The 57,671-nt window shown below is 56.6% G+C and carries 45 protein-coding genes, 2 tRNA genes and 3 rRNA genes (2 of these 50 cut by a window edge); 16 read left to right on the top strand and 34 right to left on the bottom strand.

Translation table 11 applies throughout. The features are described 5' to 3' along the window. From CPY64_RS04470 to CPY64_RS04445, 6 genes are all read right to left on the bottom strand, one after another. Nucleotides 1–79 carry the 5' end (the start) of a phytoene desaturase family protein gene (locus tag CPY64_RS04470; RefSeq protein WP_080723827.1) on the bottom strand. 1,502 nt of this gene lie to the left of the window's left edge, so the window shows 79 of its 1,581 coding nt (coding positions 1–79); the start codon lies at nt 77–79; the stop codon falls past the left edge of the window. Nucleotides 80–262: 183 nt separating this feature from the next. After that, nucleotides 263–375, bottom strand: a 5S ribosomal RNA gene (gene rrf / locus CPY64_RS04465). A gap of 181 nt (nt 376–556) precedes the next feature. Continuing rightward, a 23S ribosomal RNA gene (locus CPY64_RS04460) occupies nt 557–3,439 on the bottom strand. 378 nt (nt 3,440–3,817) lie between these two features. Further along, a tRNA-Ala gene (locus CPY64_RS04455) sits at nt 3,818–3,893 on the bottom strand. An 11-nt stretch (nt 3,894–3,904) separates the two neighbouring features. Beyond that, nucleotides 3,905–3,981 (bottom strand) — tRNA-Ile (locus tag CPY64_RS04450). Nucleotides 3,982–4,074: 93 nt separating this feature from the next. Further along, nucleotides 4,075–5,610, bottom strand: a 16S ribosomal RNA gene (locus CPY64_RS04445). Together the 16S, 23S and 5S rRNA genes with 2 tRNA genes alongside form the textbook arrangement of a ribosomal RNA operon. Nucleotides 5,611–7,302: 1,692 nt before the next feature. On the opposite strand from CPY64_RS04445, the gene rng reads away from it, so the two are divergent. Then, the gene (rng, locus tag CPY64_RS04435; protein WP_042484397.1) at nt 7,303–8,766 is read left to right on the top strand and encodes a ribonuclease G; all 1,464 of its coding nucleotides are present in this window, start codon (nt 7,303–7,305) and stop codon (nt 8,764–8,766) included. 299 nt (nt 8,767–9,065) lie between these two features. Here the strand turns inward: rng and CPY64_RS04430 are convergent, their stop codons facing one another. The 3 genes from CPY64_RS04430 to msbA all read right to left on the bottom strand — a co-directional run bounded on the left by CPY64_RS04430 (nt 9,066) and on the right by msbA (nt 12,014). Next, on the bottom strand, nt 9,066–9,581 hold the full coding sequence (locus CPY64_RS04430) for a P-loop nucleotide/nucleoside kinase family protein (RefSeq protein ID WP_198501048.1): 516 nt from the start codon (nt 9,579–9,581) through the stop codon (nt 9,066–9,068). A gap of 150 nt (nt 9,582–9,731) precedes the next feature. After that, nucleotides 9,732–10,190 (bottom strand): hypothetical protein, encoded by a 459-nt coding sequence (locus CPY64_RS04425; protein WP_042484395.1) that lies wholly within the window; start codon nt 10,188–10,190, stop codon nt 9,732–9,734. A 30-nt stretch (nt 10,191–10,220) separates the two neighbouring features. Continuing rightward, a complete protein-coding gene (msbA, locus tag CPY64_RS04420) occupies nt 10,221–12,014 on the bottom strand; it encodes a lipid A export permease/ATP-binding protein MsbA (RefSeq protein WP_086046091.1) in 1,794 nt (597 codons plus the stop codon). A gap of 147 nt (nt 12,015–12,161) precedes the next feature. Here msbA and CPY64_RS04415 point away from each other — a divergent pair, with 147 nt between their 5' ends. Genes CPY64_RS04415 through CPY64_RS04405 form a run of 3 tightly spaced genes read left to right on the top strand, consistent with a single transcriptional unit; the run spans nt 12,162 to nt 14,091 of the window. Beyond that, on the top strand, nt 12,162–13,067 hold the full coding sequence (locus CPY64_RS04415; RefSeq protein WP_042484393.1) for a glycosyltransferase family 9 protein: 906 nt from the start codon (nt 12,162–12,164) through the stop codon (nt 13,065–13,067). Continuing rightward, entirely contained in the window at nt 13,064–13,828 is a 765-nt protein-coding gene (locus tag CPY64_RS04410; RefSeq protein WP_042484390.1) for a YdcF family protein, read from the top strand. The genes CPY64_RS04415 and CPY64_RS04410 overlap by 4 nt, the downstream gene beginning before the upstream one ends. Next, nucleotides 13,825–14,091, top strand: a complete 267-nt coding sequence (locus CPY64_RS04405; protein WP_042484388.1) for a YkgJ family cysteine cluster protein — start codon at nt 13,825–13,827, stop codon at nt 14,089–14,091. Before CPY64_RS04410 ends, CPY64_RS04405 begins: the two co-directional genes overlap by 4 nt. Before the next feature lie 68 nt (nt 14,092–14,159). On the opposite strand, the gene CPY64_RS04400 is transcribed toward CPY64_RS04405, so the two are convergent. From CPY64_RS04400 to hrpA, 8 genes are all read right to left on the bottom strand, one after another. Next, nucleotides 14,160–15,275: a glycosyltransferase family 4 protein gene (locus CPY64_RS04400; protein WP_042484385.1), complete on the bottom strand. Its 1,116-nt coding sequence runs from the start codon at nt 15,273–15,275 to the stop codon at nt 14,160–14,162. Between the two features lie 158 nt (nt 15,276–15,433). Beyond that, a complete protein-coding gene (locus CPY64_RS04395; protein WP_042484380.1) occupies nt 15,434–16,618 on the bottom strand; it encodes a glycosyltransferase family 4 protein in 1,185 nt (394 codons plus the stop codon). Next, a complete protein-coding gene (locus CPY64_RS04390) occupies nt 16,615–17,331 on the bottom strand; it encodes a polysaccharide deacetylase family protein (protein ID WP_042484378.1) in 717 nt (238 codons plus the stop codon). The genes CPY64_RS04395 and CPY64_RS04390 overlap by 4 nt, the downstream gene beginning before the upstream one ends. Nucleotides 17,332–17,364: 33 nt before the next feature. Continuing rightward, nucleotides 17,365–18,171, bottom strand: coding sequence for a glycosyltransferase family 2 protein (locus CPY64_RS04385; RefSeq protein WP_042484375.1), 807 nt, complete (start codon nt 18,169–18,171; stop codon nt 17,365–17,367). Then, entirely contained in the window at nt 18,144–18,986 is an 843-nt protein-coding gene (locus CPY64_RS04380; RefSeq protein WP_042484371.1) for a polysaccharide deacetylase family protein, read from the bottom strand. The genes CPY64_RS04385 and CPY64_RS04380 overlap by 28 nt, the downstream gene beginning before the upstream one ends. Continuing rightward, complete coding sequence (locus tag CPY64_RS04375; RefSeq protein ID WP_042484368.1) at nt 18,983–20,089, bottom strand: glycosyltransferase family 4 protein; 1,107 nt, start codon at nt 20,087–20,089, stop codon at nt 18,983–18,985. The genes CPY64_RS04380 and CPY64_RS04375 overlap by 4 nt, the downstream gene beginning before the upstream one ends. Next, a complete protein-coding gene (gene dnaE, locus CPY64_RS04370; RefSeq protein WP_042484365.1) occupies nt 20,086–23,562 on the bottom strand; it encodes a DNA polymerase III subunit alpha in 3,477 nt (1,158 codons plus the stop codon). Before dnaE ends, CPY64_RS04375 begins: the two co-directional genes overlap by 4 nt. Before the next feature lie 157 nt (nt 23,563–23,719). Beyond that, nucleotides 23,720–27,511 (bottom strand): ATP-dependent RNA helicase HrpA, encoded by a 3,792-nt coding sequence (gene hrpA, locus CPY64_RS04365; RefSeq protein ID WP_042484363.1) that lies wholly within the window; start codon nt 27,509–27,511, stop codon nt 23,720–23,722. A gap of 72 nt (nt 27,512–27,583) precedes the next feature. Between hrpA and argA the strand changes: the two genes are divergently transcribed. From argA to CPY64_RS04345, 4 genes are all read left to right on the top strand, one after another. Continuing rightward, complete coding sequence (gene argA / locus CPY64_RS04360) at nt 27,584–28,939, top strand: amino-acid N-acetyltransferase (protein WP_042484360.1); 1,356 nt, start codon at nt 27,584–27,586, stop codon at nt 28,937–28,939. Nucleotides 28,940–29,146: 207 nt separating this feature from the next. Then, complete coding sequence (locus CPY64_RS04355; RefSeq protein ID WP_009461661.1) at nt 29,147–29,419, top strand: oxidative damage protection protein; 273 nt, start codon at nt 29,147–29,149, stop codon at nt 29,417–29,419. A 316-nt stretch (nt 29,420–29,735) separates the two neighbouring features. Continuing rightward, entirely contained in the window at nt 29,736–31,193 is a 1,458-nt protein-coding gene (locus CPY64_RS04350) for a SulP family inorganic anion transporter (RefSeq protein ID WP_042484356.1), read from the top strand. Nucleotides 31,194–31,450: 257 nt separating this feature from the next. Next, complete coding sequence (locus tag CPY64_RS04345; protein ID WP_042484353.1) at nt 31,451–32,737, top strand: EAL domain-containing protein; 1,287 nt, start codon at nt 31,451–31,453, stop codon at nt 32,735–32,737. A 104-nt stretch (nt 32,738–32,841) separates the two neighbouring features. Here the strand turns inward: CPY64_RS04345 and phoU are convergent, their stop codons facing one another. The 12 genes from phoU to alr all read right to left on the bottom strand — a co-directional run bounded on the left by phoU (nt 32,842) and on the right by alr (nt 43,573). Continuing rightward, nucleotides 32,842–33,576: a phosphate signaling complex protein PhoU gene (phoU, locus tag CPY64_RS04340; RefSeq protein WP_009461659.1), complete on the bottom strand. Its 735-nt coding sequence runs from the start codon at nt 33,574–33,576 to the stop codon at nt 32,842–32,844. Between the two features lie 87 nt (nt 33,577–33,663). After that, on the bottom strand, nt 33,664–34,347 hold the full coding sequence (gene rpiA / locus CPY64_RS04335; RefSeq protein WP_042484348.1) for a ribose-5-phosphate isomerase RpiA: 684 nt from the start codon (nt 34,345–34,347) through the stop codon (nt 33,664–33,666). A 39-nt stretch (nt 34,348–34,386) separates the two neighbouring features. Then, nucleotides 34,387–34,731 (bottom strand): Spx/MgsR family RNA polymerase-binding regulatory protein, encoded by a 345-nt coding sequence (locus CPY64_RS04330; RefSeq protein WP_042484346.1) that lies wholly within the window; start codon nt 34,729–34,731, stop codon nt 34,387–34,389. 27 nt (nt 34,732–34,758) lie between these two features. Beyond that, entirely contained in the window at nt 34,759–35,565 is an 807-nt protein-coding gene (locus CPY64_RS04325; RefSeq protein ID WP_042484343.1) for an ABC transporter permease subunit, read from the bottom strand. Further along, nucleotides 35,562–36,482, bottom strand: a complete 921-nt coding sequence (locus tag CPY64_RS04320; protein WP_042484340.1) for an ABC transporter permease subunit — start codon at nt 36,480–36,482, stop codon at nt 35,562–35,564. Before CPY64_RS04320 ends, CPY64_RS04325 begins: the two co-directional genes overlap by 4 nt. After that, a complete protein-coding gene (locus CPY64_RS04315) occupies nt 36,479–37,609 on the bottom strand; it encodes an ABC transporter ATP-binding protein (RefSeq protein ID WP_042484336.1) in 1,131 nt (376 codons plus the stop codon). The genes CPY64_RS04320 and CPY64_RS04315 overlap by 4 nt, the downstream gene beginning before the upstream one ends. A gap of 5 nt (nt 37,610–37,614) precedes the next feature. Then, nucleotides 37,615–38,721: a polyamine ABC transporter substrate-binding protein gene (locus CPY64_RS04310; RefSeq protein WP_042484333.1), complete on the bottom strand. Its 1,107-nt coding sequence runs from the start codon at nt 38,719–38,721 to the stop codon at nt 37,615–37,617. Nucleotides 38,722–38,798: 77 nt separating this feature from the next. Then, nucleotides 38,799–39,518, bottom strand: a complete 720-nt coding sequence (locus tag CPY64_RS04305) for a 3-deoxy-D-manno-octulosonic acid kinase (protein WP_042484330.1) — start codon at nt 39,516–39,518, stop codon at nt 38,799–38,801. A gap of 9 nt (nt 39,519–39,527) precedes the next feature. Continuing rightward, nucleotides 39,528–40,307, bottom strand: a complete 780-nt coding sequence (locus CPY64_RS04300; protein ID WP_042484326.1) for a sulfite exporter TauE/SafE family protein — start codon at nt 40,305–40,307, stop codon at nt 39,528–39,530. A 5-nt stretch (nt 40,308–40,312) separates the two neighbouring features. Then, a complete protein-coding gene (gene radA, locus CPY64_RS04295; protein WP_026484350.1) occupies nt 40,313–41,698 on the bottom strand; it encodes a DNA repair protein RadA in 1,386 nt (461 codons plus the stop codon). Nucleotides 41,699–41,707: 9 nt separating this feature from the next. Continuing rightward, entirely contained in the window at nt 41,708–42,424 is a 717-nt protein-coding gene (locus tag CPY64_RS04290) for an SDR family oxidoreductase (protein WP_042484323.1), read from the bottom strand. Nucleotides 42,425–42,442: 18 nt separating this feature from the next. Next, nucleotides 42,443–43,573, bottom strand: coding sequence for an alanine racemase (alr, locus tag CPY64_RS04285; protein ID WP_042484320.1), 1,131 nt, complete (start codon nt 43,571–43,573; stop codon nt 42,443–42,445). A gap of 70 nt (nt 43,574–43,643) precedes the next feature. On the opposite strand from alr, the gene hpnC reads away from it, so the two are divergent. Genes hpnC through hpnE form a run of 3 tightly spaced genes read left to right on the top strand, consistent with a single transcriptional unit; the run spans nt 43,644 to nt 46,657 of the window. Beyond that, a complete protein-coding gene (gene hpnC / locus CPY64_RS04280) occupies nt 43,644–44,504 on the top strand; it encodes a squalene synthase HpnC (RefSeq protein ID WP_042484317.1) in 861 nt (286 codons plus the stop codon). 6 nt (nt 44,505–44,510) lie between these two features. After that, on the top strand, nt 44,511–45,374 hold the full coding sequence (hpnD, locus tag CPY64_RS04275) for a presqualene diphosphate synthase HpnD (RefSeq protein ID WP_042484314.1): 864 nt from the start codon (nt 44,511–44,513) through the stop codon (nt 45,372–45,374). Beyond that, complete coding sequence (gene hpnE, locus CPY64_RS04270) at nt 45,371–46,657, top strand: hydroxysqualene dehydroxylase HpnE (RefSeq protein ID WP_042484309.1); 1,287 nt, start codon at nt 45,371–45,373, stop codon at nt 46,655–46,657. Before hpnD ends, hpnE begins: the two co-directional genes overlap by 4 nt. A 16-nt stretch (nt 46,658–46,673) precedes the next feature. Here hpnE and speG read toward each other — a convergent pair whose 3' ends face one another. From speG to alaC, 4 genes are all read right to left on the bottom strand, one after another. Then, on the bottom strand, nt 46,674–47,231 hold the full coding sequence (speG, locus tag CPY64_RS04265; protein WP_042484305.1) for a spermidine N1-acetyltransferase: 558 nt from the start codon (nt 47,229–47,231) through the stop codon (nt 46,674–46,676). 311 nt (nt 47,232–47,542) lie between these two features. Continuing rightward, nucleotides 47,543–48,952, bottom strand: a complete 1,410-nt coding sequence (gene thrC, locus CPY64_RS04260; RefSeq protein WP_042484299.1) for a threonine synthase — start codon at nt 48,950–48,952, stop codon at nt 47,543–47,545. Continuing rightward, a complete protein-coding gene (locus CPY64_RS04255) occupies nt 48,952–50,250 on the bottom strand; it encodes a homoserine dehydrogenase (RefSeq protein WP_022983573.1) in 1,299 nt (432 codons plus the stop codon). Before CPY64_RS04255 ends, thrC begins: the two co-directional genes overlap by 1 nt. Beyond that, entirely contained in the window at nt 50,247–51,434 is a 1,188-nt protein-coding gene (alaC, locus tag CPY64_RS04250) for an alanine transaminase (protein WP_026484343.1), read from the bottom strand. Before alaC ends, CPY64_RS04255 begins: the two co-directional genes overlap by 4 nt. A 166-nt stretch (nt 51,435–51,600) precedes the next feature. Between alaC and CPY64_RS04245 the strand changes: the two genes are divergently transcribed. The 5 genes from CPY64_RS04245 to CPY64_RS04225 all read left to right on the top strand — a co-directional run bounded on the left by CPY64_RS04245 (nt 51,601) and on the right by CPY64_RS04225 (nt 56,363). Beyond that, complete coding sequence (locus CPY64_RS04245; RefSeq protein ID WP_042484296.1) at nt 51,601–52,044, top strand: Mth938-like domain-containing protein; 444 nt, start codon at nt 51,601–51,603, stop codon at nt 52,042–52,044. Next, nucleotides 52,041–52,508: a peroxiredoxin gene (locus CPY64_RS04240; protein ID WP_042484293.1), complete on the top strand. Its 468-nt coding sequence runs from the start codon at nt 52,041–52,043 to the stop codon at nt 52,506–52,508. Before CPY64_RS04245 ends, CPY64_RS04240 begins: the two co-directional genes overlap by 4 nt. A 52-nt stretch (nt 52,509–52,560) precedes the next feature. After that, nucleotides 52,561–54,285, top strand: a complete 1,725-nt coding sequence (locus CPY64_RS04235) for a PhoH family protein (RefSeq protein ID WP_042484290.1) — start codon at nt 52,561–52,563, stop codon at nt 54,283–54,285. 117 nt (nt 54,286–54,402) lie between these two features. Further along, complete coding sequence (gene pdxA, locus CPY64_RS04230; RefSeq protein ID WP_086046089.1) at nt 54,403–55,395, top strand: 4-hydroxythreonine-4-phosphate dehydrogenase PdxA; 993 nt, start codon at nt 54,403–54,405, stop codon at nt 55,393–55,395. Then, entirely contained in the window at nt 55,392–56,363 is a 972-nt protein-coding gene (locus tag CPY64_RS04225) for a bile acid:sodium symporter family protein (protein WP_096917374.1), read from the top strand. Before pdxA ends, CPY64_RS04225 begins: the two co-directional genes overlap by 4 nt. Before the next feature lie 145 nt (nt 56,364–56,508). Here the strand turns inward: CPY64_RS04225 and CPY64_RS04220 are convergent, their stop codons facing one another. Beyond that, nucleotides 56,509–57,671, bottom strand: the 3' portion of a protein-coding gene (locus tag CPY64_RS04220; RefSeq protein ID WP_009457570.1) for a replicative DNA helicase. Its footprint extends 208 nt past the window's final position; the window shows 1,163 of its 1,371 coding nt (coding positions 209–1,371); its start codon lies off the right edge, out of view; its stop codon occupies nt 56,509–56,511.

The following is a 57,671-nucleotide window of genomic DNA, read 5'->3' as shown; positions in this document are numbered from 1 at the left end:
TGGCCAGCTCCACGGCTGCTGCCAAGCCATTGTGCCCTGCCCCAACCACAATCGCATCTACTACTGTCTCTGCACCCACGGGCAACTCCTTTAGCTCTAAAGTATTTATCCGTATTCTACGGCGCAAAGGAGAAACTGAGTAGGAATTTCAGAGGAGATCAGGCTTGTATGCCATCAGGGCGTGCCGCTGGCCTGTGCGTTGGCGACGCATAAAACAAAACCCCCGCAAGCGGTGCGCTTGCGGGGGTTTTGAGGAATAAGAGCTTGACGATGACCTACTTTCACAGACGTCCGTCCACTATCATCGGCGCAAAGGCGTTTCACAATCCTGTTCGGGATGGGAAGGTGTGGGACCACCTCGCTATGGTCGTCAAGCGTAACTGGTTGCCGAGTCGTCTTTTTAAGGGACGCCCCAGCCAATTGGAAGAAGCACACCACTAGCGATCAGTACGGATCAGCTAGCAGCGGTTACGAAGGTGTCGAGCGCGGGTTGCGCTGCACTTCAATATTACGTTCTGTGGTCAACAACTTAACTCACTACAACCTCAAGGGTTATAGGATCAAGCCACACGGGCAATTAGTACTGGTTAGCTACATGCATTACTGCACTTCCACACCCAGCCTATCAACGTCCTGGTCTCGGACGACCCTACAGGGAGGTCAAGCCTCCGGGATATCTAATCTTCAGACGAGTTTCCCGCTTAGATGCCTTCAGCGGTTATCTCTTCCGTACGTAGCTACTCGGCAATGCCATTGGCATGACAACCGATACACCAGTGGTACGTCCACTCCGGTCCTCTCGTACTAGGAGCAGGCTCCGTCAAATATCCAACGCCCACGGCAGATAGGGACCAAACTGTCTCACGACGTTTTAAACCCAGCTCACGTACCTCTTTAAATGGCGAACAGCCATACCCTTGGGACCGGCTACAGCCCCAGGATGAGATGAGCCGACATCGAGGTGCCAAACACCGCCGTCGATATGAACTCTTGGGCGGTATCAGCCTGTTATCCCCAGAGTACCTTTTATCCGTTGAGCGATGGCCCTTCCATACAGAACCACCGGATCACTATGTCCTACTTTCGTACCTGTTCGACTTGTCAGTCTCACAGTCAAGCACGCTTATGCCATTGCACTATCAAGACGATTTCCGACCGTCTCTAGCGTACCTTCGAACTCCTCCGTTACACTTTAGGAGGAGACCGCCCCAGTCAAACTGCCCACCATGCACGGTCCCCGATCCCGATAAGGGACCTAGGTTAGAACCGCAAACAGACCAGGGTGGTATTTCAAGGATGACTCCACGCGATCTGGCGACCACGCTTCAACGTCTCCCACCTATCCTACACAGGCCGGTTCACAATCCAATGCAAAGCTACAGTAAAGGTTCATGGGGTCTTTCCGTCTAGCCGCGGGGAGATTGCATCATCACAACCATGTCAACTTCGCTGAGTCTCAGGAGGAGACAGTGTGGCCATCGTTACGCCATTCGTGCAGGTCGGAACTTACCCGACAAGGAATTTCGCTACCTTAGGACCGTTATAGTTACGGCCGCCGTTTACCGGGGCTTCGATCAAGAGCTTGCACCCCATCACTTAACCTTCCGGCACCGGGCAGGCGTCACACCCTATACGTCCACTTTCGTGTTTGCAGAGTGCTGTGTTTTTAGTAAACAGTCGCAGCCACCGATTCACTGCGGCCTCTTCATGCTTTGTGCGCAGGCACATCACACTAATGAGGCATACCTTCTCCCGAAGTTACGGTATTAATTTGCCGAGTTCCTTCTCCTGAGTTCTCTCAAGCGCCTTGGAATATTCATCCCGTCCACCTGTGTCGGTTTGCGGTACGGTCTCGTAGAGCTGAAGCTTAGAGGCTTTTCTTGGAACTGCTTCCAGTTAGTTTAGAGCCGAAGCTCTATCCAGTCACACCCTTGAATTACGCACCCGGATTTGCCTAAGTGCCTTCTATGATGCGCCAACGGGGACATCCAACACCCCGATAACATTCTGCAATCCGTCCCCCCATCGCACTCTACGACGGTGCGGGAATATTAACCCGCTTCCCATCAGCTACGCATCTCTGCCTCGCCTTAGGGGCCGACTCACCCTGCGCCGATGAACGTTGCGCAGGAAACCTTGGACTTACGGCGAGGGGGCTTTTCACCCCCTTTATCGCTACTCATGTCAGCATTCTCACTTCCGATACCTCCAGCATTCCTCACGGAACACCTTCACAGGCTTACGGAACGCTCTCCTACCATGTGTACATAGTACACATCCGCAGCTTCGGTCTATGGCTTAGCCCCGTTACATCTTCCGCGCAGGACGACTCGATCAGTGAGCTATTACGCTTTCTTTAAAGGATGGCTGCTTCTAAGCCAACCTCCTGACTGTCTATGCCTTCCCACTTCGTTTCCCACTTAGCCATAGTTAGGGACCTTAGCTGGCGGTCTGGGTTGTTTCCCTCTTGAGTCCGGACGTTAGCACCCGGTGCTCTGTCTCCCGTACTGTACTTGCCGGTATTCGGAGTTTGCCATGGGTTGGTAAGTCGCTGTGACCCCCTAGCCATAACAGTGCTCTACCCCCGGCAGTAATATACGAGGCACTACCTAAATAGTTTTCGGAGAGAACCAGCTATCTCCAGGCTTGTTTAGCCTTTCACTCCGATCCACAGCTCATCCCCTAATTTTTCAACATTAGTGGGTTCGGTCCTCCAGCACGTGTTACCGTGCCTTCAACCTGGCCATGGATAGATCGCCTGGTTTCGGGTCTACACCCAGCGACTGAATCGCCCTATTCGGACTCGCTTTCGCTACGCCTCCCCTATTCGGTTAAGCTTGCCACTGAATGTAAGTCGCTGACCCATTATACAAAAGGTACGCAGTCACACCACGAAGGTGCTCCTACTGTTTGTATGCATACGATTTCAGGATCTATTTCACTCCCCTTCCGGGGTTCTTTTCGCCTTTCCCTCACGGTACTGGTTCACTATCGGTCGATCACGAGTATTTAGCCTTGGAGGATGGTCCCCCCATATTCAGACAGGATTTCACGTGTCCCGCCCTACTTGTTCGATGCTTAGTTCCACGTACTGAATTTCGCCTACAGGGCTATCACCTGCTACGGCTGGACTTTCCATTCCATTCGACTATTCACTACGCTAAAACATCCAGGCTGGTCCGGTTTCGCTCGCCACTACTTCCGGAATCTCGGTTGATTTCTTTTCCTCGAGTTACTGAGATGGTTCAGTTCACTCGGTTCGCCTCCACATGCCTATGTATTGAGCATGGGATACCGTATTACTACGGTGGGTTTCCCCATTCGGACATCTACGGATCAAAGCTTGTTTGCCAGCTCCCCGTAGCTTTTCGCAGGCTACCGCGTCCTTCATCGCCTGTGATCGCCAAGGCATCCATCATATGCACTTATTCGCTTGATCCTATAACGCTTGATGCTGTTATAGGAATATGAGTATACGTTGTTGCCGTTCATCAATCCTTAGCTGTCATCCAATCCGAAGATCGAACAACGTCTATATTTTTGAGAACTTTCGTTGAACATAATTTGTTCTGTTGCAATCACAACCCGTGTATTGTCATCACAAGGCGACTAATCGCTTTGCGTTTATTAGACAACACACCTTCGTTGTGCTTCTTCCTAATTGTTAAAGAGCAATTCGTGGGTTGCATAACCCAACGAGCAGTATTCTTTAAAAAGAACACTCTTCGTTGAATCTAGCGCCAGGTCAACCGTTGTTGTCCTGTGCCCTATACTCTGTCATGAACCTTGCTGTATCGACAACCATCCACAAAAGCGGTGGTGGAGGATGACGGGATCGAACCGACGACCCCCTGCTTGCAAAGCAGGTGCTCTCCCAGCTGAGCTAATCCCCCGAGGTAATCGTTGGTGGGTCAAGTTGGAATCGAACCAACGACCCCCGCCTTATCAAGACGGTGCTCTAACCGACTGAGCTACTGACCCATCTATCACCAGTGGGCGATACCTTCAATGGTCATGACATTAACTAACAGCCAATAAGTGTGGACGCTTTCGCTTTGCGAGCCATTCGCTCTAAAAGGAGGTGATCCAGCCGCACCTTCCGATACGGCTACCTTGTTACGACTTCACCCCAGTCATGAATCCCACCGTGGTAAGCGCCCTCCTTACGGTTAGGCTACCTACTTCTGGTGAAACCCACTCCCATGGTGTGACGGGCGGTGTGTACAAGACCCGGGAACGTATTCACCGCGACATTCTGATCCGCGATTACTAGCGATTCCGACTTCACGCAGTCGAGTTGCAGACTGCGATCCGGACTACGATCGGGTTTCTGAGATTGGCTCCCCCTCGCGGGTTGGCGACCCTCTGTCCCGACCATTGTATGACGTGTGAAGCCCTACCCATAAGGGCCATGAGGACTTGACGTCATCCCCACCTTCCTCCGGTTTGTCACCGGCAGTCTCATTAGAGTGCTCTTGCGTAGCAACTAATGACAAGGGTTGCGCTCGTTGCGGGACTTAACCCAACATCTCACGACACGAGCTGACGACAGCCATGCAGCACCTGTGTTCCGGTTCTCTTGCGAGCACGGCCAAATCTCTTCGGCTTTCCAGACATGTCAAGGGTAGGTAAGGTTTTTCGCGTTGCATCGAATTAATCCACATCATCCACCGCTTGTGCGGGTCCCCGTCAATTCCTTTGAGTTTTAATCTTGCGACCGTACTCCCCAGGCGGTCAACTTCACGCGTTAGCTGCGCTACTAAGGCCTAACGGCCCCAACAGCTAGTTGACATCGTTTAGGGCGTGGACTACCAGGGTATCTAATCCTGTTTGCTCCCCACGCTTTCGTGTCTGAGCGTCAGTATTATCCCAGGGGGCTGCCTTCGCCATCGGTATTCCTCCACATATCTACGCATTTCACTGCTACACGTGGAATTCTACCCCCCTCTGACATACTCTAGCTCGGCAGTTAAAAATGCAGTTCCAAGGTTGAGCCCTGGGATTTCACATCTTTCTTTCCGAACCGCCTACACACGCTTTACGCCCAGTAATTCCGATTAACGCTTGCACCCTACGTATTACCGCGGCTGCTGGCACGTAGTTAGCCGGTGCTTATTCTGCAGATACCGTCAGCAGTACCTCGTATTAGGAGGTACCTTTTCTTCTCTGCCAAAAGTACTTTACAACCCGAAGGCCTTCATCATACACGCGGGATGGCTGGATCAGGGTTTCCCCCATTGTCCAAAATTCCCCACTGCTGCCTCCCGTAGGAGTCTGGGCCGTGTCTCAGTCCCAGTGTGGCTGGTCGTCCTCTCAAACCAGCTACGGATCGTTGCCTTGGTGAGCCTTTACCCCACCAACTAGCTAATCCGATATCGGCCGCTCCAATAGTGAGAGGTCTTGCGATCCCCCCTTTCCCCCGTAGGGCGTATGCGGTATTAGCCACTCTTTCGAGTAGTTATCCCCCGCTACTGGGCACGTTCCGATATATTACTCACCCGTCCGCCACTCGCCGCCAAGAGAGCAAGCTCTCTCGCGCTGCCGTTCGACTTGCATGTGTAAAGCATCCCGCTAGCGTTCAATCTGAGCCAGGATCAAACTCTTCAGTTTAATCTCTGTGGTTGTCCCGTCTTGCGACGAGACCGATTGTGTCTCAAAGAAAAATTCAGAGTTACACAAGGTAATTCTTCATCTTTCGTTTGTGAGCACTTGATACAAACTTGTGGCGATCCCCGAAGGGTTCGACTCGCTCATTCCAAGCGCCCACACTTATCGGCTGTTAATTGTTAAAGAGCAGTGACAGTTGCCTGTCGTTCTACCGACTAACCCGGCTGGCTCGTCGCGCTTAGCGCTTCGTGCCTTGCTGTGTTAGCAGCAGAGAAACGAGATTATGAAGCAGATCAGGCAGTGTGTCAAGCGTTTTTTTTGAAGAAGTTAGAAAGTTTTAAAACCGTCCAACTCATCCCGCTTAAACCAGAACTTTCGTTCCGTCCTACCTGGCGAACAATCAACCCAAAGGGTCAACCATCCAACTTCACAAACAAGGGTAAATTTTCAAATTTGTTTCAACCTTCGAAACCGCTTAAAAACTTAACGCTGCGTTCTCTGGAGCAGAACCTAGAACTTTAACACAGAATTTTCTGATTTGTCAAGCTCCGGGTTTTACACCGTGTCAGTTACCTGACTCAGTCATTCAAGCTTCGGTGCGGGCCTCTTGGCCAAGGCGGTGAATCTTGTCTAACTGCTCTCTGTAGCGCTTTGAGGGAAAACCCTGTGTGTGCTGCAGCGAGAAAAGAACTATAGCACGATGATTTTCAGACTTGCAAGCCTTCTTTGCCATTTTTCTAGGTATCTCAGGAGAGAAAACTCCGTAAAGCGATGTAGCTGATTGATAACTATGAAGAATAACTATAAAAATATTTTTTAGATTAACTTCGAATTTTTGCCTCTCGGCAGGAGGCTTCAGTCGCCTACAGCGCAAAACACGGTGTGACCACTGTTTTCCTCACAAAAATTCGTTAAATCCTCCCGCCACTCCCTGACAACTCCCTCTCTATATAGTTAGAGAGAAACTCGCCCCCACAAATGATCGCCAGTCGTGGGTTTCCTACCTACCTACCTACCTACCTACCTACCTACCTACCTACCTACCTACCTACCTACCTACCTACCTACCTACCTACCTACCTACCTACCTACCTACCTACCTACCTACCTACCTACCTACCTACCTACCTACCTACCTACCTACCTACCTACCCAACCGGTTGGTTGGCAAACAAGATAGTGGCGGTGAACACGCCCCACAGCACCAGACCCTCGCCCCAAACCAAGAGTGTCTCTATATAGATAGCAAGTTGAGCGGCCTCCAAGATCGAGCACTATGCAGAGCTGTTAGCCGCTCGGGGCCCCGGGACAGGGTGTTGGGGCGAGTCAGACGACTTGCCGCAGTCGGAGTCACCATTGGGGATGCAAGCAGTCTGCTGTTTGAGCCCAACGTTTGTGATTGGTCCGGGGGACCAATCACTGGGCGAGTTCAGACTGCGCCCCGATGGTGACTCCGACAAGGGGACCGGCGCATCGCGCCGGCAAGTAGTCCGCCCCAACACCCTGTCCCGGGGCCCCGAGCGGCGTCCTATATAGAGCGGTTAGAACCACATCCACCCCCAAGCAGCCTCCAGAACAAAGGCAAGCGAAGCATTCCTTCTCACTAAACTCTCTATATAGTCATAAAGGCATAGCAGCCTCCCTGACTTGGCCCTACACTAGGCCGAAACAGATATTCCTTTAGCGAAACTAACTATGCATGAAGACATCCTGATTAACGTCACTCCTTTTGAAACCCGTGTTGCCCTGGTCGAGCAAGGTGCTGTCCAGGAAATTCATATCGAGCGCAGCATCCAACGTGGCTATGTGGGGAACGTCTATCTAGGAAAGGTGGCGCGGGTTCTACCCGGCATGCAAAGTGCCTTTATTGATATTGGCCTGGAGCGCGCGGCATTTATCCATGTAGCCGACTTGCGGCAGAACCGTACCGAGCGCAATCAAGGTAGCGCGACTACCCCCATTGAAAAACTCCTGTTCGAAGGCCAGTCTCTATTAGTACAAGTCATCAAGGATCCTTTGGGCACCAAAGGCGCTCGCGTCTCTACGCAGATCAGCATTGCTGGACGCATGCTGGTGTATTTGCCCTTTGATCCGCATATTGGTGTGTCGCAGCGAATTGGTTCGGATGCAGACCGGATCGAGCTACGCGAACGCGTCAGCCGCCTGATGCCCAAGGACGAAAAAGGCGGCTTTATCGTACGGACTCAGGCCGAATGCGCGACAGATGAAGAAATCAGTGCGGATCAGCAGTATCTGCGCACTTTATGGACACGCATTCAGGAACGTATCCGAGAGCAAGGCGCCCCTTCCGTTCTGTATACGGACTTGAGCCTGGCACAACGTGTTTTGCGCGATATGGTCACACCCAACACTCAATCCATCATTGTGGACTCACGCACTGTGGTTCAAGAGATGAAGGAGTGGGCCCAGATTTATACGCCCTCCGTGCTGGAGCGAATTAGTCACCACAAAGGCAGCCGCGCCTTGTTCGATACCGCTCATGTGGATGAAGAGATCAACCGCGCCTTGTCGCGCCGGGTCGATCTGAAGTCTGGCGGTTACTTGATTATCGATCAGACCGAAGCCCTGACTACGGTCGATGTGAATACGGGTGGTTTTGTCGGTGGCCGCAACTTTGACGACACCATCTTCAAGACCAATCTGGAAGCGGCGATTGCCCTGGCTCGCCAACTGCGTCTGCGCAACCTGGGTGGCATTATCATTCTGGACTTTATTGATATGGACGATCCCGCTCACCGGGAGTCTGTCTTGCAGGAGCTGCAAAAAGCACTGGCCAAAGATCGTACTCGCGTGACGATCAATGGCTTTAGCCAGTTAGGCCTGGTGGAGATGACACGCAAACGTACACGTGATTCCCTGGCGCACCAGTTGTGCGAGCCCTGCCCTACTTGCCAGTCGCGTGGTTCCGTGCGCACGGCCCGTACCGTCTGCTATGAAATTCTGCGCGAAGTCTTGCGCGAGGCCAAGCAATTCAACCCCAAGGAATTCCGCATCCTGGCAGCACAGGAAGTAGTGGATCTGTTTCTGGAAGAAGAAAGCCAGCATTTGGCCGTGGCGGGCGACTTTATTGGCAAGCCTATTTCCCTGGAAGTAGACCCGCACTACTCCCAGGAGCAATACGACATTATTTTGCTGTAAATGGTCTGTTTTGGGATTGGCGGGGTAGCCAATCCCCTTCATTCGCCATCGAACGGCAAGGTCTGCGCCCTGCAACCGGGCGTCACTTAATAGTGGCGTGGAGTCAACTGGCTAGTTCAATAGAGCCCATAGCGCAAAGTGCTTTAAGCATTACATGAGTGGCTTGCCCTAATACGCATCAAAAAATACTTCACCACACCCAGCTTAGCCCTCTCTTGCAGCCTGCTCGCGCAGGCATCTACAAGCTCAAGACTTAGCCAAGTAAACAGCATCAAGCGACTGAAAACTAAACTCCAAGCCTATTCCTTGATCTGATGGCGGATGACATGAAAGCCCTCTGACTCCTGGGGCGCTACAAAATAGCGGCTGAACAAATCAAACTGCGCTTCAGTCGTTTCAAAGGGATGATCACCGCTGGCATTACGAGCATGCAAGCGCGCTTTGCACAACTCATCGGCCACATCCAGATAATGCAATTCGTGAGCCACGCTCGCCTGTTCAATCAATTCCCGCGCCCAAGCTCGTGTTGCCAGAGTGTTGGATGGAAAATCCAGCACCACGGGCACTCCGGCCTGGAGCAGACCCACGATGTGCGGAGCCATGGCAGTACGCAGCAGCTCCGAACAACGAGCGTAATCCTCCAAAGAGGCAATTTGACCGGAATACAAACTTGCCAACCAAAAGTCTTCGCTGATCAGCACCGTTCTTGACTGCTCGGACAAGCGCTTGGCAAAGGTGGATTTGCCCGCCGCAATCTTGCCGCAAATCAGATAGAGCATTGCTGCTGTCGTGGCTGTCTGTTTGGTTTGGGACATAGCGGCAAAATCCAACATCATCTCTATTAACGAGAAAAGACTAAAAACAATAAACCCGCTTGAAAAAGCGGGTCAAGAGCAAGACAGAGCTGTCCTGCGAGTGGGGCGCCTCAGGTGGAGAAAGAACCGCCCTGCACCCAGCTTGAGCACTTACTGCGGTGCAACGGGGACAAAGTCGTCCTCGGGCAATTCTTCTTTCGGTGCATCATCCGGATTACACACGCCTGGCGCGCGAATCGAGGTGAAGATCTCCTTGATTTCCTTTTTCACATCCGCGCGGTAGCTATACACCTTGGCATCTACCCAGCCTTTTTGCATCAAGGTCAGATCAACCAGAATGCTTTTATCCCAACCCGCCCCCGGCTCCAGTTCATAACGCAAGGTGCCGTAGCTGGCCTGGCGTTCGTCCATCTTGAAGACGGCTGCTTTGCCACACTCTGCCTGGTGCTTGAACAAGGCACGCTGAATGCCCACAAAGTCTGCATTGATGCGTCGCTCTGTCTTGAAATAGCTGGAACGACGCAAATCCTGTTCTCGCAGTTCCGCACCCTGCTTGGCACATCCTGCCAACACAGCCAGCCCAGCCAGCGCAAGAATGATTTTCTTCATGATGTTCCTTATTGTGCAGCCCCAGGCTGCTTATTCGTTGAACTGAAACTGCATTTGGTAGAAACCGGCATACACGCCGTTACGGGCCAGCAATTCGTCGTGACGACCTTGCTCAATGATCCGCCCTTCGTCCAGCACCAGAATTTGATCTGCATTTTGTACGGTAGACAGGCGATGTGCAATCACCAGGGTACTGCGGCCTTTCATCAAGGTTTCCAACGACATCTGAACCTGACGCTCGGACTCGTTATCCAGAGCCGAGGTGGCTTCATCCAGAATCAGGATAGGTGCATTTTTGATCAGGGCACGGGCAATTGCCAGGCGCTGACGTTGACCGCCGGACAGAGCGTTGGCGTTCTCGCCCACCATCGTATCCAGACCTTGTGGCAGACCTTCCACAAACTCGCGCAGATTGGCCGCTTCCAAGGCCTCCCAAATACGTTCCGGCGGAACATCGGCACCTGCGCCATAAGCGACGTTCTGGCCAATTGTCGCCTCAAACAGCACCACATCCTGGCTGACCAGGGAAATCTGGCTGCGCAGGCTGCGCAAGGTCAACTCTTCCGAGGGGATACCGTCCACACGGACTTCTCCGCCGGTAGGAATCAAGAAACGCGGCAGCATATTGGCAAGCGTGGTCTTGCCACTGCCGGACCTACCGACCAAGGCAATGGTCTGGCCAGGCTGCACCGCAAAGCTCACCTCGGACAGAGTATCGCGATGCGCGTTAGGAAAACGGTGAGAAACCGCGTCAAATTCAATATGACCGCGCACAGGCTGCTTGAATTCGCGAGTCCCGGTATCAGGCTCGGGCTCCTGATCGACCAGTTTGAACACGCTTTCTGCCGCTACCAACATGCGCTGCATGGTGCCCGTGATATTGGTCAGACGCTTGATGGGATCAAAAATCTGCCCCAAAGCCGCCATGAAAGCGGCAAAGCTACCAATAGTCAGCGTGCCGGTGTTGGCCTGGTAAAGGGCCACAAAAATCACCCCGGCCACGGCGATGGACACAAACAGCTGGGTAATGGGCGACAAGGCCGCATCCGCGGAAGCCGCGCGCATGGCAAAGCGACGCAAACGTGCGTTCACATACATGAAACGCGTATTTTCACGCTCGTAACCGTCAAACAGCTTGATGACACGTTGAGCATCAATGGCTTCGCTGACCACGCGGGTCAGCTCGGCATTCATGTTTACCGTATCGCGGTTAATGCGGCGCAGGCGGCGCGACACCAGCTTGGCTACAAAGACCGAGGCGGGCATGACCAGAAACACGATAACCGTCAGTTGCCAGGACATGTAGAGCAAGACGCCCAGCAAGGCAATCACCGTCAGGGTCTCGCGCACCACGACAGTGACCACCTCGGTGGCTACCCCGGTCATGGTGCCCGCATCAATGGTGAAACGGTTCAGCAAACGACCCGTATCCCCTTGCTTGAACTCCGAATCGGACAATCCCAGCAAGCGGGAGAACATGTCGCCACGTAAAGTCAGCAACATTTTGTTGGCGATCCAGGCAAACAAGTAGGAGCTGCCATAACTGGTGACGCCACGCACGAACATCAGCCCGATCACCGCCAGGGGTATGGACCACATATAGTCGGGATTGGCACCGGTAAAGCCGTCATCCAGCAATGGCTTCATGATCACTGCCAGCACCGGCTGCGTTGCCGAGGAAATGCTGACCAGGATCAGCGCCAGCACCGCTACCTTCCAATAAGGTAGCAAACGACTGTAAATGCGCTTCCAGAGATCGGATTTGACGGGATCGTGCCCAGCAGGCTTGATTTTGGTTTCTATGGCGTTGGACAACGAGGACACCCTATATACTATCTAATTGTGTTTATTCTAACGCTCATTGCCTGAATCGAGCGTCCCCGCTCTTGTTCGTCCTGCCTAGTTGTCCTGTTCATGTCTGATCCCTCTGCCCTTTACCTGCGATTGCCTAATTGGTTAGGCGATGTATGCATGAGCCTGCCGTGTTTACAGGCCCTGCTGGATACTGGTTTGCCCGTTGTGGTTTGCGCCCGTCCCTGGGCCCGCGAACTGCTGTCAGCCTACCCCTTGCAGGGTTTCATCCCCATGACCAGCCACTGGCACCAGGATGCCAAGGCCATACGCCGCTATCGTCGCCAGCATGGCCACCGCAATGCATACGGCCTGCTGCTGCCCGATTCGCTTAGCAGTGCGCTCAGCTTCAAACTGGCGGGCCTGCCCGCCTGCGGTTACCGGGACGATGGCCGTAGCCTTTTATTACGTTGGCCACTCAATAAGCCGCAAAAGCAGTTGCACGCGGTGCAATCCTGGTTCTATATTGTTCAGCAGGCTTTGGAGCTGTGGAAGTTGAAACCAGCTCCTGAACAAGCCCCAGCCACCCTGGATTTGACGCTTAGCCCCCTGCAACGGCAAGAAGGCGACAACAGTCTGCGCCAAGCCGCCCTGCGCCCCGGTGACTATATTCTGATCGCCCCTACCGCAACGGGACTGCACAAAGGCCGCGTCAAAGTCTGGCCGTATTTCGACCAACTGACCCGCCATCTGCAAGCCCAAGGCAAAACCGTCATTATGTGCCCTCCACCCAACGAGCATGAGGCTGCCCTGCGTAATGCGCCCAGCGCACGCTGCTTGCCGCCCCTGCCTCTGGGGGCGTTCGCACGGCTTTGCCAACAGGCGCAGTGGGTTATTTGCAATGATTCTGGCGTCTCCCATGTCGCAGCAGCCATAAAGGCTCAGCAGCTGACCTTATGTGGTGTTACCAACCCCGAAGACACTGGTCCCTGGTCGCCGCGGGCTATCTGCCTCGGCCGGGATGGCCAATGGCCTACACTCGATGAGGTGGTGCAAGTGCTGGAGTCAGAGCGGGAGCATTCATGAGTCTATCGAGCATTCTGACCAGCCTTGTCATTCCGCTGAATCTGTTTGCCGCCCTATTACTTTTGGCGGTACTGCTTTTTATCCTGCGTCTGCGCAAAACCGCAGCTGCCCTGGCTTTGGCGGGTTTGCTCTGGACCGGTGCCTGGTCCCTGCCCGCCACCAGCCTGTATGCCGGTGGGTATCTGGAAAAAATGTACCCCTACCAGCCCGCTGACCAGGTAACGCAAGCCGATGCCATTGTGGTGCTAGGTGGCCATACCGCCCAAAACCGCAGCAATTGGTTCCTGCCCCAGACCGCACAAAAGACATCGGCACGGGTAGAGCGCGCTGCTGATTTGTATAAAGCAGGTCGTGCTCCCTATATTGTCCTGTCGGGCGCCGCTCTGGATGGAGGGATCAGTGAGGCCAAGGTCATGGCCAATACCCTGAACAACCTGGATGTTCCCCCTTCGGCCACGCTGATGGAAAACGAGAGCCTGACCACCCAGCAAAATGGGGAATACACCGCGCAGCTGCTGAAAGAAAAGCAGGCTAACCAGGTCTTGTTGGTGACCTCTGCCCTGCACATGCCACGCGCCATGGCTATTTTCCGCAAGCAAGGGGTCAATGTGATTGCTGCAGGGGCGGCACCTCAGCTAACCGTTCCCAACAGTCCCGAATTTTCCATATGGAAACCCAATCTGATGGCGCTGCAGTCCAGCCGCTCCATCATCAAGGAATATGTAGGGATTCTGGTGTACTGGTCCCGAGGCTGGGCATGATTTGTCGTTCTGAATGCGGGGCATGCTGTATCGCCCCCTCTATTTCCAGCCCGATTCCCGGCATGCCCCACGGCAAACCCGCCGGTGTGCCCTGTATCCAGCTGGACGAACAACTGCGTTGTCGGATTTTCGGCCAGCCTGAACGCCCTGCCTGTTGCTCGGGCTTGCAAGCCTCGCAGGAAATGTGCGGGGAGAAACGGGAGGACGCCTTGATCTGGCTGACCAGGCTGGAAGCGCTGACCGCCCCGGCCATCAAGAACTAGATGTAAAAAAGAGGTGTTCTGAATTCAAATCAGAACACCTCTTTTATATGTCTTCAATAAGCAGACTGCTACAAGGCCCGCGCTTTCAAATAGGCTTGATACGTATCCAGCGAAAAGCGCTGCGCATCAAAACGCTGTTCTGCGCGATGCCGCGCCCGCTGGCCCACTGTATGCAAACAGTACTTCTGGCACAACATGTCACGCACATGGGCTTCAATGGCCAGCACATCCCCGCAAGGCACCACCCATCCCTCATGCAAGTGCTCAATGCTTTCCGGCAAACCGCCAGCATTGGAAATCAACACGGGCAAGCCCAAGGCCAGGGACTCATAACAAGCGTACGAGGCTGACTCTTTATAGGACAGCACAAAACCCACATCGCATGCGGCCAACACCGAGCGTACATCCTTGACCAATCCAGGAAAGAGCACTTGCTCGGCACAGCCCAGGGCCTGCACTTTTTCGCAGACGGCTGCTGTAGGCGGATCCCCGGCAACCACCACGCGGACGCGCTGTTTCAGCTCTGGCTCCAGACGGGCCAGCGCCTCCACCAGCAACAACCAGCCTTTTTCCAGATCCGTACCACCTACCGAGCCCAACACCAGACAGTCCGGCGCAAGCTCCGCAGCAAAAAGCTTCTGCCGTGCAATCTGCTTTTCCTGCAGGGAAACGGGTCGGTAATGCTCCAGATCCAGGCCGTGATAAATACGCTCGACACTACAGCGACGATAATCAGAATTGGCCAGTTGTCGAGCGACATAATCACTGACAGCAATACAAAGATCTGTCCCGAAGCGTGCCCGCAAACGGTTGCCCATACTGTGAAGGCGGTTGGTATTGTGTTTGGTCCAGATGATGACCGGAGGATTTGCCAAGGTCTTGCAAGCGATCATGACGTGGCGATGATCGGTACTGCCATTGCAATGCACGATGTCGAAGGCTTCACGCTGCAAAAAGCGGCGCAGGCTCCAGATCTCTGACAAGGCCGTCCCGATACGGGCGGTATACAGCCCCGGCAATACTCTTACACCGGGTATTTGCGACGCTTCACGGTACAGTCGACCCGTTGCCGGTGCGGCCAGAGTGAACTCACACTGATGGGCCAAACCGCGCAACAAACCCAAAATATACGTGACATGGCCGCCGCCATTACCGTGGTGGATATCAGTGATCAGGACCTTCAAAACTCGCTCCGTCAGCGGCTGTGAATGACAGACAAATACTCAGATCGAGCACCTGCAGGCCACAAAGTGTATCCGCTATTGCGTAAGCTGAACAATGACTGAACAGCAGTTTTGACAATTTAATATCAGTAACAGAGAAAAGCTCGCGTCACCTGCCCTTAATCTTGGCGGCGAAGCAACACTTTTTGATACAGGTCCTGATAGCGAGTTGCGACTGCAGGCCAGCTGAACTGAACCAATAACTCACGCGAGTTCTCGATCAGATTCCTGGCCATGGCCGGATCCTTGCTGATTTTCTCAATCGCATGGGCCAGTTCCTGAGCATCTTCCGGATGGCTGAGCAGCAAGGCGTGATAGCCGCCCTGCACATATTGAGCAAAGCCACACCATGGAGCTGGACTTAGCACAACCGGCAAGCCATAGGACATGGCTTCCAGCGGTGCCATGCCAAAGCTGTCATTCAGGGTGGGATGCACGTAAATATCGGCAGCGCGATAAAAGGGTTCGACATTAGAGGTCTCGCCCTGCAGGATGACGCGATCCTGCATGTTCAGCGTCTGCAGCTGCTGACGCATCTGGTCACGCAGGCCAGGCTTTCCGCCCACTACCAACAGACGGTAATGAGAGGGCAATTTCGCCAGGGCTTCCAGTACCGTGCTCAAGCCTTTGCGCAGAGGATTTCGAGCCACCAGCAGGCAGACGACCTGCTCCTTGGTGAAACCCAAGGACTCACGCACTTTGGCACGCTCTTCCCCTTGCAAATCAGCTTGCGGCAAGGCCACGCCAGGAGCGATAACGGGATAATCGTGCACGCTGCCATAGGCTTGCTGCAATTGTTCGGCAATCAAGCCTGAAACAGCGACAACCGCATGAGGACCAGGCCGCAAACGGCGCTTTTCCAGACCCAGATAGCCCCAGACACGCGGGCTGAAGTAGGAACCCAGTTTTTTAAGCCAGGGCAAGGGTCGCACACGCCAATTGAAACGAACTGGGGTGACATGAACCACTTCCACATCCCCGCACCACCCGTTCATATGCGAATGCACAATATCAAAACCTTGGGCCGTGGCCTTGGCCGCCTTGCGGGCGAACAGAATGCCGCGTATCCAGCCAGGCCAGTGCGACCAATGACGGATAGGCACGTAGGCCAGCTTCAAGTCGCAGCGGCTGTCATATTCACGCGCAAACACGGTGATTTCGTGCTTTTCGGCCAGCTCGCGCATCAGCTCCACCCCGTAGGCCTCGGCACCGCCAAAGCGGTTGCCGAAACGATCAACCACAAAGGCAATGCGCAGACGCTCGGGAATCGCAGCGGGCGTGTCATGGGTATGGTCTGAACTCATGAGCGTGAAACCGTACGGCGTTTGTCTTCCAGGCGTGTCACGCACTTTTGCACAAAGCGCAAAATATTGGTGGAGCGCGAAACCGTGACGCGGGGCAGGTCAAACAAATCATCGTCCGAGCGCGCCAGACCACGATTGGTGGTGGTAGCGTTCAGATAACCTGCCTGACGCACTTGCTCGCGGATAGCCCGATTCTGGTCGCCGTAGGGATAACAAAAGGCACTGACTTCCACTTGCAGCGCTTCTTGCAGCTCTGCTTTGGATTGTGAAATCTGGTAATGGGCGATCTCCGAGGACACATCAGTCAGATGCACATGGTCCAGGGTATGCGAGCCCGCTTCATGGCCGGCATTCACCCAGGCGCGCAGCTCGGGCAAGGACATCAGACCGGAATGCGGTACGCCTTTGGGTTGATCCCAGAAGTTGGAGCCATCCAGATGCCGCGCAACAATGTAATTAGTGGCGGTAAAGCCCAGCTCGTCCAGCACCGGCATGGCATTTTGAAACACGTTACGGTAGCCGTCATCAAAGCTGATTCCCACGACCTTGCCCTGCTTTTCACCGCGCAGGTACGGCATCAATTGCGCCATGGACAAACCTTGATAGCCCAAGCGCTTCAGCCACGTCATCTGGCGCCGAAAGTCAGTAGGATGCACGGTCAAGCCACGATACGGCGAACCTTTGGGAGCGGGCACCCCGACCTGGTGGTACATAAGAATCGGAATCATATGCGGCATTATAAGGGGCTAAACAGACTTCTGACGGGTGTAATACCACAGCTTACTATATCGAAACAGGCTGCCAGAAGCGGCCATGCACGCCAGAATGAAGCCTTGCGGGCCATCCAGAAAACCGCGTCGAACAATATAGTGACGCACAAAGGTCCAGCTGGCATGTCCGGCAATACCTGGCAGGCTGGTGGTTTTGCCCTTGGCCTGCATTTGACGCGCTGCATCCGACGAGTAACGGTTGATCTTGTCGATAAAGATCTCGAGGCTGGCGTAGGGATAATGCAGAAAATGCCCGTCCAGAATCAGGACGGGATGGTCGGTCTGTACGCTTTCATGGACCTTGGCATCGTTAAAACGGGCGGTGCCACGCTTGAACAGACGCAGAACCCGGTCTGGCCACCAACCACTATGGCGCATCCAGCGGCCAGCAAATTCGGACAGACGGGCAATCCGGTAAGCCGTGCCACGCGGTTGGGCCATTTCTTGCTGAATCAGCCGTGCCAGCTCCGGGGTGACGCGCTCATCCGCATCAATGGACAGCACCCACTCGCCCGTGGCCTGATCCAGCGCCCGATTTTTCTGTGGGCCAAAGCCGGGCCAATCCGGGGTGACCGTGACTTTCGCGCCCATGGAGCGGGCAATTTCCACGGTCTGGTCGGTACTGCCCGAATCCACCACAATGATCTCGTCCGCAAAGGCGACCGACTCCAAGCAGGCACGAATATGCGCCTGCTCGTTTTTGGTAATCAGGATAACGGACAGGCGCGTGCCGGAGCCGGTCACAGCGCGCTGCTCTACTTCTGTCGTTGACGACGACGCCATGCTTTCCACCTGTTGAAAATCGGACCAATCACGGGGTGTACTGCGACATTCAGCCTGCGCCCGACCGATACACCCGTCGTATCACGCACGGCGAAGCGATAAATATGCAAAGGATCGCTGCCAGGCTGGTTGGAGCCAAAGGCACGCGTCGTGTACAAATAGCGAAAACCTGCCTGCTGGGCGACCTGCACGTAATCTGGATCAAAATAACCTTGAGGCCAGCAAAGCTGATCGGAGACCGTGCCCATATTGGCCTTCAAGGTCTTGCGGGACTGTTCCAGCTCCCAACGCATCTTGTCATTTTTCTGATCGCGCTGCTCGCTCAAGTCCCAGCGAGTATGCGTATGGGTATGGCTGTGGAACTCGAACACGCCATCAGCCTGCATGGCGTGGATTTCACTCCAGCGCAAAATCACCTCGTCACTGCGTCCTTGCTCGATGCGCGCTTCACACTCGCCGTGCACCGGACACTCGGGCACCTCCTGACCTTGCCCCAGATAAGGGCGTACCGGGCCGTCCTTGATCCAGCTTGTCACCAGGAAAATCACGGCATTGAAGCCATATTTTTTCAGCAAGGGATAGGCGTAGACCCAGTTATCCAGATAACCATCGTCAAAGGTGATCAGCACCGATTTGGGTGGCACGCCCTGCCCTTGCAAATGGCCGACAAACTGTTCGGTTGTCAGACTGGTCCAGCCATGCTTTTTCAACCATTGCAAATGCTGCTCGAAATGCTGGGGACTGGCATTGATCATGCCCCCTTGGGGGGTGACATGGTGATACATCATGACGGGCACAGTGCTTGCCACTTTCATCCCTGAAGCTCCTTTAACCAGCGGTAGTACGCACTCTCCAGGCGGTCGCCCATGGCGACGGGGGTAAAGCGCTCGTCGCTACGACAAAACAGGCGACCAGCGGCCCCCATGTCTTGGCGTCGCTGTGGATTCTGAATCAATTGCTCTATAGCAGTACACCAGGCCTGCTTGTCGTGTAAATCCGCCAGCAAGCCACTTTGGCCTTCCTGCATCATTTCCGGCACACCACCGACACGGCTGCCCACCACGGGAACCCCGGCGCAACCCGCTTCCACAAATGCTGTGCCCGAAGCTTCCATATGAGTCGCCAGGGCAAATACATCCAGATTGGGCAGAATTGAAGGTACATCGGAGCGGGAACCCAGCAAATGAATGCGTTCCAGCAAGCCCAGCTCAGCGATCAGGGCCTGCAATTGCTCATAGCCCGGCGAGCCGCCCCCCACCAGCACCAAATGCACTTGAGGATAGCGATCAAACAAGGGCTGCATGGCGGCGATCAGTTCATGATGGCCTTTTTCGCGCCGCAGTACGGCAACGCAGCCTACCAGCACGGTATCCGGTGCCAAGCCCAACTCGGCACGCAAATCCAGGGCGGGTGCCGAATCAATCACGCTGGGATCAACACAGGGGTAGACCACCTGGACGTGCTCGGGTTTCACACCGCGCTCGATCAAGTGATCGCGCACATAGTCGCTGGGCGTGATTACCCGCTTGGGCACGATGGTGTAAGACATCAAGGAACCCACTTTCTTGGCCAGATGGCGCGTGCGCACAATCAGGGGAGTCCCCGCCAACCGCCCGGCCACACCCGCCAGCATGGTATCGCGACGACTATGGCTGTTCAGCACATCAAACTGGCCTTGACGCAGCACCCGGCGCAATTGGCTCACACCGCGCACGTAATTGGCCGGGCCATCCATCAACAAGGTATGAACAACGAAGCCCTCGTCGCGCAAGCGCTCGGTCAGCTGTGCATGGGGTTGGCAGGCGGCCTCCACCTGATGCCCCCGCTCGCGCAAGATGCGCATGGCGCGCAGGATGTAGTTTTCCTGGCCGCCAAAGCTGGTGGCAGCTTCCGAGTGCAGAATGCGCAAGGGCCTCATCGGTAGCTGATCTCCACCTCGTGCGTGGCATCCCAGTCTTCCAGCTGCTCCAGCAAGGAGTCGGCCAGACGAACACGCCATTGCGGGCCCAACTGCACCACACACTCGTAATCGGGACGCTGCAACTGCACTTCAACCGGCACCCCGCCCTGCTGCTCGGCACGATGGGGCGCCAACAAGGTTTGCAGACGCTGTGCGTCGGCATTATTGTTCAGGCCAATACTCAGGCAACTGGCACGGGCTTCACGGGCCAGCTGCAAGTCGAAAATAGCGTCGGCATTGATACGCAGGCCGCCGGTGTAATCGTCGTTGCTGACCTTGCCCTGGATGATGATCAACTGATCTTCTTTCAGACGCTGGCGGTGCTCTTCAAACAACTCATTGAAGATCGCCACCTCCAGCTGCGCCGAGCCGTCATCCAGCATGGCGTACAGCATCTTGCCACGACGTGTCATGCGTACACGCACGGCTGACAGCACGCCGGCGAACCATTGCGGGCTGCGCGAGGCTTCCAGACATGCCAACGGTGTCGGTGCGAAACGGCGGACTTCATCGCGCCAGGCGTCAAACAAGTGGCCGCTGAAGTAAAAGCCCAGCGCCGTCTTTTCCTGACGCAAGCGATCCTGCAGGCTCCAGGGGGCAACTTTCGCAACTTCGCCCTCCACAATATCGTTGGAGTCATCAGCAAACAGCGAGGACTGGTTCGCGCTACGTTCGGCCTGTTCGGCAGCTTCCGTAGCCGCCCCGATACTGGCCAGCAAGGCGGCGCGGTTTTCATCAATCGAGTCAAAAGCACCAGCACGCACCAAGGCTTCAATGGTGCGTTTGTTGACTTGATGGCGGTCCACGCGACGGCAGAAGTCAAACAGGCTGGTAAAAGGACCACCTTGCTTGCGAGCGTCCACAATGGCTTCAACGGCGGCCTGACCGGTACCTTTCACGGCGCCCAGGCCATAACGCATGGTGCGCGGCGGCAAGCCTTTTTCGGTATAGCTGTCCTTGACCGGCTCAAAGCGGTAGTTGGACGCATTGATATCCGGTGGCAAGACTTCTACACCGTTGGCCAGCGCGTCCTTCCAGAAAATCTGCACCTTGTCGGTATCGTCCATATCGGACAGCAAGGTCGCAGCCAGGAACTCGGCCGGATGGTGAGCCTTCAACCAGGCGGTGTGATAGGCAATCAGCGCGTAAGCAGCGGAGTGACTCTTGTTAAAGCCGTAGCCCGCAAACTTTTCCATCAGGTCAAACAGCTTGACCGCCAATTCTGGGTCGTGGCCTTTCTTGACTGCCCCTTCCTCGAACAGGACGCGGTGCTTGGCCATTTCCTCGGGCTTTTTCTTGCCCATGGCACGACGCAGCAAGTCGGCACCACCCAGCGAGTAGCCACCGATAATCTGCGAGATCAGCATCACCTGTTCCTGGTAGACAATCACCCCGTAGGTACTGCTCAGGGTGCTCTCCAGATCCGGGTGGAAATAATCCACTTCAGCCCGACCGTGTTTCCGGTTCACGAAGTCCACCACCATGCCCGACTCCAGCGGCCCCGGACGATACAGGGCCAGCATGGCGATAATGTCTTCAAAGGTGGAGGGGCGCAGACTGCGCAGCAGCTCTTTCATCCCGCGCGATTCCAGCTGGAACACCGCTGTCGTATTCCCTTCGCACAGCAGCTTGTAGGAGGCGTCGTCATCCAAGGGCAAGGCCATGATGTCGAACTCGCGCTTGTCTGCGTTGAACTGGCGCACGTAGCGCACCGCCCAATCCAGAATCGTCAGGTTACGCAGGCCCAGAAAGTCGAACTTGACCAGGCCAGCGGCTTCCACGTCGTCCTTGTCGTACTGAGACACGGCGTTGGCATCGGGGCCGGACTGCGCATACAGCGGGCAGAAATCAATCAATTTGCCGGGCGCAATCAGCACGCCCCCAGCGTGCATGCCCACGCTACGGGTCAGGCCTTCCAGGGGGCGAGCCAGGTCGATCAGGGCTTTGACTTCCTCGTCGTTCTCGTAACGCTCGCGAAAGGCAGGCTCGTCGGCCAGCGCACGCTCCAGCGTCCAGGGATCGGCGGGGTTGAACGGAATCAGTTTGGACAAGCCATCGCACAGGCTGTAGGGCAACTCCAGCACGCGGCCTACGTCGCGCACCACCGCTTTCGCACCCAAGGTACCGAATGTGGCGATCTGACTGACGGCCTGACGGCCATATTTCTGTTTAACGTAATCAATAACGCGTTCGCGGTTGTCCTGGCAAAAGTCCACGTCAAAGTCAGGCATGGAAACCCGCTCGGGGTTCAGGAAACGTTCGAACAGCAAGTCATAGCGCAAGGGGTCCAGGTCGGTAATCCCCATGCTGTAGGCCACCAGGGAACCCGCACCCGAGCCTCGGCCTGGTCCTACGGGCACGCCATTGTGCTTGCCCCAGTTAATGAAGTCCGCCACGATCAGGAAGTAGCCCGGGAACCCCATGGAGATGATGGTGTTGCACTCCCACATCAAGCGCTCTTCGTAGGTCGGGCGTTGCTTCTCGCGCTCCTCGGGGTCGGCATACAACTGCTTCAAGCGGGTTTCCAGACCTTCTTTGGCCTGCTGAATCAGAAAGTCACCCAGTGACATGCCTTCAGGTGTGGGGAAGTCGGGCAGATACGGTTTGCCCAGTTCCAGCTCCAGGTTGCAACGCTTGGCAATTTCCAGCGTGTTTTCCAGCGCAACAGGAACGTCCGCAAAACGTTGCTGCATTTCATCCGTACTGAGAAAGTATTGCTCTTGCGTAAAACGCTTCACGCGCTTGGGGTTGGCCAACTGCTCGCCTTCGGCAATACATACCCGCACCTCGTGCGCGCGGAAATCGTCCGGTGCAATAAATTGAATCGGGTGCGTCGCCACCACGGGCAGGTCCAGCTCCGCGGCCAAGCGCATGGCAGCTTGTACATACAGTTCATCGCCGTCCGCACCGCTGCGTTGCAACTCAATATAGAAAGCGCCCGGGAACAGACTGTCCCAGTGGCGGGCGCAATCACGGGCCAATTCCAGATTGCCATCGGCCAGGGCCTGGCCCACATCGCCCATACGTCCACCGGACAGGGCAATCAGGCCACTGCACTCTTTCAGCCAGGCGCGCTGCACTTCTGCTCGCCCCTTGTACTGGTTGCCCAGCCAGGCACGGGTCAGAATGTCGCACAGGCTCAGGTAACCAGCCTCGTTTTGCACCAGCAATAACAAGCGCGACGGTTTTTCGCGGTCTTCCTCGTTCTGCAGCCAGATATCACAACCCATGATGGCTTTCAGCCCGGCTTTACGCGCCGAGGTATAGAACTTGATCTGCCCAAACAAGTTGCACAAATCCGTCAAAGCCAGCGCAGGCTGCCCATAGGCCTGCGCTTTTTTGATCATTTCGGGAATACGGGCGATGCCGTCCACCACGGAGAACTCCGAGTGGGATCGCAAATGGACAAAGGAAGGGGTGGTTTCGCTCATGATGGAATTGTACTGAAGCCAATAGACATTGGTGACCCTGAAGCGATGCTCAGGGTGAATAAGGGCAGGCAATATGTTTCGATTGGTTCACATCTCGCTGAACAACAAACGCACAATCACCCGCCCCCTGCCGACCAATACCAAAATAACAAACAATCTAGCGCTGCAAGGCAGCCCAGGCTTTTTCCAGCCGCTTGACCGAGACAGGCATAGGGGTGCGCAGTTCCTGGGCAAACAAGGACACGCGCAATTCCTCCAGCATCCAGCGGAAGTCCCGCAAGCCGCTATCAGTCGCACCTTTCAGCGCCGCGACGGCACGCTGGTACTTCGTCAGCAAGACTGACATATCCTGCATCAAGCGTTGATCGCGAGCCGGGTCGGCACGCAGCTTGTCCACCCGAGTTTGTACGGCTTTCAGGTAGCGCGGCATATGAGCCAGCTGCGCGTACTCATTGCTTTCCAGAAACAAAGTGGGCATCAGGGCATTCAATTGCAGCTGTATGTCTTTCAAAGCCTCGGGGTGTGCTTTGATTTGCGCCAGTTTCTTCTGGGCAGCACTCCATTCATTCAAGATCTGCCCGGCCAGACGCGCCACTTCCTGGGCCACCAGACCCAGACGGCTACGCCCTTCCTGTACACGGGCCTCGAACTCCGCCTGGTTCTTGGGCCAGGGTTCCATCATGCAGGACTGCTCCAGAGCCACATCAATAATCTGGTCACGCAATTGTTCCTGCGTCCCCAGGTTGATGTACAGCATGCTGATGCGGGTCAGATCCGTAATGTTCTTTTCCAGAAAGCGCACCTGCTCGCGCAAAGCCAGGCGGAACAGACGGCGCAAACCCAGTCGGTGTTGACGCTGAGCCTGGGCCGGGTCGTCAAATACATCCAGATCGCAATGGGTTTTCTTGTCAATCAAGGCGGGGTAGCCAATAAAGCTGCGTCCCTTGCGCTTGATTTCCATCAGCTCGGGCAGTTCACCAAAGCTCCAGCTGGTCAGTTGCTCGTGATCCAGCACCTGCGCCACCTGCTCGTCGCTGGCGGCCATCTGCTGGAAGGAGGCCTGCGCCTGACGGCCATGTTCGGCCTTGAGCTGGTCCAGATTTCGGCCGCCCGACAACATGCGACCATGCTCGTCAATCACCCGGAAGTTCATGAACAAGTGCGTCGCCAGCGTTTCCGGCTTGAAATCGCTGCGCTGTGGTCTTTGTTTGACGTGCGCCCACATATCCTGGGAAATCGCGTCCAGCAGGCTCATGCCCGGATCGGCCGCTTTTTCAAACCAGCGCTGGTGAAAGGCGGCGGCGTAATCGGGCAAAGGCACACAATGGCGGCGAATACGCTGTGGCAAGGATTTCAGCAACGCGAGCACTTTTTCTTTCAACATGCCGGGCACCAGCCATTCACAACGCGCGGCGTCGATCTGGTTCAAGGCGAACAAGGGCACACTCAAAGTCACCCCATCGCGCACCGAACCCGGCTCGAAGTGATAATCCAGCGCCATCTTCACACCCTGCCATTCAACGGAGCGCGGAAAGACCTCGGTGGTGATACCCGCTGCGTCGTGCTGCATCAGCTCGTCGCGGTTCAGCTCCAGGCCCTTGGCCTCCTCTTTGGACAAGCCCTTGAACCACTTTTCCAATGTGGCGGTCTGGTACACGTCCTTGGGGATGCGCTGATCGTAAAAGGCGTAGATCAGTTCCTCATCCACCAGAATGTCAGGACGGCGAGATTGGTGCTCCAAACGCTCTACCGCCTGAATTTGCTGACGGTTATGACGCAGGAAAGGCAGGTTGGAATCAATCTCGCCCGGCACCAGAGCCTGGCGCAAGAACAATTCGCGGGCCTGCACCGGATCAATGCGGCCAAAGTGAATGCGACGACCACTGTAAATCAGCAAGCCGTACAAGGTAGCGCGTTCGTTGGCTACCACTTGGCCAGCTTTCTTCTCCCAACGCGGATCGCCCCAGGTTTTACGCAGCAAATGGGCGCCAACTTTTTCAATCCATTGCGGCTCGATACGCGCCACACAGCGGGCAAAGAGTCGCGTAGTTTCCATCAACTCGCCAGCCAGAATCCAGCGGCCTGCTTTCTTGACCAGCTTGGAACCGGGGTGAATCACAAAGCGCAGCTCACGCGTGCCCTGATAGACGCCGGTTTCTTCGCTCTTGTAGCCAATATTGCCGATCAGACCCGTCAGCAAGGCCAGATGCACCTGCTCATAAGTGGCTGCCGAGGGGTTGGCGACCCAGCGCTGTTCCTGCACCAGACTGCGCAATTGGGTATGAACATCACGCCACTCCCGGATGCGCAGCGGGGACAACAAAGCCTGTTTGACGCTATTGGCAAACTTGCGCTGCGAGCTTTGTTCCTGCGACAGCTCTTCCAGCCAGTTCCATAGCTTCACATAGGACAGGAACTCGGATTTGTCGTCATTGAAACGGGCATGGGCCTGATTGGCCGCCTCACGTTCGTGCACAGGACGATCCCGCGGATCTTGCACGGACATGGCCGAGGCCACGATCAGCATTTCCGTCAAACAATGATGTTCATGACCGGCCAGAATCATGCGGGCCACACGCGGGTCCACAGGCAGCTTGGCCAGAGAACGACCCACCTTGGTCAGGCGCTGCTGTTCATCCAGCGCACCCAGTTCTTGCAGAATCTGATAGCCATCGGCAATCGCCCGGCCAGTGGGCGGCTCCACAAAGGGGAAGGTTTCCACATCGTCCAGATGCAAGGCCTTCATGCGCAGAATCACCGAGGCCAGCGAGGAACGCAGAATCTCGGGATCCGTAAAGGGGGGGCGGCTCTTGAAGTCCTGTTCGTCATACAGGCGAATACAGATACCGGGGCCAATACGACCGCAACGCCCTGCCCGCTGGCTGGCCGAGGCCTGGCTGATCGCTTCAATACGCAACTGCTCGACCTTGTTGCGCCAGGAATAGCGCTTGATACGGGCCAGACCGCTATCAACCACAAAGCGTATGCCGGGTACGGTCAAGGAGGTTTCGGCCACGTTGGTCGCCAGCACCACACGACGCGCAGTACCTTTGGGGCGAAAAATACGTTCCTGATCCGCCTGCGACAGACGCGCAAACAAAGGCAGGATCACGGTATTGATGGGCTTTTCTTTTTCCAGCGCTTCGGTCGCTTCACGGATTTCGCGCTCGCCGGGCAGGAACACCAGAATATCGCCAGTACCGTGTCGGGCGCATTCCTGCACCGCATCCACAATGCCTTGCATCAGATCCCGCTCTTCCTCGGAGGCAGAGCGGCGTTCCTCGGTATCGACCAAGGACGGGTCCAGAATCGGGCGATACACAATATCGACGGGATACAGACGGCCCGATACTTCGATCACTGGCGCCTTCTTGCCCTTGTGGGCAAAGTGCTGCGCGAAACGCTCGGCATCAATCGTGGCCGAGGTAATGATCAGCTTCAGATCCGGACGCCGTGGCAGCAGCTGCTTTAAAAAGCCCAGCAGGAAGTCAATGTTCAGACTGCGTTCATGGGCCTCGTCAATAATGATGGTGTCGTAGCGACTTAATAAAGGATCGCGCTGGGACTCGGCCAGCAAGATCCCGTCCGTCATCAATTTGATGGCCGAGCGCGGCCCGGTCTTGTCATTAAAGCGGATTTGGTACCCTACCCAGTCACCAATCTCGGATTGCAGCTCCTGGGCAATGCGCTTGGCGACCGACGTGGCCGCCAGACGGCGCGGCTGGGTATGGCCAATAATCTTGCCCTGCAGGCCACGGCCCAGCTCCAGACAGATTTTGGGTAATTGAGTGGTTTTGCCCGAGCCGGTTTCACCACACACAATGACCACCTGATGGTCTTTGATCGCCTGCGCAATTTCGGCCCGTCGGGCGCTGACTGGCAGGTCATCAGGATAAGAAATTGTTGGTAAAGAGTGTGGGTTTTCAGTCAATTCGTCGGACTCGTGCATGAAAGGTAGTTTCTGGTACAGACATCATTATAATTTTGGCTTGAAACCATTTGGACGCAAAGATCCCCCGCAATGAACACAGACATCCCCGACTCGTACAACGCCATCGACACCCCTGATGAATCCCAGGCACAATTTGTGCGATGGTTCAGGGAAGTGGCGCCTTATGTACACGATTTTCGTGGCAAGACGTTCGTGGTGGCCTTTGGGGGCGAGCTCATCAACGATGGGTTGCTCTACACCCTGATCCCGGACTTGTCGCTGCTGTCGGCACTGGGCATCAAGCTGGTGCTGGTGCATGGCTCACGCCCCCAGGTCAATGAGCAGCTGCGCCTGAAAGGCGAAACCACGCAATTTGGCCGCGGTACCGAGCCGACCAGTGCGGTCGCTCTGGAATGCGCCAAAGAGGCTGCCGGTGAAATTCGCCTGGATATTGAAGCCGCATTCAGCCAGGGTTTGCCCAACACCCCCATGTCACATGCCCAGATTCGCATTATTTCGGGCAACTTTGTGACCGCGCGTCCTGTGGGGGTCATTGATGGTCTGGACTTCAAGCATTCCGGTGCGGTGCGCAAACTTGATGTGGACGCCATGCGCGTCATCCTGAATCAAGGAGCGCTTATTCTACTCTCCCCGCTGGGTTTTTCTCCAACCGGGGAGGCCTTTACCCTGGATATGGAAGATCTGGCAACCAGCACGGCCATCGCCCTGCGCGCTGAAAAACTGATTTTCCTGACGCCAGAGCATATTGGTCACTCCAATAATCTGGATATTGATTCAGAACTGGCCCGTGCCGATGCTGATGGCCTGCTGGCCTCGGGCAAGCTGGACCAGGACTGCTCCACCTTCCTGCGCTATGCCTCGCAAGCCGTCAAGCGCGGTATTGCCCGTGCGCACTTGGTGCCCTACAAGCAGGACGGCAGCATTTTGCTGGAAATCTTCACCCACGACGGGGTGGGCACCATGGTGGTGGAAGACACACTGGATGATTTGCGCCCGGCCAATCTGGACGATGTGGGTGCGATTGTGCAGTTGATTGAACCTCTGGAAATTGATGGCACCCTGGTGCCCCGTGGTCGTTCAGTCATCGAGCGCGAAGTGGAACGCTTCACGGTTCTGGAGCACGATGGCATTATTTACGGCTGCGTTGCCCTGATCCCCTACGAAGAAGAAAGTATGGCCGAGATGGCCTGTCTTATCGTGCACCCGGAATGGCAAGGCTCGGGCGAAGGCGAAATCCTTTTGCGTCATACCGAAGCCAAGGCCCGTGCGGCCGGTTTCAAGCGTCTGTTCGTGCTGACCACCCGCACCTCGCACTGGTTTATCAAGCGCGGTTTTGTGCAAGGTGGCGTGTCGGATCTGCCCAAGGGCAAGCAGTCGCATTACAACCGCTCCCGCAACAGCATGGTCTTTATCAAGAAGCTTTAAACCTTTGCGCTGAACTTCCAAGGTCCTGCCCACTGCAAAAAAACAGGCAAGGCGATGCCCACGCATCGCCTTGGTGTCATCAAGCCCGGGCATGATGGGCAGCAAATCATTCGCCTGGTACATCAAGCCGCCATCGGGCTGGTTTGACGGCCTTTATGCCCTCAGTACAATACGCCCATTCAAGTATTTGATTAAAAAGGAAAGCATATGGCACGCATGATTCACTGTGTGAAGCTGAAACAGGAAGCCGAGGGCCTGGAGTTTCCCCCCTACCCCGGCGAACTGGGTACCAAGATCTGGCACTCGATCTCCAAACAGGCCTGGGCCAACTGGATGGACGTGCAAACCCGTCTGGTAAACGAGAACCGCCTGAACCTGGCTGACGCCCGTGCCCGCACGTATTTGAAAGAACAGATGGAGCAATATCTGTTTGAAGACAAGGACGTGGAAGCGGACGGCTTTACCGCCCCCAGCGCCTAAGTCTTTGCAGAATGCGGATCGCTGAACGGCGGTCCGTTTTCTGAGTACAATTCTGCCCATGGCTACTCTCGCATTCCTCACACTCGCACCGCTTGATTACCGGGGCTCAGCCATGCCGCGCGGACACTTCCATTCAGTCACACCGCCCTAAGCAGGCAACGCGCCGCAAGAGCGCTCCTTTCTTGCATCCCCTACCTCTGACCGGTTCGTAGCACGCTGTTGCTATGGGCTTGTTCGTGTTTGCCTTGTGTCCCGCCTGCTCGCTAACCGATCCGGGCACACAGGCTTGTTATCTCTGCTTGAGCACGGTGTATTTATGTTTATTGAAAAAATTCGAACGGAGTGGTTCTCCAACGTTCGGGGTGACTTGCTGGCTGGCCTGGTCGTCGCCCTGGCACTGATCCCCGAGGCAATCGCCTTTTCCATCATTGCAGGCGTGGACCCCAAAGTGGGTCTGTATGCTTCTTTCTCCATTGCCACACTGATTGCCTTTGTCGGCGGTCGACCTGGCATGATTTCGGCGGCCACGGGGGCCATGGCTCTGGTCATGGTGACGCTGGTCAAAGAACATGGCCTGGACTACCTGCTGGCGGCCACCATTCTTGCCGGTATATTGCAGATGCTGGCCGGCTTTCTACGCCTGGGTCAGCTCATGCAGTTCGTCTCACGCTCCGTCATCACCGGCTTTGTCAATGCCTTGGCCATCTTGATTTTCATGGCCCAGTTACCGGAACTGACCAATGTCAGTTGGCCGGTTTACGCCATGACAGCGGCGGGACTGCTCATCATCTACGGACTGCCTTATTTCACCAAGGCCGTGCCTTCGCCCTTGGTCGCCATCATTGTGTTGAGCATTGCCTATAGGGTGTTCGAGCTGGATATTCGTACGGTCGGCGATATGGGCGCCTTGCCGGACAGCCTGCCCAGCTTCCTGATTCCCCAGGTCCCGTTTACGTGGGAAACGCTGCAAATCATCCTGCCCTACTCGGCAACCCTGTGTGTGGTGGGCCTGCTGGAATCACTGATGACAGCCACCATCGTGGACGACATGACCGATACCGGCAGCAACAAGGACAAGGAGTGCGTGGGTCAAGGCATCGCCAATATCGCAACAGGCTTTATGGGCGGGATGGCCGGGTGTGCCATGATTGGCCAATCCGTTATCAACGTAAAGTCGGGTGGCCGTGGCCGATTGTCCACGCTGACGGCCGGTGTCGTATTGCTGATACTGGTCGTGTTTCTGGATGAGTGGGTCAGGCAAATCCCCATGGCCGCCCTGGTGGCCGTCATGATCATGGTCTCGATCAGCACCTTTAACTGGGGCTCTGTCAAAGACCTGGTGGTTCACCCCAAAACCTCCAGCGTCGTCATGCTGGCAACGGTTGTGGTAACCGTTGCCACCCACGACTTGGCCAAAGGCGTGCTGACAGGCGTTCTGTTTTCGGGTGTCTTCTTTGCCCACAAGGTACGCCGTATCTTGCACGTCGTTTCCACCCTTAGCGAGGACGGGCAAACACGTAGCTATCTGGTTTCCGGACAAGTGTTCTTCGCCTCCTCCGAAAGCTTCACCTCGCAGTTTGATTACCAGGAAAAAGTCCCTTATATCTGCATCGATGTCAGCCAGACACGCTTTTGGGATTTAACCTCGGTCGACGCGCTGGACCGGGTGGTGCTGAAACTGCGCCGTGGTGGCAGTCAAGTTGACGTTCATGGGCTGGATGCCAGCACCAGTCCCTTGGTCAAACAATTTGCCTCTTACCTGAAAATATCGTAATCAAATGAAACCCGGCACAACGTTTTGACACCGAATGGTCAAAAATCAAAAGAAATGGGAATTTTCAACAGTTATTCCTAGCTCCAGGGAAGAGAATCACGGCTGGCCTTGATGCACTCGTGGGGTGCGCGTAGGCAAGCTTAGCTCTTGCAGCTAAACGGGTTCCCTATCCCTTGCCTCTTTCTGAGCAGCCCGGCACACGCATGATGGGGTGCCGCGCAGCCGCTTACTTGCTTTACCCACAGGAAAAGAAGTTCATGAGCCGCCTAGACATACCCGTGATTGATCACTGCTCCACCCACTTGCGCTTGTGGCTGGTCAATCTGAGCTACTTGCAGGCTTTGTATGGCGCGGACTTTCACGCTTTTGTTCTGGATACCGTGCAGCAAAGGCTGCTCGATTGCGGTCTGAAATCGGACGAGGTCTTTATTCAAGGCGATTTTGTGCTGATTGCCCTGGGCCAGTTGGGCAGGCAAAACCGTTTCCAGCGCGCCCATCCCCATGCCCTGGCCCAACTGCTGGGGGCCGCGCTGGAGTGTGACCCGATTGCACACGAAGACACACGCATCTATTTGCATACACAGGTGGCCTACCATTTCGACCACCGCCAGTACGACAAGGATCTGCTGCACCCTCCCGCCCCCAACCCCTGCTCCCATAGCCACCCGGCCACCTTGGCGGCCTGGCACAAGGTATGGGCCCAGACTTACCGGGACGACATGACGCTGGCAGTACAGATGCTGGATGATTTGCAGGCTGGCCGTTTGGTGCTGGCCTTCCAGCCGGTCTACCACCTGGGTGAGCAGCACCAGAACAAATACTTTTATGAAGAAGCCCTGATTCGTCACCAGGACCAGGCTGATTACCAACTGCCTGAAGCGATTAGCGCCCTGGAGCGCCTGGGGCTGATTTCCCGGCTGGATCGCAGTGTTCTACACAGCGTGGTTGAACTGTTGAGTGCCCAACCTGCCCTGTGTCTGGGGGCGAATCTGTCTGCCGGCTCCTTGCAGGACGATTTATGGTGGCAAGACTTGTTCAGCTATCTGGACAGCCGTCCCGATGTGGCACAACGCCTGATTCTGGAAGTGACCGAAACCGGCACAATTGCTCACAAACCCACCGCGCTGCGCCTGATTGCTCAGCTGCAAAATCTCGGGGTGCGGATCGCCCTGGATGACACCGGCTCCGGCAACAGCACCCTGGCTTTTCTGGTGCAGACCCACGCCGACATTATCAAAATTGACCGCTCTATCTTGTTGCGAGCCCGTACTCCCGGTCAGCCTGCACATTTGCTACGTAATCTGGTCAATGTTTGTGCCGACTACAGCCCTTACGTGGTGATTGAGGGCGTTGAGGATGAAGCGGATCTGGAGTTTGTGCGCCTGTCCGGGGCTCATGGTGTTCAAGGTTTTCTGCTGGCCCTGCCCACAATCCACCCACACTGGCTCAAACCTTCTGATGTGATTACCGTGCGGGATGCGGTGTACGTTCGTACCCAGTTCTACCCCGGTGAGCCTCTGGCGGATTACGGCTTTGGCTTCTAGGCGGGGAACCCAGCAGGCCAGACGCCCATTTCTCTCCCCCCAAAAAGCAAACAAGCCTTGCATGACACCATGCAAGGCTTGACGCAAGAAGGCCAGGATCAGAATCAGGCTTTGTCTTCGGATTCCGGTTCGGGCAAAGGCTCACCACGTGCCGTACGTTCGGTGTTCTTCACACCGGTGTGACGCACATCGTCACCACGCACCATGTAGATCACGCGTTCAGCCATATTCTTGGCGTGGTCACCAATACGCTCCAGCGCACGGGCGATAAAGATCAGGTCAATAGAGTGCGAGATCGTGCGCGGGTCTTCAATCATGTAAGTGATGATGTGACGCAGCGAACCCTTCCATTCACGATCCACTTCCTTGTCGCTGCGCACAATCTGTGCCGCGTGCACGGCGTCCTGGCGCGCAAAGGCGTCCAGCACATCGTTGATCATGCCAGCGACCGAGGAGCTCATGTGACGCAGCTCGACCACAGGCTCGTAGCCAGCGGTACCTTCGTGCAGACGGCGAGCCATCTTGGCGATGCGCTCGGCCTCGTCCCCGCAGCGTTCCATATCGGTCAGCATTTTGGAGATGGACAGCAACATGCGCAGGTCAATGGCGGTGGGCTGATTACGGGCGATCAGGTTGGTGATGCGCTCGTCAATCTCCACTTCCAGGCGGTTGATTTCTTTTTCACGCTCGCGAACCTGGTCAACCAGCGACATATCCCCGGTTTGCAGGGCTTCGGTCGCACTGCGAACCATCGATTCAACAATACCGCCCATCTGCAAGAACAGCGAACGGGTGGCCTCCAGATCGGAGTGAAACTGCTTATTGGTATGTTCGTTCATAGTGGCCTTCTTTAACAGCAAAATGGCTCGCGCCAGCGCTTAATCCGTGCATAGATTAAGCACCGATTATGACAGAGACATTAAAATTCAGAAACCGTTGCCCGACAGGGTACGTACCCCTTGTTGACCGGCAATCAAGGCCACACTGGCCGGGGCAATGGCGAACAGACCGCAACACACCACACCGGGCATATTGTTGATGCGCGCTTCCAAAGCAGCCGGGTCTTCAATGGACAGACCGGACACGTCCAGAATCAGGCCGCCGTTATCCGTGACAAAGCCCGTACGCTCGACGGGATTGCCGCCCAGGGCACGCAACTGACGGGCGACCGCATTCTTGGCCATGGGAATGACTTCCACCGGCAAGGGGAAAGCCCCCAGACGTTCTACCAGCTTGGAGTCGTCCACAATGCACAGAAACTTGTCCGAGACCGAAGCCACGATTTTCTCGCGAGTCAGTGCGCCACCACCGCCTTTGGTCATGTTCAGGGCGGCATCGATTTCGTCGGCACCATCGACATACCAGTCCATGCGTTCGATCGTATTCAGGTCTTGAACTTCAATGCCCAGACCTTGCAGGCGAGCAGTGGAGCGTTCCGAGCTGGACGCCGCGGCCTTGAAGGTATGCTTGTGCGCAGCCAGGGCGTCAATAAACAGATCAACCGTGGAACCTGTACCCACACCCAGAATGGAATCCGGGGTCAGGAAAGGAAGGACGTAGTCAACGGCGGCCTGGGCCACCTGTTGTTTGAGTTCGGACTGTGTGTACATGGCAGATATAAAAATCGGGGGGCTTGGCCCCCCTTTGGTTTACTTGAGAAAACGAGCGGCAAATTTGCCTTCGTTAAAGCCCACGCTGACTTCACCCTCTGGCGTAATCAGCAAGGGACGGCGTACCAGGGCAGGAAACTCGGCAATCAAGGCCAGCCATTGGGCATCGTCCTGCGGTTCTTTACGTTCCGCCGGCAGATTACGCCAGGTCATGGAAGCGCGGTTGACCAGTTTGGGCCAACCGCCCAGCTCCTGCGCCCATTGTTGCAAACGGGCCGCTTCCAAGGGATGTTCGCGGTAATCCACAAAGGTCAACGACAGACCATTTTGCTCAAACCAGGCAATCGCCTTTTGGCAGGTGCTGCAGTTTTTCAAACCATACATCGTGAACACGGCAATACTCCTTATCAATCAGGCGCGACGCTCGCGGCGTGCCTGCAAGCGATTGGCGACGACCACAAAAACACCAATCACCAAAATAAGCAGGGTTGCCAGGGCGTTGATCTCGGGCTTGAGGCCCAGACGTACGCGCGAAAAAACTTCCACCGGCAAGGTGGTAAATCCCGGACCAGACAGGAAAGAGGCAATCACCACATCGTCCAGCGACAAGGTAAAAGCCAGCAACCAGGCAGCCATCAAGGACGGCACGATCGAGGGCAGGACAACCTGGAAAAACGCTCTCAGGGGAGTGGCGCCCAGATCCAGCGCCGCTTCTTCCTGGGAGCGATCCAGCTCACGCATACGCGATTGCAGAATCACGGTGGCATAGGCGGTACACAAGACCACATGCCCGATCCAGATCGTGAAAATACCGTTCTGTTCCGGCCAGCCAAACAGGGAGTTCAGTTCCACAAACATCAGCAGCAGGGAAATGCCCAACACCACTTCCGGAATGACCAGCGGTGCGCTGACCAAACCAATGTACAGGGCAAAGCCCTTGAAGCGCCCCATGCGGGCCAGCACATAAGCAGCCCAGGTACCCAGAATGGTGGCCATGGTGGCCGTCAGCACCGCAATCAGAAAGGACAGCTTGGCGGCACTGAGCAAGGCCTTGTCCTGGAACAGGGATTCATACCAGCGGAAAGAAAAACCCGACCAGGACGTCATGATGGCCGATTCATTAAATGAAAAGACAATCAGGAACAGAATGGGGATGTACAGAAAGCCGAAGCCCAGAGTCAGAACCAGGGCACGCAACCAGAGATTAGGCTTGGTCATGAGCGGCCTCCCCGTTGTGCTTCCATTTGTCGCATCTGGCTGTACTGGAAGAAAATCAAAGGGATGATCAACAACAAGACCATCACGCAAGTCACGGCAGCGGCCATGGGCCAGTCGGCATTATTGAAGAACTCGGTCCACATGACGCGGCCCATCATCAAGGTATCGGCACCACCCAGCATTTCCGGAATGACGTACTCCCCCACTGCCGGAATAAACACCAGCATGGCACCGGCAATCACGCCGGACATGGACATGGGCAAGGTGATATTCCAGAACGCCGACCAGGGACGTGCACCCAGATCGTACGCGGCTTCCAGCAGACGCATGTCCAGCTTCACCAGATTGGCATACAGCGGCAGGATGAAAAACGGCAGATAGGCGTAGATCAAACCGATGTAAACGGCCAGATCGGTGCGGTAGATTTCCAGCGGCGCATCAATAATGCCTGTCCACAGCAAGACCTGATTGAGCAGGCCATCACCCCGCAAAATGCCTACCCAGGCATAGACGCGCAGCAGCATGGAGGTCCAGAACGGCAGAATCACCGCCAGCAAAAGCAGGCTGCGAACGGCTGGTGCGGAACGCGCAATGTAGTAGGCCACCGGGTAGCCGATCAGGATACAAAAGATCGTGGTGACGGCGGCCATCTTCAGCGAACTGACGTAGGTGGCCAAATACAGATTATCGCTGAACAGCAGGATATAGCCGCGCAGGTTCAGGACAAAGGAAATGCTTTCCTCGGCAAACTGGGCCAAGGGCGTATACGGCGGCACCCCGAAATCAAGATCGGCAAAACTGATCTTGAGCACGAGCAAAAACGGCACCAGCAGAAACAGAATCATCCACAGGAATGTGGGTGCGACCACCAGCGTGCGACTGGTGGGCAGCAGTTTGCGCCAGGACAGGTTCTTCATGTGCTCAGTACCGTTGCGCTGTCGTCGGACCAGGACACGTAGACTTCTTCGTCCACGCCGGGAGCATCAGGCTGGGCCAAGGTACCGCTGGGCATTTGCGCTTCGATCAGCATGCCGGCATCCAGACGAATCTGGTAGCGGGTATAGCTGCCCATCCAGGACACGTGGGTCACAATGCCGTGGCCCCAGTTGGTATCCTCGGAAGGCAATTCACGCCCCACCTTGATCTGCTCGGGGCGGATGGACACGTACACGTCCATGCCCAGCGGTTCGCTGATCCCGTGGCTGACATACAAGGGGCGACTTAATTCTTCGCACTCGATATGAACATGGTCGGGCTCGTCCACCGTCACCACGCCGGTGAACAGATTGGTGGAACCGATAAAGCCCGCCACAAAACGCGAGTTCGGAAAGGAATACACGTCGTAAGGCGTACCGGACTGGATGATCTGCCCGTCGGACATCACCGCCAGTCGGCTGGCCATGGTCATGGCCTCTTCCTGATCGTGGGTCACCATAATGCAAGTCACCCCCACGCGCTCCAGAATCTTGACCAGTTCAATCTGGGTTTTCTGACGAATCTGCTTGTCCAGTGCGGACATGGGCTCGTCCAGCAAGAGCAGCTTGGGACGCTTGACCAGGCTACGCGCCAGAGCGACACGCTGTTGCTGACCACCCGACAACTGATTGGGCTTGCGGCGTGAAAAACCCGCCATCTGCACCAGGTCCAGCGCCTCGAACACACGCTCGTGGATTTCGTTGCGGGGCACGCCTTCCTGCTTCAGGCCAAACGCCACATTGGCCTCGACCGACATGTGCGGGAACAGCGCATAGGACTGGAACATCATATTGACCGGCCGCCGATAAGGCGGCAGGTCGGTAATGTCCTCGTTGTCCAGGTAAATCCGACCGGAAGTCGGCTCCTCAAACCCTGCCAGCATGCGCAGCAAGGTGGACTTGCCGCTGCCCGAACTGCCCAGCAGTGCAAAAATCTCGTGACGGGCCACGTCCAGACTCACGGACTGAACAGCCACGGTGTCGCCAAAGATCTTGACGACTTCGTCCACACGCACGAAAGCATCCTCGCCATCCATCCAGGGCGAGGTTCCGGTACGGATATCTTGCATGATGCCTAGCGTCCAGACTTGAGTTCAGCCCACAGGCGCGTTTGCAGACGCTGCACCTTCAATGGCTGTGGTTTGATCACGAACAAAGTCTTGGAGACTTCGGGCGAAGGGTAAATCATGGGGTTGTCAGCCACTTCCTTGACCACGAACTCGCGCGCATCTTTATTGGCGTTCGGGTAGAACATGGTGTTGGTAATGGCAGCATGGACTTCCGGCGTTTCAATGTAGTTGATAAAGGCATGGGCCTCTTTCACATTGTTCGCACTCTTGGGGATGGCCATGGTGTCAAACCAGACCGGCGCCCCGCCTTGCGGAATGTAGTAGTCGATGGCGTACGGCTTTTTCGCCTGACGCGCGCGGTCGGCCGAGATCATCACGTCGCCAGAGAAACCGTAGACCATGCACAGATCACCCGCAGCCAGCTCGTCGATATACCCCGAGGAGCTGAACTGACGCACGTAAGGACGAATGGTCTTGAGCAGATCCAGCGCTTCGCGGTAGTCAGCTTCGTTGCTGCTGTTGGGGTCTTTGCCAATGTAGTGCAGCACGGCGGGAAATACCTGGGCGGCTTCGTCCAGGATGGAAATGCCACAGCCTTTCAGCTTCTCGGCATTTTCAGGCTTGAACAGCATGTCCCAGTTACCCAGGTCCACCTGCTCGCCCATGATTTCCTTGACCTTGGTGACGTTGTAGCCCAGGCCATTGGTGCCGTAGCCCCAGGGAATCAGGTATTCATTGCCGGGGTCCACATCCGAGAGCAAGGCCATGATGTCCGGGTCCAGGTGGGACCAGTTGGGAATCTGACTTTTATCCAGCTTCTGGAACAAACCGCCTTCGATCTGACGCGCTGCGTAATGCGTGGAGGGAACCACCACGTCGTAACCCGACTTGCCCGTCAACAACTTGGCTTGCAAGGTGTCGTTATTGTCGTAAACGTCATAACGCACCGTAATGCCCGTGGCTTTCTGAAAGCCGGACAAGGTATCGGGGGCCGTATATTCAGCCCAGTTATAGACATTAACAACCTGATTTTGTGCCTGTGCAACAGGCATGATGGCAGCAGCGGCCAGCAGGCCGGCGAGTACCTGTGGTGTGTTCATCCCAAAAGACATCACGAGTCCCCTTCCTATCGAAAGCGAAAAACCCAAAAGGCGAGATGATAAAGCTTTTTTAAAGCCCGTAGTCGTAATTAACGCTGCGTTTCGTGGCGGTAAGCAGAAAACATCTGCTGCCACCACTGATCGCCACGCGGCCCACACACTTTGAGCAAGGATCGTCTGAGGCGTTGCACATTACCCAGCGCCTGGGCGGGGCTGACAGGCCCCTGTCGTGCACGGTCAAAATCGATCAGCCAGACTTTGTCATTCGCATCCAGCAAAATATTGTAGGCGTTAAGGTCAGCGTGCCAAACCTCGAATTGGTGCATGCGGACAATCTCGCGCGCGACCGCTTCGGGGGAGGCGCGGTCCAGGCACAGAGTCAAAGGCTGCACATCGGGCACCCGCTGGCTTATCAGGGCCGCATGGTACCAAAAACCTTGCTGCCACCACGCCCCCGCCAGCACTTTGGGGACGGCCAAACCCTTGTTGTGCAAATAAGACATCACCTGAAATTCTCGCCAGCTGCGAGTCCGGGAGGCGCCTTGCCACAAGTAGCTGGACTCATTGAAGCGAGCCACCAGACCACCACGACGGTAGTGACGCAGCACCGCCTGCCCAAAAGGCCCGTTCACAAACCAGGCAGCCTGACGACCACCCTGCCCGACTTTGCTGGCTTGGTCGCCGTAGGAGGCGGCCTCGAACCAGCGCTGCAAGGCTTCGGGTTCCAGATCCAGCTGATTGGCCAGCTCGGGTGCCAGCAAGGCACCGCCACCGGGCAAGGAATAGACAGTTTCGGACTGGGCGCTCACGGTAGCTCCTCAGGCACGGACCAGCAACAAGGCCATGATCAGTACCAGCATGCAGGCAAAAATAAACTTCAGACGATTTTCGGGCAGGCGATAGGCCAGACGCACGCCAAAGGGAACCAGCATCAGACTACCGATAGCCATGGGTATCCCAACCTGCCAGGTCGTTTGGCCATGAAAGGCATACGTCGCCAAGGCCACCAGAGTACCGGGAATAATCATGGACAGGGCTAAACCTTGCGCACCTGTCTGGCTGTATCCCATGCGGCTGGTCAGGAACGGCACGACCAGCACCGCGCCGCCCACACCGAACACACCTCCGGCCAAACCAGCCATCATGCCAACGACGATGTACCACAGTTGCCCAAACGACTCGGGGTCCGGGCGCGGCTTGTCACTGCGACGACGGCGTCGGGAAAAACCCAGGCTCTGGTCGAAATAATACAAGGCAATGGCCATCACAAATATCGAATAGATACGACGCAACAAGATCGCATCCATGCCCAAGGCCAGACGTGCGCCCAGCCAGGTAAAGATGATGGAGGAGATCGCCCCCAGTGCAGCCCGGCGGAAATCAATATGGTTGCGGCGATGGTACTGGCGCACAGTCAGCAGCACGGCGGGCACCACCATGATGAGAGCCGTCCCCTGAGCCGTTTGCTGATCCATACCCAGAATCAGGCCCAGCAGCGGAATGGCCAACAAGCCGCCACCAATCCCCAGAACCCCGCCGGTATAGCCAATAAGCGCGCCTCCCAGCAAACAGGCCAGGATCAATTCAATACTTGTCATGGCGATTACAGGTTGCGCAGACGGTCGACAGCGTCTTCCACCCGGTCTACCGCCCAGATTTCCAGGCCTTCGATCGACTGACGCGGGGCGTTGCTCTTGGGAATCAAGGCAATGCTGAACCCCAACTTGGCCGCTTCGCGCAAACGCTCCTGCCCACGCGGGGCCGGACGAATTTCACCGGCCAGACCGATTTCACCAAACACGACCAGGCCGCGTGGCAAGGGACGGTTATTCAAGGAGGACAAAATAGCCAGCAGCACCGCCAGGTCAGCCGCTGGTTCGGTAATCTTGACGCCACCGACGGCGTTCACGAACACGTCCTGGTCGTAGGTGACCACACCAGCATGGCGATGCATTACCGCCAGCAACATGGCCAGACGGGAACTTTCCAGGCCCACAGACAGGCGGCGCGGATTGGGCACATGGGCCGAGTCCACCAAAGCCTGAATTTCCACCAGCAAAGGTCGTGTGCCTTCCTGAGTAGCCATGACGCAAGAGCCTGCTACCGACTGGGAGTGCTGCGACAAGAACAGGGCCGAAGGGTTGCTGACCCCTTTCAACCCCTTTTCCGTCATGGCAAATACGCCCAGCTCATTGACCGCGCCAAAGCGGTTCTTGAACGCGCGCACCATGCGGAAGGAGGAATGGGTATCACCCTCGAAATACAGCACGGTATCCACGATGTGCTCCAGCACTCGTGGCCCGGCCAAGGTCCCGTCTTTGGTGACGTGACCGATAAAAATCATGGAGGTGCCGCTTTGCTTGGCCAGGCGGGTAAGCTGAGCCGCGCATTCGCGCACCTGCGACACCGAGCCTGGAGCCGCGCTGAGCTGATCCGAATACAGGGTTTGAATCGAGTCGATCACCACCACGCTGGGCTGGTGCGACTGCAAGGCCTGGCTGATGGACTCCAGACGAATTTCGGCCAGCAAGTCCACACCTTCGGTAGGCACACCCAGACGACGAGCACGCAAGGCGACCTGTTCGGCTGATTCCTCGCCTGTCACATACAGCACTTTGGTTTGCTGGGCCAAGGCAGCCATGGCTTGCAGCAGCAGCGTGGATTTACCGACTCCGGGATCGCCCCCGATCAGGATCACGCCGCCCTCAACCAGACCGCCGCCCAGAACGCGATCGAACTCGCCTATGCCGGTGGGCACACGCGGCAGTTCCCGCGCCTGCACATCGGAAAGACTTTGAACCGGGCTGGAACCGGCCAGGGAAGCAAAACGGTGGGCGCTGGCCGCAGCCGGCGTCTCCACCGTTTCCTGCAAACTGTTCCAAGCCCCGCAGGCCGGGCATTTGCCCGCCCACTTGGGTGTATCTGCCCCGCACTCTGTGCAAACAAATACAACTTTGGCCTTGCGGGCCGCACGAGTACTGGTGGCCATAGAAATTCCTTAACGTCCGGCCAGGCTGCCGCCGCCATCCACGCCCAGATTCTGGCCGGTGATATAAGCGGCTTCATCGCTTAGCAGGAAGGTGACCGCAGCAGCCACTTCCACGGCCTGCCCAAAACGTCCCAAGGGAATGGAGGACAGGCTACGTTGTTCGGCTTCACTGCCAACGGGATGATTGGCACGGAACAATTCGGTTTCGATCGGACCAGGAGAGACCGCATTGACGGTAATGCCGTAAGGAGCCAGTTCCAGCGCCCAGGTGCGGGTGCAACCCAGCAAGGCACTTTTGGCCGCGGCATAGCTGGTGCGGTCGGAACCGCCGTGCACGACACGACTGCAAATATTGACGATGCGGCCTTCCTTGCGCGCTTTCATCGAGGGGATGAAAGCCTGGGCCACTTGCACCGCCACACGCACATTCAGGTCAAACACCTGATAGAGATTGCCCAGGTCCACCTGACCAATCGGCTCGGGCGCGACCATACCCACATTGTTCACCACCGCATCAACGGGGTATTTTTCGCGGATAACGCGCAGCATTTCCTCGGTTTCGCCTGCATTGCTCAGATCGCAAGAGTACAGATATCCGGGGAAATCAATGCTTTCGGTATGGCGTGCCAGACCCACCACGTGGGCCCCGGCATCGGCCAGCCTTTGGCTGATTGCCCAGCCTATTCCTTTGGTAGCGCCGGTAACGAGTACACATTTATTTTTCATGGCTATGCCTTATTGGTGTTAATTCTGGATGATGCGCGGCACACGTGGGGCGACCGCGCAAATCAATTCGTAGCCCAGGGTTCCGGCTGCCGCAGCAACCTCATCCACACTGGGCCCGCCTTGACCGAACAACACCGCCTGACTGCCTACACCGGCGGCGGGCACCGGCGTCAGGTCTACTGCCAACATGTCCATGGAGACACGACCGAGCAAACGGGTACGCACACCGTTGACGGTAATAGGGGTGCCGGTTCCCGCATGGCGCGGGTAACCATCGGCATAGCCGCAAGCCACCACGCCAACGCGCATGGCCTGCTCGGCAATATAGGTATGGCCGTAACCAATGCCCTCGCCCTGCTTGACGCCGCGCACGCTGATCAGCTCTGCTGCCAGCGTCATGCCGGGCTGCAAACCGAAGTCATCGGCGCTGATGTCCGCAAAAGGAGAGCTGCCGTACAAACAGATACCGGGCCGCACCCAGTGGTCCGGACCGGAAGGCATGTAGGCCCCCAGGTCAGGGCTTAGGGTTGCGGCTGAATTGCACACACTGACCGGGCCGGGCAAGCCGTCGGTGATCCGGTCAAAGCAGCGAATCTGCTCCAGCGTGGCATCAATATTGTCGTCGGCGCGCGCAAAGTGCGTCATGCGACCGACCGTGCCCAGCTTGCCCGCTTTTTGCAGACGCTGGGCGCGCTCGAAAGCAGCGGGGTAATCGTCCACGCTGAAACCCAGACGGTTCATGCCGCTATTGAGCTTGACCATGGCATTCAAGGCCACCCCGCCCTTCCACTGCTCCAGCATCTTGAGCTGCTCGTGGCAATGAATAACGGTGGTCAGGCCAAATTCGGCCAGCACATCCAGATCTTCAGGCTGGAAAAAACCTTCCAGCAACATGATGGGGCCGGTCCAGCCGGCAGCCCGACAGCGTATGGCTTCTTTCAGGTCCAGCATCGCCATGCCTTCGGCGGCACTGAATGCCCGCACCGCATTTTCGATGTCATGACCGTAAGCATTAGCCTTCATGACGGCCCAGATATGGGGCCGTTTTACGCCGGATGGAGCCGTGGCGTTATTCAGGCTCTGAATAACCATATCGAGATTGTGACGCAGTGACGCAATATGAATGGTGGCCGAGATAGGACGTGGCATGGTTCTCCCCGAAGCAATACGAAAGTCTAAACCAGCCCTAGTGGAAACGAAAGCCGTATACTGGCGGACTATGTCTATCGAGCACTATGAAAACTTCCCTGTCGCCTCTGTGCTGCTACCTCGTCGGCTACGCCGACCGGTCACCGATATTTATCGTTTTGCCCGCAGCGCCGACGACATTGCTGATGAAGGCGATTTAAGCGCTGCCGAGCGCCTGGAACTGCTGGCGCAGTTCAAAGCCGGAATAGAACAACTGCAATATCACCAGCCTGTCCTGGCCGATACCCCGCACAGCGAAATTTTTGCCCCTTTGGCCAGCAGCATCAGCAACTTCCAGTTGCCACTCAAGCCTTTTCTGGACCTGCTGTCGGCATTCCGCCAGGATGTTACCACCCATCGCTATAGCGATATGGCGCAGGTGCTGGATTACTGTACCCGCTCGGCCAACCCGGTTGGCCGCTTGATGCTGCATCTGTATGAAGCCCACAGCCCGGAGCTGGTCGAGATGGCCGACTCCACCTGTACGGGGCTGCAATTGGTTAATTTCTGGCAGGACGTGGCGCTGGACTGGCACAAGAACCGTGTCTATATCCCGCAAGACCTGCTGGCCCAATACGATCTGGATGACGATTACATCCAGGCACGCACCCAGCTGCTGCGCCAGCCCGAGGCCGATGCACGCTGGCAGGAAATGATGCAGCTGCTGGTTACCGATGCCCGCCAGCGCCTGCAAGCCGGCCTGCTGCTGTCACCCCACCTGTCCGGGCGCATCAGCCTGGAACTGAAAATGATGGTGCTGGGCGGTCTGCGTATTCTGGAACGCCTGGAAGCGGTACAGTTTGATGTCTTCAGCCACCGCCCCACCCTGTCCCGCCTGGACTGGCTACGCCTGATTACCCGCGGCCTGAGCCGTACCCCTTACCGACCCTGAACGTCCATGAGCCCAGACGAGTATTGTCAGAACAAGGCAGCCCAAAGCGGCTCCAGCTTCTACTACGCCTTTTTGTTTCTGCCGCCCGAACGCCGCCGTGCCATCACGGCCTTGTACGCGTTTTGCCGCGAGGTTGACGACGTGGTGGACGAGGTTCACGAAGAGTCGGTCGCCCGCATGAAGCTGGTCTGGTGGCGCACGCAAGTGGCCGATCTGTACGAAGGCCGTGCCCATCACCCGGTCATGCAGGCCCTGGCTCCCCATATCAAGGCCTTCGACCTGCCCCAGGACGAGCTGCTGGCCGTCATTGACGGCATGGAAATGGATCTGGACCAGGTGCGCTACCAGAGCTGGAGCGAGCTGGAACGCTACTGTTGGCACGCCGCCAGCGTGGTGGGACTGCTGTCGGCGCGTATTTTTGGCCAAACCCAGAAACAGACCAGCGACTACGCCCAAAAACTGGGCCTGGCTTTTCAGCTGACCAATATTATCCGTGATGTAGGCGATGACGCTCGTCGTGGCCGCATCTACCTGCCTCAGGAAGATCTGGACAAGTTTGGCGTATCGCCCCATGAGATTCTGGATCAGCAACACTCGGAGCGCTTCGAGGCCCTGATGGCCTTTCAAACCGAACGTGCCCAGGATCTGTACCGCCAGGCTATGCGTGCCCTGCCCGCTGTTGATCGCAGGGCACAACGCCCCGGCCTGTTGATGGCGGCCATCTACCATGCCCTGCTGGTGGAAATTGCCAATGATCGCTGGCATGTGCTGGAACAGCGCATTTCGCTGACGCCCATTCGCAAGTTCTGGCTCGCCTGGAAAACCTGGGTATCGGGCGGCCGCAGCTTGCAACGCAAACTGGGCCGATGAAAGTCGCGGTTATCGGGGCGGGCTGGGCGGGCTGTGCCGCTGCCTGGCGCTTGAAGACCCAGGGCCATCAGGTCAGTGTCTTTGAAGCCTCGCGCCATATAGGCGGGCGTGCCCGCCGCATTCACAGCCCCAATCTGGGGCGCGACACCGATAACGGCCAGCACATCATGCTGGGGGCCTACTCCGTCATTCTGGGTTTGATGGGGGAAATCGGCCTGGACGAAGCCTCGCGTCTGGACCGCAAGGATCTGGACGTGATCTCGGCCGACGGACATTTTCGCCTGCGCAATCGCGCCCTGCCCGCCCCCTTCCATTTATTGACCGGCCTGCTGGGAGCCCAGGGCCTGAGCTGGTCGCAAAAAATCAAGCTGGCGCGTTTTTGCCGCTGGCTGATGACGCAGCAATGGCGCACGCCAGCCGGTCTGACGGTGTTGCAGCTTCTGGAGCAACACGAGCAAGACAGCCATGTCATCCGTCTGTTCTGGCAACCGCTGTGTGTAGCCGCCATGAACACCCCGATTGAGCAAGCCTGCGCCCAGCTGTTTGCCCATGTCCTGCGCGATAGTCTGGGCGGCCCGCGACAAGCCAGCCAAACCTTGATTCCGTTGACAGACTTAAGCCAGCTCTGGTGCGAATCCGCCCTGCGCGATATTCAGCTACAGCTAGGCCACCGGGTACAAAGGCTGGAACTGACGGAAGCGGGTGTACACATTGACGGCCTGCAGTTTGATACAGCCATTGTGGCTTGCCCGCCCGTCCAAGCTGCGCGCCTGCTGCATAGCCTGCCCAGCAGCCCGGCCAGCGAACAATTGCTGGCGGATCTGGAGGCATTCAGCTATGTCCCTATCGCCACCCTGTATCTGGAACTGGAACAGGCCTGGAACCTGCCCCACTCCATGTTGATGCTGGACGACAGCAGTGGCAGCGGCGGGCAATGGCTGTTTGATCACAGCGCGCTGAAGCCGGGTAGCGGCGAAACGCTGGTGGGGATCGTCATCAGCGACGCAGTGCGCCTGCAGGCGCTGGACCGCGAGCAAGCCATTGCCGCGATTATCGAGCAGGTACGCAGCCAAACCCGGCATCTGAAAGCCATGCCAGCGGTACGAGCTAGCGAACTGATTATCGAAAAGCGAGCTACTTTTGCAGCCATACCCGGCTTGCGTCGTCCTTCAGTAACGACACCGTGGCCAGCCATTCGTGTGGCGGGCGACTGGACCGATACCGGCTACCCCGGTGTGCTGGAAGGTGCGGTGCGCAGCGGTCTGAAAGCGGCGCATCTGTAAGGGCCACGGCTGAGCACTACTGCGCCGACGGTGTCAGCAACGTCTGCGCGGGCTTATGAGCCGCCAGAAACTCTTGCTGGAACAAACACATACGCACCACGTCCCGGTACTGGCCGTTAATGAAGAACTCGTGTTTGAGCTCGCCTTCCACCTGGAAACCAAACTTCTGATAAATGTGAATGGCCTTGTGGTTTTCCTTATCCACAATCAGCACAATCTTGTACAGGTTCAGCACCCCAAAGCCGTACTCGATAGCCAGCTTGGTCGCCCGCGAGGCAATGCCCTTGCCCTGAAATTCCGGCGCAATGATGATCTGGAACTCGGCCCGGCGGTGTACATAATCAATTTCCACCAGCTCCACCACACCGGAGGGCTGCCCTTCCCACTCCACCACAAAACGACGCTCACGCTGATCATGAATGTGCTCATCGTACAGAGCTGCCAGCTCGCCATAGGTTTCGTAGGGTTCCTCGAACCAGTAGCGCATCACGCTGGCGTTATTGTCCAGCAAATGCACAAAGCGCAGGTCCTCGCGCTCCAGGGGGCGTAATTTCACGTGAGTCGTTTTACTCATGACTTTTCTATCCTTTCTCTATGTTCGATAGACGAGCCGCCTATCTGCCTATACCAAAGGCCATAGACATCATGCCCGCATATCGTGTGTTTTTGATGAAGGCCTGATAGAAAAAGTTCAGTTAGCTGCGAAACCGCAGCCCTGCCAGTCTTGCAGCAAAACCGGCCAAAAACGCAAAAACCCCGATTTCTGCTTTCCTGCATAGCAAACTGAATATCATTCAGGCCAGCAGGAATATCAAAATCGGGGTTTGAAACTACTACCTGGCCGCCATGGCTGCGCCAGCACAGGGCCAGCGCAGATAGCGGGCATCAGGTTGGGGCGTGTTCCTCGATGTAGCGACGTACTTGGGCTACATCCGAATCCATCACCACCACTTTCTGTGGCAAGTCTGCCAGACCGGCCAGGTGCGCAGGCACCGGTGCGGGCTGACCAATCGCTTCTTCGATCGTCTCGGAGAACTTGGCAGGCAGCGCGGTTTCCAGCACCAGCATGGGGATGCCTTCTTCGCGGAAGTTCTGAGCCACCTTGACGGCGTCTGCCGTGTGCGGGTCGATCAGAGTCTGGTACTGCGTGTTTACCTGGGCAATCGTGTTCAGACGATCCTGGTGCGAGCTGGCGCCAGCCACAAAGCCGAACTCTTCCTGGAAGCGTGGCAGATACTCGCTCAGATCGAACTGGCCTTCTTTAGCCAACTGTTCCCACAATGCCTTGACCTTGCTGCCATCACGGCCCAGCAGGTCAAACACAAAGCGCTCGAAGTTGGAGGCGCGGGAAATGTCCATGGACGGGCTGGACGTGGCGTAAGTTTGCTCGGAACCACGGGGACGATAAATGCCAGTGCGGAAGAACTCTTCCAGCACGTTGTTTTCATTGGTGGCCAGAACCAGCTTGGCGATAGGAAGACCCATCTGGCGAGCAATGTGACCCGACAGAATATTGCCAAAGTTGCCCGAAGGAACAGCAAACGAGACCTTTTGACCGGCCTGGTTCGTGCTGCGCAGCCAACCCCAGAAGTAGTACACCACCTGAGCGGAAATACGTGCCCAGTTAATGGAGTTCACGGCACCCAGATGCCATTTGGATTTGAACTCCAGATCGCCTGCCAAAGCCTTGACGATATCCTGGCAATCATCGAACACACCCTTGACCGACAGGTTGTGGATGTTTTCGTCTTGCAAGGAGTACATCTGAGCGCGTTGGAAAGCGCTCATGCGGCCGTAGGGCGAGAGCATGAACACGCTGACGCCACGCTTGCCGCGCAAGGCGTATTCAGCCGCCGAACCTGTGTCGCCGGAAGTGGCGCCCACAATGTTCAGGGTGCTGTTGCGCTGTGTCAGCACGTACTCAAAAACCTGGCCCAGGAACTGCATGGCCATGTCTTTAAAAGCCAGGGTTGGACCTTGGGACAAGCCCAGCAAGGAGAAACCAGGTTCCAGTTCCTTGACGGGTACCACCTGCTCGCTGTCGAACACGCCAGGTGCGTAAGCACGTGCCGTCAAGGCGGACAGTTCATCAGCTGGGATATCGGTGACAAACAGGCCCAGCACTTTGGCGGCCAGTTCGGGGTAGCTCAGGGCGCGCCAGGATTCCAGCGTTTCTGCACTGACTTGAGGGTAGCTTTCTGGCATGGCCAAACCGCCATCCGGAGCCAGGCCTTCCAGCAAGATGTCCGAGAATAGCTGGGCCTTCATGCCGCCACGGGTAGAGATGTAATTCATTACAGGTTCTCCACGCGCAAACGGGTCACGGCAGACTGTACAAAAGGCAGATTCTGAATCTGGCTGATTGCGCCATTGATGGCACCTTCACGCGCTTCGTGCGTCAGGAAGATGATATCGGCCTGTTCGCCAGCCGGTTCCTGGAACATGGAACCGATCGAGATCGAGGCTTGAGCCAGAATGCGGGCCACATCAGCCAGCACACCAGGACGGTCGTCCACACGCAAGCGCAGGTAGTACGAGGACACCACCTCATCCATAGGCAGGATGGGGGTATCGGACATGGCGTTGTGCTGGAAGGCCAGGTAAGGCACGCGGTGTTCGGGTTCTGCAGTTTGCAGACGGGTCACGTCCACCAGATCGGCCACCACCGCCGACGCGGTTGGCAAGGCACCGGCACCGGCACCGTAGTACACGGTTTGGCCCACGGCGTCGCCATGCACCAGCACCGCGTTCATGGCACCTTGCACATTGGCCAGCATGCTTTGCAGCGGAACCAAGGTGGGGTGTACGCGCAGTTCGATACCTTCTTCACGGGCGCGGGTAATACCCAGCAGCTTGATGTTGTAGCCCAGACGTTGTGCGTGTTGCAGGTCTTCCAGTGCCAGGCTGGTAATGCCTTCCACGTGGGCCTTGCTGAACTGCACCGGAATACCGAAGGCCAGGGAGGCCAGCAGGCTCAGCTTGTGCGCCGCGTCCACCCCTTCAATGTCGAAAGTAGGATCAGCTTCGGCGTAACCCAGGCGCTGGGCATCGGCCAAGGCTTCAGCAAAGCTGACGCCACGGTTGCGCATTTCGGACAGGATGTAGTTGGTGGTGCCGTTGATAATGCCGGCCAGCCACTGAATACGGTTGGCCGTCAGGCCTTCGCGAATCGCCTTGATGATAGGAATACCACCGGCCACAGCGGCTTCAAACGCCACCATGACACTGCGCTCGTGAGCAGCGGCAAAAATCTTGTTGCCATGCTTGGCCAGCAGCGCCTTGTTGGCGGTAACCACGTGCTTGCCCTGGGCAATGGCTTCCATGACCCACTCGCGTGCCAGGGTGTCGCCACCCACCAGCTCGACCACAATATCGATCTCGGGATTGCGCACCACATCCATGCCGTCTGTGGTCAGGGTGACTTCGTCCCCAACCAGCGCACGTGCCTTTTCCAGGTCACGCACAGCAATAGCGACCACCTCAATACGGCGACCGGCGCGGCGAGCGATTTCATCTGCATTGCGTTTCAATACGTTCCAGGTGCCGCTGCCAACCACACCCAAACCCAGCAAACCTACTTTGATAGGACTCATTGAACAAATCCGTCCTTACGGAACATTTCTTTGATGCCGCGTACCGCCTGACGGGTACGTTGCTCGTTTTCGATCAGCGCAAAGCGCACATAGTTGTCGCCATACTCACCAAAGCCGATGCCGGGGGATACGGCTACTTTGGCATCGCTCAGTAAGCGCTTGGCAAACTCCAGCGAACCGATGTCCTTGTAGAACTCGGGAATCTTGGCCCAGATATACATTGATGCCTTGGGGACATCGACCATCCAGCCTGCTTCATGCAGGCCCTTGGCCAGTACGTCGCGACGGCGGCGGTACTGCTCCACCACCTCGCTGACACAATCTTGTGGCCCTTCCAGCGCCGCAATGGCGGCCACCTGAATCGGTGTGAAGGTGCCGTAGTCGTGATAGCTCTTGATACGTGCCAGAGCATTGACCAAGGACTCGTTGCCCACCATGAAACCAATACGCCAGCCGGCCATATTGTAGCTTTTGCTCATGGTGAAAAACTCGACCGCTACATCGCGCGCGCCTTCCACCTGCATGATGGAGGGGGCCACGTAGCCGTCAAAGGTAATGTCGGCATAGGCCAGATCATGTACCACCAGAATATTGTGCTCGCGTGCCAGCGCCACAATACGCTCAAAAAAGGACAGTTCCACGCACTGGGCCGTCGGATTGCTGGGAAAACCCAGAATCATCATTTTGGGCTTGGGAATGGACTCCCGCACGGCTTTTTCGATTTCCTCGAAAAAATCCACGCCTGGGACCATGGGTACCGAACGGATATTCGCGCCGGCAATGACGGCACCATAGATATGAATGGGGTAGCTGGGGTTGGGCACCAGCACAGTGTCGCCCTTGTCCAGCGTTGCCAGCATCAAGTGGGCCAGACCTTCTTTGGAACCGATGGTAACGATCGCTTCACTATCAGGATCCAAGTGCACATTGTAGCGGCGCTCGTACCAATTGGTCACGGCTCGGCGCAGACGCGGAATGCCTTTGGAGACAGAATATCCATGAGTGTCCGGGCGGGTGGCCGCCTCGACCAGCTTTTCCACGATGTGCGCCGGTGTCGCTCCGTCCGGGTTCCCCATGGACATGTCGATAATGTCCTCGCCACGACGGCGGGCGGCCATTTTCAGCTCGCCGGTAATGTTGAACACGTAAGGCGGCAAACGCTCGATGCGCGGAAAGCGAATCATGACATTCCTTGATAAGAAAAAGCGAAGACCCAAACCAAAAGTCAAAAGTGAATCAAAGAGTTTAATCCATGATTGACTTACTGAGAATCACTGCAAACAGATCAGGTGCCGCATCGTCACTGGCGCTTTGCGCTATCATCGAAGCTGAAAACCGGAGAGACTCATCGTGCAACTGCAACGCGAACACAATCCAGCCATGAATGCCATCACCGCTTACGGTGACGATTATGTGGCGATCAACTTTCAAAACCACGATCATTCCATCTTCTTTAGCCCCGAAGGTCCGGTTCAGGACCTGGCCATTCAAAACGCCTCCGAGCTGACAGCCGTGCTGCTGCGCCGGATTGCGGGACTGGAATCGGTCAAGCAAGACCCCATGGCTTTTCTGGATGACGCCCCGCCGGCGCGCCCTGACAACGCCCCCGAACTGATTTTGATTGGTACTGGCCAGCGCCAGCACTTTTTGCATCCCGCTGTCACGCAGGAAATGCTGCAGTGGGGCATAGGTGTGGAAATCATGGATACCCAGGCTGCCGCCAGAACCTACAATATCCTCATGGCTGAAGGCCGCAAAGTAGTCGCGGCCTTACTGATACAGGAAAAAGCATGACTGCCGTACAAATTGGTGCCCCTATCCCCGACTTTTCCGTGCCCTCCACTCAGGGCGAGTTCAGCGCGGCTGACCTGAAAGGAAAAATGACAGTGTTGTACTTTTACCCCAAAGACAACACGCCAGGCTGCACCACCGAGTCCCAGAATTTCCGCGACGCCCTGCCTGAATTCCAGGCCGCAGGCGCGCAAATCATTGGCGTTTCGCGCGACTCGCTGGGTTCGCACGAACGTTTTATTGACAAGCAAGCCCTGACTTTCCCTTTGCTTGCCGACACCGAAGAGCGCTTGTGCGAACTGTTTGGGGTCATGAAAATGAAAAACATGTACGGTAAACAGGTACGTGGCATCGAGCGCAGCACCTTTTTGATCGACGCCCAAGGTGTGTTGATTCAAGAATGGCGTGGCATCAAAGTGCCCGGCCACGTCCAGGCTGTATTACAGGCTGTCCAGCAAGCCGCCTGAAACCTTACCGTGCCGGCCTGCAGGTCGGCACACAACCAGGAGTACGTGTTATATGCCGCTACCAACGTTGCCCACCAAGCTGGGAACCCTGCTTAGCGAAAAAGATGACAGTGTCATCCTTGCCGATCCACCCGTACCACTAGACGAACCCGACACTCCCCCCGCCAGCCCCCAAGCCGCCCCCAGTAAAGCGGCTGCTACGCCACGCTCCAAAAAGCCTGCGCCCGTCAAAACGGCGCCCGCGGCCCCTGCAGCAGCGCCTGCGCCCGCCAGTGTGGCCAAAGCAGCTCCCAGCAAAAGCGCTGCCGACAGCCCTGCCCAGGCTCCCAAGCCTGTCGCCGGCGCAGCCAGCAAACGCACCCGTCTGGCCCCCACCCAGCGCAAATTGTTTGTGCTGGATACCAACGTCTTGCTGCACGACTCCAATTCGCTGTTCAAGTTTGAAGAGCACGACATCTTCCTGCCCATGATGGTGCTGGAAGAACTGGATCACCAGAAAAAGGGCCTGTCTGAAGTGGCTCGCAATGCACGTCAGGTCAGCCGCTCCCTGGAAGGTCTGGTGGGCGATCATGGTCTGGACAAGCCCATCAATCTGGATGGCATCGGCAATACCGAAGCGCGTGGCGCCGTCACCTTCCAGACCAGCGCTCTGGATACCACCCTGCCTATCCAGCTGCCGCTGGGCAAGGCGGACAACGCTATTTTGGCCGTGGTCAATGCCCTGACCCAGAGCATGCCCAAACGCGAAGTGGTGCTGGTGTCCAAAGACATCAATATGCGCCTGAAGGCCAAGGCACTGGGCCTGCTGGCCGAAGACTACCGCCACGATCACGTTCTGGATGACTCCGACCTGCTGTATGACGGTGTCATGCCCTTGCCGGACAATTTCTGGACCAAGCACGGCAAGAACATGGAATCCTGGCAACAGGGTGGCACCACCTTCTACCGCATCAGCGGGCCGCTGTGCAGCCAGTTCATGGTCAACCAGTTCGTGTTTACCGAAGGCGACGATCCCTTGTATGCCCAGGTACGCGAAACCGCTGGCAATACCGCGGTACTGGCCACCTTGCGCGACTACAGTCACGGCAAGAACAACGTCTGGGGCATTACGGCTCGCAACCGCGAACAGAACTTTGCCCTGAACCTGTTGATGAACCCGGATTTTGATTTCGTCTCCCTGCTGGGCCATGCCGGTACAGGTAAAACGCTGCTGGCCCTGGCCAGTGCGCTGACCCAGACCCTGGAGACCAAACGCTACAACGAAATCATCATCACCCGTGCCACCGTGCCTGTCGGAGATGACATCGGCTTCCTGCCCGGTACCGAGGAAGAGAAAATGCAGCCCTGGATGGGTGCGCTGGAAGACAACCTGGAAGTCCTGCACCTGGGCACCGGCAAGTCCTCCAACAACCTGAACAATCCGCAAGGCACCGAGGCTCCGCGCAACTCCACCATGGAACTGGTGCGCTCCAAGATCAAGGTGAAATCCCTGAGCTTCATGCGGGGTCGTACCTTCATGAACAAGTTCCTGATCATCGACGAGGCCCAGAACCTGACGCCCAAGCAGATGAAAACACTGGTGACGCGCGCCGGTCCAGGAACTAAAATTGTCTGCCTGGGCAATATTGCCCAGATCGACACGCCCTACCTGACCGAGGGCAGTTCGGGGCTGACCTACGTGGTAGACCGATTCAAAGGCTGGCCGCATGCAGGCCACATTACCTTGCAACGTGGTGAGCGCTCCCGTCTGGCCGATTACGCCAGCGACGCACTCTAAACCGAATCTCTACTCACTCAAACCGGGTCCTGGACCCGGTTTTTTTTTACCGCCAGGCTGCGTCAAAGCGCGCACGCACAGCAAGGACGCAGCGTGGGGGATTTTTTAATGACTGCTATGAAACGTACCGCACAGCCCATCGGGCTTACCATGGGCGATGCCGCTGGCATAGGCCCGGAAATTATTGCCCGCCTGATTGTTGAAGGCTTGCCCCACCCTGCCGTGGTTTATGGTGATGCCGGCGCACTGCGCCGTGCCCTGGCACTGATTGGTGCCGCTCAAGACTGGCACGTCGAGGAAGTGGAGCAGCCCGTTTGCACGCCCAAAGGGGTAATTGCGGTACTGAATCGCTGGCAAGCCCTACCCGAAGACCTGCCCTATGGCGAAGTTCACGCCCTGGCCGGACGCGGTGCCTACGAATACCTGTGCCACGCCATTGATGATGCCCAGGCTGGCCTGATCCGTGCCATCGTCACTGCCCCGCTGAACAAGCTGGCCATGCAAAAAGGCGGTATCGATGCCCCCGGCCATACCGAGATTCTGGCCGAGCGCAGCCACACCGAGCACTACGCCATGATGCTGGCCAACGAGCATTTGCGCTCCCTTCTGGTCACCATTCACGAACCGCTAGCCCGTGTCCCTTCCCTGATTACTACAGAGCGCGTGCTGCAAACCATACGACTGGCACAACTGGCCTGCACCCAGGCCGGAATCGCCAAGCCCCGTGTGGCCGTCGCGGGCCTGAACCCCCACGCGGGTGAAGGCGGCAAATTTGGTTTGGAAGATATAGAACAGATCACCCCGGCTATTGAACAAGCCTGCGCTGAAGGCATCCAGGCCAGCGGCCCTTGGCCCGGCGATACGATTTTCATGCGGGCTCGTCAGGGAGAGTTCGATATTGTGGTGGCCCAATACCATGACCAGGGGCTGATTCCCATCAAGCTGCTGGGTCTGGACGAAGGCGTGAACGTGACAGTTGGCTTGCCTTTTATCCGCACCAGTGTCGACCACGGCACCGCGTACGACATTGCCGGACAGGGCAAGGCTGATGCCTCCTCCCTGGGCTATGCCTACCGTATGGCTCTTTCCATGAGCGCGCATCAAGCATGATCAAGCGCTTACCGATTGACCCGTTTTTGCTGAAGCTGTTTGCCACGGTTGCACTTGCCAGTCTGCTGCCCGCCCAAGGTTGGGGCGTGCCACTGTTTCAACACATCACCCAGATTGCGATTGCCCTGCTGTTCTTTCTGCATGGTGCTCGTCTGTCACGAGAGGCCATTTGGGGCGGCTTGTCTCACTGGCGCTTGCACCTGCTGATTCTGTCCGTCACCTTCTTGCTCTTCCCGATTCTAGGCAGTGGCGTGGCCGCCGTGCTGCGTCCCTGGCTAACCGACAATCTGTACCTGGGAATCCTGTTTCTGGCCTGCCTGCCCAGCACCGTGCAGTCTGCAGTGGCGCTGACCGCAATGGCTAGAGGCAATGTGCCGGTGTCCATTTGCAGCGCCTCTGCCTCCACCCTGCTGGGTGTGTTCATCACGCCTCTGCTGGTTGGCATCATGCTGGCTGGTGCCACCAGCGCCCAGGCCACGGTGTCGCTGGAAGCGGTGGGGAAAATCATGCTGCAACTGTTTTTCCCCTTTGTCTTCGGGCATCTGCTGCGTCCCGTGATCGGGGCCTGGGTCATGAAGCGCCAGCAACTGCTGAAAGTCGTGGATCAGGGATCGATTCTGCTGGTGGTGTATACGGCCTTTTCAGGCGCGGTGGTGGGCGGCCTGTGGTCCTCCACCCCATTGAGTGCCTTGGGACTGATTGTGCTGTCCAACGCCGTTCTGCTGACCTTGGCGCAAGTGCTGGCCTGGAACCTGGGGCGCTGGCTGGGCTTTTCCTTTGAGGACCGTGTCAGCCTGCTGATGTGTGGTTCCAATAAAAGCCTGAGCAGCGGCATCCCGATTGCCAACGTGATTTTCCCCAGTGCCATGGTGGGGCCTATCATCTTGCCGATCATGCTGTTTCACCAGTGGCAGCTACTGGTGTGTGCATGGCTGGCGAAAAGACTGGCTGCTCGCAGTGAACACTAAGAGAACGGCAAGCCACCTTGCGTAGCTGCCCATACAGACTGAACAATGAATAAAAAAGAGGCATACCGCGGTATGCCTCTTTTTTTGTCCTGATATCTGCTCAACAGACTCGACCGCCTGCACACTGAAGCAGCCACTGTGCTTCTTAATTCGGCATGTAATCCAGAAAGCGCGTACTGGCGCCAGCAAAGGTCAGACGAACCGAACCAATCGGACCGTTACGCTGCTTACCAATAATGATTTCAGCCGTGCCTTTATCGGGCGAATCTGGGTTGTAGACCTCGTCTCGGTAAATAAACAAGATCAAGTCAGCATCCTGCTCAATAGCCCCCGATTCACGCAAGTCACTCATTACAGGACGTTTGTTGGGGCGTTGTTCCAGACTTCGGTTCAGCTGCGACAAGGCGATCAAGGGGCAGTTCAGCTCTTTGGCCAGTCCCTTCAAAGAACGACTGATTTCAGAAATCTCTGTTGCCCGGTTCTCGCCACCGCTTGAAGACATCAGCTGCAAGTAGTCGATGATGATCAAGCCTAGCTGGCCACACTGCCGTGCCAGTCGTCGAGCTCGCGCGCGCACTTCCATAGAAGACAGGCCGGGCGTTTCATCAATGTAAATCTGGGCTTCCTGCACCTGCTGCACGGCATGCGTCAGGCGCGGCCAATCGTCGGCAGTCAGCTTGCCGGTACGCATGCGGTGCTGGTCCAGCAAACCAACCGAACCCACCATACGCATGGCCAGCTGCACCGCACCCATTTCCATGGAGAACACGGCAACGGGCAGGCCCTGGGCAATAGCCACGTGTTCGCCAATATTCATGGAGAACGAGGTTTTACCCATGGAAGGACGACCCGCCACAATCACCAGGTCGCCTGGCTGCAAGCCTGAAGTCATCTTGTCCAGGTCAATAAAGCCAGTCGGCACACCGGTGACTTCCGAGTCGCCTTCACGGTGATACAGCTCGTCAATACGTTCCACCACCTGGCTTAGCAGTGGCTGGATTTCCAGAAAGCCCTGCGAGCCGCGCGCCCCTTCCTGAGCGATCTGAAACACACGGGTTTCCGCTTCGTCCAGAATCTGGCGGGCTTCCTTGCCCTGGGGGTTGAACGCCGCTGAAGAAATATCATCAGCAACGGTGACCAGCTTGCGCAGCGTGGAACGCTCGCGCACGATTTCGGCGTAGCGACGAATGTTGGCCGCCGATGGCGTATTGTGGGCCAGCGCATTCAGATACGCCAGGCCGCCCACCTCTTCCTGCTTGCCTGCAACCGACAGGGACTCAAACACCGTGACCACGTCGGCAGGACGGG

This window comes from Alcaligenes faecalis (assembly GCF_002443155.1).
Lineage (GTDB): Bacteria > Pseudomonadota > Gammaproteobacteria > Burkholderiales > Burkholderiaceae_B > Alcaligenes > Alcaligenes faecalis.
This window is presented reverse-complemented; position numbering and strand designations above follow the sequence as displayed.

Bases quoted from the DNA above. Each gene is read 5' to 3' on its own strand.
- CPY64_RS04310 (WP_042484333.1), bottom strand. From the start codon at position 38,721: ATGTCTTTTGGGATGAACACACCACAGGTACTCGCCGGCCTGCTGGCC.
- CPY64_RS04225 (WP_096917374.1), top strand. From the start codon at position 55,392: ATGATCAAGCGCTTACCGATTGACCCGTTTTTGCTGAAGCTGTTTGCC.
- CPY64_RS04380 (WP_042484371.1), bottom strand. From the start codon at position 18,986: ATGAAAGTGGCAAGCACTGTGCCCGTCATGATGTATCACCATGTCACC.
- argA (WP_042484360.1), top strand. From the start codon at position 27,584: ATGAACACAGACATCCCCGACTCGTACAACGCCATCGACACCCCTGAT.
- hpnD (WP_042484314.1), top strand. From the start codon at position 44,511: ATGAGCCCAGACGAGTATTGTCAGAACAAGGCAGCCCAAAGCGGCTCC.
- alaC (WP_026484343.1), bottom strand. From the start codon at position 51,434: ATGATTCGCTTTCCGCGCATCGAGCGTTTGCCGCCTTACGTGTTCAAC.
- CPY64_RS04425 (WP_042484395.1), bottom strand. From the start codon at position 10,190: ATGAAGAAAATCATTCTTGCGCTGGCTGGGCTGGCTGTGTTGGCAGGA.
- alr (WP_042484320.1), bottom strand. From the start codon at position 43,573: ATGCCACGTCCTATCTCGGCCACCATTCATATTGCGTCACTGCGTCAC.
- pdxA (WP_086046089.1), top strand. From the start codon at position 54,403: ATGAAACGTACCGCACAGCCCATCGGGCTTACCATGGGCGATGCCGCT.
- CPY64_RS04330 (WP_042484346.1), bottom strand. From the start codon at position 34,731: ATGTATGGTTTGAAAAACTGCAGCACCTGCCAAAAGGCGATTGCCTGG.
- CPY64_RS04390 (WP_042484378.1), bottom strand. From the start codon at position 17,331: ATGTACCACCAGGTCGGGGTGCCCGCTCCCAAAGGTTCGCCGTATCGT.
- CPY64_RS04345 (WP_042484353.1), top strand. From the start codon at position 31,451: ATGAGCCGCCTAGACATACCCGTGATTGATCACTGCTCCACCCACTTG.
- CPY64_RS04255 (WP_022983573.1), bottom strand. From the start codon at position 50,250: ATGAGTCCTATCAAAGTAGGTTTGCTGGGTTTGGGTGTGGTTGGCAGC.
- CPY64_RS04415 (WP_042484393.1), top strand. From the start codon at position 12,162: ATGAGCCTGCCGTGTTTACAGGCCCTGCTGGATACTGGTTTGCCCGTT.
- CPY64_RS04315 (WP_042484336.1), bottom strand. From the start codon at position 37,609: ATGCAAGATATCCGTACCGGAACCTCGCCCTGGATGGATGGCGAGGAT.
- CPY64_RS04350 (WP_042484356.1), top strand. From the start codon at position 29,736: ATGTTTATTGAAAAAATTCGAACGGAGTGGTTCTCCAACGTTCGGGGT.
- CPY64_RS04385 (WP_042484375.1), bottom strand. From the start codon at position 18,171: ATGGCGTCGTCGTCAACGACAGAAGTAGAGCAGCGCGCTGTGACCGGC.
- speG (WP_042484305.1), bottom strand. From the start codon at position 47,231: ATGAGTAAAACGACTCACGTGAAATTACGCCCCCTGGAGCGCGAGGAC.
- hpnC (WP_042484317.1), top strand. From the start codon at position 43,644: ATGTCTATCGAGCACTATGAAAACTTCCCTGTCGCCTCTGTGCTGCTA.
- CPY64_RS04410 (WP_042484390.1), top strand. From the start codon at position 13,064: ATGAGTCTATCGAGCATTCTGACCAGCCTTGTCATTCCGCTGAATCTG.
- CPY64_RS04240 (WP_042484293.1), top strand. From the start codon at position 52,041: ATGACTGCCGTACAAATTGGTGCCCCTATCCCCGACTTTTCCGTGCCC.
- CPY64_RS04405 (WP_042484388.1), top strand. From the start codon at position 13,825: ATGATTTGTCGTTCTGAATGCGGGGCATGCTGTATCGCCCCCTCTATT.
- radA (WP_026484350.1), bottom strand. From the start codon at position 41,698: ATGGCCACCAGTACTCGTGCGGCCCGCAAGGCCAAAGTTGTATTTGTT.
- CPY64_RS04235 (WP_042484290.1), top strand. From the start codon at position 52,561: ATGCCGCTACCAACGTTGCCCACCAAGCTGGGAACCCTGCTTAGCGAA.
- phoU (WP_009461659.1), bottom strand. From the start codon at position 33,576: ATGAACGAACATACCAATAAGCAGTTTCACTCCGATCTGGAGGCCACC.
- CPY64_RS04395 (WP_042484380.1), bottom strand. From the start codon at position 16,618: ATGAGTTCAGACCATACCCATGACACGCCCGCTGCGATTCCCGAGCGT.
- dnaE (WP_042484365.1), bottom strand. From the start codon at position 23,562: ATGAGCGAAACCACCCCTTCCTTTGTCCATTTGCGATCCCACTCGGAG.
- CPY64_RS04325 (WP_042484343.1), bottom strand. From the start codon at position 35,565: ATGACCAAGCCTAATCTCTGGTTGCGTGCCCTGGTTCTGACTCTGGGC.
- CPY64_RS04430 (WP_198501048.1), bottom strand. From the start codon at position 9,581: ATGTCCCAAACCAAACAGACAGCCACGACAGCAGCAATGCTCTATCTG.
- CPY64_RS04300 (WP_042484326.1), bottom strand. From the start codon at position 40,307: ATGACAAGTATTGAATTGATCCTGGCCTGTTTGCTGGGAGGCGCGCTT.
- CPY64_RS04320 (WP_042484340.1), bottom strand. From the start codon at position 36,482: ATGAAGAACCTGTCCTGGCGCAAACTGCTGCCCACCAGTCGCACGCTG.
- CPY64_RS04355 (WP_009461661.1), top strand. From the start codon at position 29,147: ATGGCACGCATGATTCACTGTGTGAAGCTGAAACAGGAAGCCGAGGGC.
- rng (WP_042484397.1), top strand. From the start codon at position 7,303: ATGCATGAAGACATCCTGATTAACGTCACTCCTTTTGAAACCCGTGTT.
- CPY64_RS04375 (WP_042484368.1), bottom strand. From the start codon at position 20,089: ATGAGGCCCTTGCGCATTCTGCACTCGGAAGCTGCCACCAGCTTTGGC.
- rpiA (WP_042484348.1), bottom strand. From the start codon at position 34,347: ATGTACACACAGTCCGAACTCAAACAACAGGTGGCCCAGGCCGCCGTT.
- thrC (WP_042484299.1), bottom strand. From the start codon at position 48,952: ATGAATTACATCTCTACCCGTGGCGGCATGAAGGCCCAGCTATTCTCG.
- hrpA (WP_042484363.1), bottom strand. From the start codon at position 27,511: ATGCACGAGTCCGACGAATTGACTGAAAACCCACACTCTTTACCAACA.
- CPY64_RS04290 (WP_042484323.1), bottom strand. From the start codon at position 42,424: ATGAAAAATAAATGTGTACTCGTTACCGGCGCTACCAAAGGAATAGGC.
- hpnE (WP_042484309.1), top strand. From the start codon at position 45,371: ATGAAAGTCGCGGTTATCGGGGCGGGCTGGGCGGGCTGTGCCGCTGCC.